Genomic DNA, 56,906 nt, shown 5'->3' with positions numbered 1-56,906 from the left:
GTGCGTGGCGGAAGTCGGTATCGGCGGTCTCAGTCATCTCGGCCAATGTGGCGGTGCCTTCTCGGTCACAAACGCGGGGCTCGCGGAACCACCCGGATTACAAGCCTTGCGCTATCCGCTGCAATAGCAGAAGAACGGCTAGCATGACCGGGAACGACAAAGCTTCAAGTCCGCCGACTGTCGCGGAGCGCGGCTCCTCTGCGGCCATCGCGGTCGATCACCTCGTCAAGGTCTACAAGCAGACCCGCGCCGTCGACGATATCTCCTTTTCGCTGCCGCGTGGCAGCATCACCGGGCTCCTGGGCGGCAACGGCGCCGGCAAGACCACGACCATCGCGATGATCATGGGCCTGGTGCTGCCGACCTCCGGCCGCGTGCAGGTGCTCGGGCATCGGATGCCGGAGGAGAGCGCGGCGGTGCTGGGGCGGATGAATTTCGAGAGTCCCTATGTAGACATGCCGATGCGCCTCACGGTGCGGCAGAACCTCACCGTGTTCGGCAAGCTCTATGCGGTGAAGAACGTCTCCGATCGCATCGCCAGGCTGGCCGACGAGCTCGATCTCACCGAATTCATCGACCGCGCCAACGGCAAGCTCTCCGCCGGGCAGAAGACCCGCGTCGCGCTGGCGAAGGCGCTGATCAACCAGCCCGCGCTGCTGTTGCTGGACGAGCCCACCGCCTCGCTCGACCCGGATACGGCCGACTGGGTGCGGGCGCACATGGAGCGCTATCGCAAGGAGAACAACGCGACCATCCTTCTGGCTTCGCACAACATGCTCGAGGTCGAGCGTCTGTGCGACCGCGTCATCATCATGAAGCGCGGCCGCATCGAGGACGACGACACGCCGGAGGCCATCATGGCGCGCTACAACCGCACCACGCTGGAGGAGGTGTTCCTGGACGTCGCGCGCGGGCGGGTGAACGGTGCGAAGGAGGCGGTGCGATGACCGAGCTCTCCCTCCACCGCGGCATTTCCATCCATCGCATCGGCGCGATGATCCTGCGCTACTGGTATCTGTTGATGTCGTCCTGGCCGCGGCTGCTCGAGCTGCTTTATTGGCCCGCGCTCCAGGTCATCACCTGGGGCTTTCTCCAGCTCTACATCGCCGAGAACGCCAATTTCTTCGCGCGCGCCGGCGGCACGCTGATCGGCGCCGTCATCCTCTGGGACATCCTGTTCCGCGGCCAGCTCGGCTTCTCGATCTCGTTTCTGGAGGAGATGTGGGCGCGCAACATCGGCAACCTCATGATGAGCCCCCTGAAGCCGATCGAGTTTCTGCTGTCGCTGATGATCATGAGCATGATCCGGCTCGCGATCGGCGTCATCCCGATGACGCTGCTCGCGCTGTTCCTGTTTCACTTCAACGTCTATGCCCTCGGCCTGCCGCTGATCGCATTCTTCTGCAATCTGATCTTCACGAGCTGGGCGGTCGGCATCTTCGTCTCGGGGCTGGTCTTACGAAACGGCCTTGGCGCCGAGAGCATCGTCTGGACCCTGATGTTCGCGATCATGCCGCTCGCCTGCGTCTACTATCCCGTCAGCGTGCTGCCGGCATGGCTGCAATACGTCGCCTGGTCGCTGCCGCCGACCTATGTGTTCGAGGGAATGCGGGCGCTCCTGATCGAACAGACCCTCCGGATCGATCTGATGTTGCGTGCGTTGGCCATCAATGCGGTGCTGCTGGTTGCATCTTTTGGGGCATTCCTTGCCCTTTTGCGGAGCGCCAAGAAGCACGGCTCGCTGCTCTCGAGCGGTGAATAATCTCACTTTCCCGTGGATTCAGGCTGATTTAGCCGTTCCGGCTCCGTAGATGTACGGAACCATGCATTGACGCAATATTACGCATTCGGCAGTATGTTGCGATGCGAAGAGGATTTTAACGATGCCTATTGGTGAGTTCGGCGGCGCGCCGCCCCTGGCGGCCGAAGGCAGTCCGGTCCTGACGACGCCGATGTACTGGATGTACGAGATGGGGCAGGCCTCTCTCAATCCGGCGCGTGCGGTCACCGATGCGACCAAGCTCCTGTTTCAGAATCCCCTCAATCCGTGGGCGCGCACCGAGGTCGGCAAGTCCGTCGCCGCGGCCTGTGAATTGTTCGAACGCACCACGCGCCGTTACGGCAAGCCGGAATGGGGCCTCAACGACACCGAGGTCAACGGCATCCGCGTTCCCGTCGAGGTCCGCTCGGTCTGGGAAAAGCCGTTCTGCAAGCTGCTCTACTTCGATCGCAAGTTCGCCCGTCCCTTGCGCAGCCCGCAGCCGCGCGTGCTGATCGTGGCGCCGATGTCCGGCCACTACGCGACGCTGCTGCGCGGCACGGTCGAGGCGTTCCTGCCGGCGCATGAGGTCTACATCACCGATTGGGCCGACGCCCGCATGGTGCCCCTGAGCGATGGCCGCTTCGATCTCGACGACTACATCGACTACGTCATCGAGATGCTACACGTCCTTGGCGGCAACACCCATGTCATGGCGGTGTGCCAGCCCTCCGTTCCCGTCGTTGCCGCCGTCTCGATCATGGAAGCGCGTCGCGACCCCTTCGTGCCGACGTCGATGACGCTGATGGGCGGCCCGATCGACACCCGCCGCAATCCGACCGGGGTGAACAAGCTCGCCCAGGAGCGCGGCATCGACTGGTTCCGCAACACCGTCATCACCAAGGTGCCGTTCCCGCATCCGGGCATGATGCGCGACGTCTATCCGGGCTTCCTGCAGCTCAACGGGTTCATCAGCATGAACCTCGACCGGCACATGGACGCCCACAAGCGCCTGTTTGCCAATCTGGTGAAGGGCGACGGCGACCTCGTCGACAAGCATCGCGACTTCTACGACGAATATCTCGCGGTGATGGATCTCTCCGCCGAGTATTATCTGCAGACGGTCGACACCGTGTTCGTGAAGCACTCGCTGCCGAAGGGCGAGATGACCCATCGCGGAACACGCGTAGACCCCTCGAAGGTCACGCGCGTGGCGCTGATGACGGTCGAAGGCGAGAACGACGACATCTCCGGGCTCGGTCAGACCGAAGCAACGCACACATTGTGCAGCTCGATCCCCGATCACCGCCGCGTTCATTACGTCCAGAAGGGCGTCGGGCATTACGGCGTGTTCAACGGCTCGCGCTTCAAGTCGGAAATCGTGCCGCGCATCCATGACTTCATGGTCTCGGCTGCGAATCCGAGCTCGTTGCAGGCTCTTGCGGCCGAATAAGCGCGTTTTTCGGCTTTCCCGCTGAAAATCGACGCCCTGCCGGGGGTTCCGGCAGGGGTTGGTTCCCTCCAGATTCGCGGTATTTAGGTAGCTTTATAGGAGTGATTCCCACCTCAGCCCTTGGGGGTGCCGCATGCGTTCAGCGGGGGCGAAAAAACCGGGTTCCAACCCCAGTCTGTAGGGTCTCCCGGACGCTAGACCGCTGTATATTGGGCAAATGATTTGTTTTTGCGCCGAGCGCTTTCCCTGGCGGCGGTTATGGCAGAATCCGGGCGCCCTCCTGCCCCCCGGACTGACAGACATGGCCACTCGCGCACTCCTCTATCGGCGGCCCCACGAGCCGAAGACCCTGGTCATCACCCATGGATCGCAGTTTTTTGCGATTCGATTGCGTCGGCACCGCCGCGCGCGCCGCTACACGCTCAGAATCCATCCGAGCGATCGCGAAGCCATCCTCACCATCCCGCCGCGCGGCACGCTGGCCGAAGCCAAGGACTTCGCACAACGTCACGGCGCGTGGATCGCTGCACGTCTCGGCCGTTTGCCGAAGGCTGCGCCGTTCCAACCCGGCACAGTGATACCGCTACGCGGCACGGCCCATCGTATCGTTCATCGTGCCGGCACGCGCGGCACGGTATGGACGGAAGTGCGCGACAGCGGTGAACGCATTCTCTGCGTCGCCGGCGGGGTCGAGCATGTCGACCGCCGCGTCAGCGACTTCCTCAAGCGCGAGGCGCGCCACGATCTCCAGCGCTCGGCGGAGGCCTATGCCGTCGAGCTCGGCGTCAGGGTTAAGCGCCTCTCGATCCGCGATCAGTCCAGCCGTTGGGGCTCCTGCACCTCGGCTGGCTCGCTGTCGTTCTCCTGGCGCCTGATCCTCGCGCCGCCCTACGTGCTCGACTACCTCGCCGCGCACGAGGTCGCCCATCTCGTCGAGATGAACCACTCGGCGCGGTTCTGGCGCGTCTGCGGAAAGGCCTGCCCGTCGATGGAGCGCGCCAAGAAGTGGCTCGATACGCACGGCAACGACCTGCACCGCTATGGGGTCGAGGATTGATCCTCGTCGCAGACTAGGCCTCGCTGCGAGCCCAACACTCACTGTCGTCGCCCGGCTTGACCGGGCGACCCAGTATTCCAGAGGCGGTTATTGTTAAGCCGAGAAGCCGCAGCGTACTGGATTCCCCGCTTTCGCGGGGAGTGACAGCGGAGGACGGGGCGACATCAGTGCGTCTCGTGCCACGCTTCCCGATTTTCCCGAACGACCGACCCATCGGACTATCCAGGCGAGCAGCTCTCGTCGTGCGACATCGCGGGCGTTGAACGCCGACGATGGCTGCTCGTTATTCGGCGTCAGCCGGGATGATCTTGCTTGATGTGCTTCGACAAAATTCGTCGCCCGGATGCCGCGCGTCCTCAGACCATCTCTCAGGTCAGGCGCTGATATCTGCGCCTGTCCCCGGCTGCGCGCGCGAGGCGAGATAGGACGATTGCAGTTGCACGGCGGCCTTCTGGCCCTCGGCCAGCATCGCCTGGAAGGCCGCGTCGAGTTGATCGCGCCTATAGGTCGCAGAATTGCTCTGACGCGGTGTCCATTGCGATTGCGTGATCGCGGTGGATGCTTTTTCGACGGTGCCGCCAAGCAGCTTGGCGTAATTGTCGGCTCGCCATTGCGCCAGATCTGGTCCACTCAGGCCGGGAGGATCCTCGAGCTTGCCGATCTTTGCGGCCGCCGCGTTGGTCATCGTCGAGGACCCGCCATTGTACAGAGTGGCCACCACCTTGCCGTCAACCTTCACCTGGGCATAGGTGTTCTCAGGTGCATCGTCCGAGACGGCCGGTTGAGTCGCGTTCGCGCCGTGGGTCATCAGCCAATTCGTTGCCATCAGGTCGCGCAGGACCGGGTTATCCGCCACCGAGATCGGCTTGGCGCCTTGCAGCGGCTTGAGTTGCGACACGCTGATTCCGGGGCTGCTGGTCGCAGCGTCAGTTGCAGTCGACGCCTCCGGCTGGAGATCTGATGTCGTTGCCGCATTGGAACCGGACGTTGATGCAGGACGCAGATAGGGCAACGCCGCGCTGGATAGACCTGTAATCATGGAACGCTCCTTCCCACTAAACCCGAGTCTTCAGAACTCAACCTAAGAGAGCAATTCCTGGGCCGATGTCGGAGCCTTGAAGAGACTGGTGCTTTGGCGTTCAGGGATATTTCGGCATCGGTAAATCTTGCCGTCTTGGCCAGGACTTGTTGGGCAGGACTTGCCGAAGCCGTGGCGCGATGTCAGCCCGAGCAAACGCTGCTGGCCGCATCCATCACTGTCATCGCCCGCGGAGACGGGCGATCCAGCACGCCGCGGCAGCTGTTTTGAATCTCGACGTCTCGGCGTACTGGATTCCCCGCTGGAGCCTGTCATCGGGCTCGCCGAAGGCGAGACCCGGTGGCGGGGAATGACAGTTGGGAGTGGGGCGACATCAGCGCGCTTTGCGCGATCCCCGCCATAGTTCGCGACGATTGCGCGGCACGCTCGATTTGTCCCGCCGGATCAAACGTTTCGCACAATCCACCGCGCGACGCGCCTGATATCAACGGCTACTGTGCATGGGGTTGTTTTCGCGTCTTTTGTCTTGAGGCCTTGGGGACCTCAGCTCGAAGCTACCGATTTCCGCCGAACAGCCGGTCCATCAGCCAGCCGTCGAGGCCTGCTGCGGCTTCCGGCCGCACATTGGCGCGCGTCGGAGGCGGGCGATAGCCGCCATTCGTCACCGGTGCCGGTCCGGGCGCCACCGCTGTCGGCGGCGACACCTGCGATGCCGCCTGCGCGAGGTTCGACAGGCCCCAGGTCGCTTGCGAGTTCGGCAAGGCGGCCACCGGCACGCCCTCGTGCGCCGTGCGCATGAAGCGGGACCAGACTTCGACGGGCAGGCCGCCGCCGGTCGCCTTCTTGGTCGGCGAGTTGTCGTCATTGCCGAGCCAGACGCCGGTGACGAGGTTGGCGGTGTAGCCGATGAACCAGGCGTCGCGATAATCCTGGCTGGTCCCGGTCTTGCCGGCCGCCGGCCAGCCGGGGATCTCCGCCTTCTTGGCGGTGCCTGATATCAGCGTCTCTCGCATCATCGTGTTCATCATGCCGACATAGCGCGGGTCGATCACTTGGTTGCGCTCTTCCGCTTGCCGCATGTAGAGCAGCTTGCCACTGAGCGTCCTGATCCGTGTGACGACATGCGGCGCCACCGCGAAGCCGCCATTGGCGAAGGGGGCATAGGCGCCGACCAGCTCGACGACCGAGACTTCGGAGGTGCCGAGCGCGATCGAGGCATTGGGCTCGAGCTTCGAGGAGATGCCGAGCCGGTGCGCGGTGCGCACCACGTTCTTCGGCCCGACCTCGAGACCGAGGCGGATGGCGACGGTGTTGAGCGACATTGCCAGCGCCTGCGTCAGCGTCACCGCGCCGAAATATTCATGGGTGTAGTTCTCGGGCTTCCAGCCCTTGACCTCGATCGGCGCGTCCTGACGCACCGTGTCAGGCGTCAGCCCCTGCTCGAGCGCGGTCAGGTACACGAACGGCTTGAACGAGGAGCCCGGCTGGCGTTTCGCGGTGACCGCGCGGTTGTACTGGCTGTCGGAATAGTTCCGCCCGCCGACCATGGCGCGCACCGCGCCGTCGGGCGTCATCGCCACCAGCGCGCCCTGGCTGACATTGAACTTGACGCTCTTGGCCGCGAGCTCGTCGATGATGGCGGCTTCCGCCACGCTCTGAAGCTTCGGATCGATCGTGGTCTCGACCTTGATGCTCTCGTCGATCTGGCCGACCAGATCGTCCAGCACCTCGCCGATCCAGTCGGCGACGTAGTTGAGCGTGCCGGCGCCGGCCGGCTTCACGTTGTAGGAGGGGTGGCCGATCGAGGCCTGCGCCTGTGCTTCGGTGATGAATTTTGCATCCGCCATCGCCGCGAGCACGATCTGTGCGCGCGCTTCCGCGCCTTCCGGATTGCGGTTCGGCGCCAGCCGCGACGGCGATTTGACGAGGCCCGCCAGCATCGCGGCCTCGGCGACGGTGACGTCCTTCGCCGACTTGCCGAAATATTTCTGCGCCGCGGCCTCAACGCCATAGGCGCCCGAGCCGAAATAGACGCGGTTGAGATAGAGCTCCAGAATCTCGTTCTTGGAATGCTTGCGCTCCAGCCAGATCGCGAGCTCCGCCTCCTGCAGCTTGCGCGCCATGGTCCGCTCCTGGGTCAGGAACAGGTTTTTCGCGAGCTGCTGCGTCAAGGTCGAGCCGCCCTGCGAGACGCCGCGATGGAGCACGTTGGTGACGAGGGCCCGCAGGATGCCAATCGGGTCGATGCCGAAATGCGAGTAGAAGCGGCGGTCCTCGATGGCGATGAAGGCCTTCGGCAGATAGGGCGGCAGGTCCTTCAGCGAGACGTTGGCGCCGGCCATCTCGCCGCGCTGCGCCAGCATGCTGCCGTCGATGCCGACGATCTGGATCGTCGGCGGCCGCTTGGGAATCTCCAGCGACTGGATCGGCGGCAGATGGGCGCCGACATAGATCACGACGCCGATCACGGCGATCATGCCCCACAGGCCGAGCACCGCACCCCAATAGACGAGGCGGCCGAGGCTGAAGCCTCCGCCCGACTTCGACCGGCGCTTGGCGCCGCTGCGGCTGGCTTGTGCCTTCCGCTCGCGCGGCGGCTCGTCGCCGGCATCCTCGCTCTTGCGCTTGGCGGATGATTTCGTTGATTTCTTCGGCTTGTCCTCGCCGCCGGGGACGCGGTCGGCCGCGGTCAGGCGCAGATCGGCGAGCGCAGCAGGCAAGCCGAACAACGGCTCCTTCCGCCCACCCTTTTTCTTTCCCCACGCCATACGCAAAACGCCCGGTCAGCCCGCCCCGTCGCATGCTACCGGTCGCTGTTTAAGGCCCGGTTACCCAGAGCTTAACGCGCGATTAGGAGGTGCGGCATTCGCCTGCCGCAGTTCCGCTCGCCGGGCGGCAGAGCTAGGATCGCCCGCATAAAGCAAGAGGGAACCGGCATGGGCCATATCGATCCGAGCAAGGAGATTTTCGCGCAGTTCCGGGACAACGACCGCCCCGGCCCGATCCACATGCTCAATCTGGTGCGCTTGCGCGAAGAGGCGGCCTATCCGGACGGCCGCAAGGCGACCGGCGCGGAAGCCTACGCGGCCTATGGCCGCGACAGCGGCCCGGTGTTCGAGCGCCTCGGCGGCCGCATCGTCTGGCAGGGCAAATTCGAGCTGATGCTGATCGGCCCGCAAGAGGAGCGCTGGGACCATTGCTTCATCGCCGAATATCCGAGCGTTGCCGCCTTCGTCGAGATGATCCGCGATCCCGTCTATCGCGAAGCGGTGAAGCATCGCCAGGCCGCGGTGGAGGATTCACGGCTGATCCGGCATGCGGTGCTGCCGGTGGGGAAGAATTTTGGGGAGATACCTTCTTAATTCGTAGGGTGGGCAAAGCGCCGGGGTGCGCGAGTGCGCATCCCGGCGTGTGCCCACCACCTTCGTCGCGATCGTAGAGAGATGGTGGGCACGACGCTTGCGCGTCTTTGCCCACCCTACGACATGCGCCTTCGCCGCCTAACCCGCCGGGCCCGCGTCCTCCAGGATCGGGCCGAACAGCTCCCAGCGTTCGCCGTTGAACTTCATCATCTGAAGCTGCTTGTTGACGCGGTAGTCGGTCGGCGAGGTGTTGGCCTTGATGCCGGGCAGCGCAGTGTCACTGACGACGTCCTTCAGCGACGCGGCCTGCTTCATGACGTTCTCGCGCGTCAGGTCGTCGCCGCACTGCTTCAGCACATGGACCAGCAGCTGCGCCGTGCTGTAGCCGTAGGTGTTGAAGTTCGAGTCCTTGTCGCCGTCCGGATAGTACTTCGCCATGAAGTCGAAATACCTCTTCAGGCCGGCATCGTCCTTCCAGGTCGGATCGAGCGGTTCCTTGCCGTAGTTGACGCTGATCAAGCCCTTGGCGGCATCGAGGCCGGCCGGCTTCAGCACCGCGCCGACCGAAGTGGCGTTGATGTCGACGATCTGCACCGGATGCCAGCCCATCTCGGCGATCTTCTTGATCGCCTGTGCGGCCTGCTTCGGCGTGGTGGCGCTGAAGAACAGATCGGCGCCGGCGTCCTTGATCTTGAGGACCTGCGAATCGACGGTCGGATCGGAGACTTCGTAGGAGGCTTCGGTCACGATCATCTTGGCGGCCTTGTCGCCGAGGCCGGCCTTGATGCCGTTCAGATAGTCCTTGCCGAGGTCGTCGTTCTGATAGAGCACGCCGATCTTGGCGTTGGGATGCTCCTTCAGAATGTACTGGCCGTAGATGCGGCCTTCGACGAAGTAGTTGGGATTGAAGCCCATGGTCCACGGGAAGTTCTTCGGATCGGTGAACCTCGATGCGCCGGTGGCCGCGAACAACTGCGGCACCTTCTTGGAATTGAGATATTTCTGCACCGCCGCGTTCACAGGCGTGCCGATGATCTGGAAGGTCAGCAACACCTCGTCGCTCTCGACGAGCTTGCGGATCTGCTCCACGGCCTTCGGCGGCGAGTAGGCGTCGTCATACTGGATCAGATTGATCTTGCGACCGTTGACGCCGCCCTGGTCGTTGATCATTTTGAAATAGGCGGCCTGGGTCTTGCCGATCGACGAATAGGCCGACGCCGGTCCCGAAAACGGCATGGTCTGTCCGACCTTGATCTCGGTGTCGCTGGCGCCCGGATCATATTTTTTCTGGGCACTGGCCGCGGTGACCGACAGCGCCAGGGTCAGCGCCGTTGCCGTGGCCAGATGCAGCATTCCATTCCTCATTCGCAATTTCCTCAGTTTGTTATTGCCGATGATCTGCCCGGGTGCTCTTGCGCACAGGACGTCACCGCTGAGGGCGATTGTGGATGAGGCGTTGCTGCAACGCAAGGTGGGTGGAGACGCGCAGTTCGTAGGGTGGGTTAGCCTTGCGACTGCGCGAAGCGCAGTCCGCCAGGCGTAACCCACCACTTCTGTTGCCGCGGATGTCGAAGAGGTGGATTACGCCGAGCAGATGCGCTTTTGCGCATCTGCAGGGCTAATGCACCCCACGAAGTTACTAACCCGCCGGGCCGTTGTCCTCGATGATCGGGCCGAACAGCTCCCAACGCTCGCCGTTGAACTTCATCATCTGCATCTGCTTGTTGACGCGATAATCGTTCGGCCCGGTGTTGATCTTGATGCCGGGCAGCGCGAAGCTCGGGGTGAAGTCCTTGATGTTGGCGACCTGCTTCATCACGTTCTCACGCGACAGGTCGTCGCCGCACTGCTTCAGCACCTGCGTCAGCAACTCGGCGACCGAATAAGCATAGGTGTTGACCGTGTTGAGCTTGTCGCCTTCGGGGAAATACTTGTCCATGAAGGCGAAGAACGCTTTCACGCCCGGATCGTCCTTCCACTGCGGGTCACTCGGCTCCTTGCCGTATTGGGTCGAGATGATGCCCTTGGAGATGTCGAGGCCGGCCGGCTTCAGCGTCGCCGAGATCGGGCTCGCATTGATGTCGAGGATGTGCACCGGCGTCCAGCCGAGCTCGGCCACCTTCTTGATGGCCTGCGCCGCGAACTTCGGCGTCGAGGCATCGTAGAAAAGATCTGCGCCGAGCGACTTCAGCTTGACCACCTGCGAGTCGACGGTCGGGTCGGTGACCTCGTAGGACACTTCGCCGACGATCATCTTGGCGGCCTTGTCGCCGAGGCCGCTCTTGAGGCCGGCGAGATAGTCGCGGCCCATGTCGTCGTTCTGGTAGAGCACGCCGATCTTGGCATTGGGGTGATTGGCGAGAATGTACTTGGCGTAGATGCGTCCCTCGGACACGTAGTTGGGATTGTAGGCGATGGTCCAGGGATAGTTCTGCGGATCGTTGAAACGTGCGGCGCCGGTGGAGGCCAGCAGCTGCGGGATCTTCTTGCCGTTGAGATATTTTTGCACGGCGGCGTTCGCGGCCGTGCCGATGATCTGGAAGGTGAACAGCACCTCGTCGCCTTCGACGAGCTTGCGCACCTGCTCGACCGTCTTCGGCGGCGAATAGGCGTCGTCATACTGGATCAAATTGATCTTGCGGCCGTTGATGCCGCCCTGGTCGTTAATCATCTTGAAGTAGGCGGCCTGGGTCTTGCCGATATTGGCGTAGACGGAATAGGCGCCGGAGAACGGCACGGTCTGGCCGATCTTGATCTCGGTGTCGCTCGCGCCGGTGTCATATTTCTTCTGGGCGAGGGCTTGGCTGGCGGAGAATGCGAAGGCGAGCGCCGCCGTGGCAGCTATGAAGGCTCTGCGATTGTTCATCTTGGTTGTTCCTCCTGACGGAATTTCCGGTCGACGGTCTTTTCCCGTTGATTGCAACGGTCGCCATCGCTGTCGGAGAGTGTGGAGGAAGGTCCGGCGCCGCGCAAGGATCGCGACGCTGCGCCGTAGCGTCTCAGGTCACGAGAATCAGGTCAGAAACAGCGCAACCAGCGCGATCGCCGCCGGCAGCGCCTGCACGAGCAGGATGCGGGTGCTGACGGTCGCCGCGCCGTAGGCGCCGGCCACGATCACGCAGAGCAGGAAGAATGCCTTGATCTGGAACGCGAAGGCCGGGTTGCCGTGGACGAGGCCCCAGATCAGGCCGGCGGCGAGGAAGCCGTTATAGAGCCCTTGGTTGGCCGCCAGCACCTTCGTGATCTCGGCCTTTTCAGGCGTATTGCGGAATGTCTTCAAGCCAAGCGGCTTGTCCCAGAGAAACATCTCCAGGATCAGGAAGTAGGCATGCAGTGCGGCGACCAGCGCCACCAGGACATTGGTGATCAGAATCAAGTTGAGCCCCCCAAAGCGTCAGCTTTCGGGTGGACGTTAGCACGGCTGCCATGGCAAGTGCGATGGCGTGTTTTCGATGGCCTGGTGTCGCAATGCCCGCTCGATCAACCAAACCGCCTGAACGATTCGGCCTCGATCGCCTGACGACGCCGATCGGGATCGCGCTGCTCGTCACCGATGCCGAGGGCGCCTTGCGTGCGCTCGACTGGGAAGACTACGAGCACCGCATGCGAGGGCTGTTGCGCCTGCAATACGGCGCCGTGGATCTGAGCGATCTGCCTGCGCCGACGGAGATGCGGACGGCGCTGTCGGGTTATTTCGAAGGCGATCTCGGCCAGCTCTCGGGCGTCGCATGGCGCATCGCCGGCACGCCTTTCCAGCAAAGGGTCTGGACCGCGCTCGCGCAAATTCCTGCCGGTACCACGATGAGCTATGGCGCGATGGCCGCAAGGATCGATATGCCCAAAGCCATTCGTGCCGTAGGCCATGCCAACGGCTCAAACCCGATCAGCGTGGTGCTGCCCTGTCACCGCCTGATCGGCGCGGATGGCTCGCTGGTGAAATATGGCGGCGGGCTCGAGCGGAAGCGCTGGCTGCTGCGGCATGAGGGGGTAGAGATTTAGCTCTCTCCTTACGCCGCCGGTGCAGCAATCGCCTTGTCGCCGGCCATCACGTGGGTCAGCGCGCTCTTGATTGCGGACTGGCGCGTCGGCGCGTTGATCTGCGCGCCCAGGAGGTCGGTGACGTAGAACACGTCGCGGGCGCGCTCGCCGAAGGTCGCGACATGGGCCGAGGCGATGTTGAGGTTGAGCTTCGAGATCGCGGTGGTCAGCTCGTAGAGCAGGCCGGGGCGGTCGAGGCCGGACATCTCGATCACCGTGTAGCGGTCGGACCATTGGTTGTTGATGGTCACTTCCGGCTCGATCGTGAAAGGCCGCGCCTTGCTGCGCACGGTGCGCCGCGCCACCACTTCGGGCAGACGCAGCTTGCCTTCCAGCACGTCCTCGATCATCTCGCCGATGCGCGTGGCGCGCCGGCCCTCGTCCTCGTCACGATCGTATTCCCTGGAGATCGAGATCGTGTCGAGCGCGCGGCCGTCGGTCGTCGTGTAGATCTGCGCGTCGACGATGTTGGCGCCGGCCGAGGCGCAGGCGCCGGCGATGATCGAGAGCAGCCAGGGATGGTCGGCGGCGAAGATGGTGAGCTCGGTGACGCCGCGCACCTCGTCGAAGCCGACATTGATCGCGAGCTTGTGGCCGGCCTGTTCGCTGGAGCGGACGAAGCGGGCATGGCGGATCTTCCGCGGCAGCTCGACCTTGAGCCAATAGGCGGGATAGTGCCGGCCGATATAGGCATCGAGCTCGTCCGCCGGCCACTCGGCGAAGGCCATGCGGAATTCGGCGTAGGCGGCCGTCAGGCGCTTGCCGCGGTCGACTTCCGAGAAGCCGCCGGTCAGCACCGGTTCGGTTTCATAATAGAGAGAGCGCAGGAGCTGCGCCTTCCAGCCGTTCCACACGCCCGGGCCGACGCCGCGGATGTCGGCGGTGGTCAGGATCGTGAGCAATTTCATCTGCTCGACCGACTGCACCACGGCAGCGAAATTCTCGATCGTCTTGCGGTCGGAGAGGTCGCGCGACTGCGCGACCGTGGACATCGTCAGATGTTCCTCGATCAGCCAGGCCACGAGCTCGGTGTCGGCCGCGCTGAAGCCGAGCCGCGGGCACAGCCGGCGCGCCACCTTGGCGCCCGCGATCGAGTGATCCTCCGGCCGTCCCTTGGCGATGTCGTGCAGCAGCGTCGTGATGTAGATCACCGCACGGTGCTCGGGCCGGATCTTGCGGAAGAGATCGCTGGCGACCGTGAACTCCTCGATGCCGCCGCGCTCGATGTCCTGCAGGAAGCCGACGCAGCGGATCAGATGCTCGTCGACAGTGTAGTGATGATACATGTTGAACTGCATCATCGAGACGATCTTGCCGAAGGCGCGGATGAAATGGCCGAGCACGCCGGTCTCGTTCATCCGCCGCAGCACGATCTCGGCGTTGTCGGAGGTCAGGATCTCCATGAACAGCCGGTTGGCTTCCGGGTTCTCGCGCAGCTGCGCGTTGATCAGTCCGAGCGAGCGCGTCACGTCGCGCATCGCGTCCGGATGGAAGGCGAGGTTGTTCTTCTGCGCCAGGCGGAAGATCCGGATCAAATTGACCGGATCGTGCTTGAACACGTCGGGCGCGGCGACGTTGATGCGGTTGTTGTCGACGAGGAAGTCGTCGCTGTCGGGGACGCGGCGCTTCGCGGGGGCGGGGCGCAGCCGCGCCATCATCCGGCTCAGCACCGGCGCGGGCTTGGCCTGCTGGTCCTCGAGCTTGGCGCACAGGATGGCGGTGAGGTTGCCGACTTCCTTGGCGACCAGGAAGTAGTGCTTCATGAAGCGCTCGACGTCCTGCATGCCGGGATGCGAGGTGTAGCCGAGCCGGACCGCGATCTCGCGCTGGAGATCGAAGGAGAGGCGCTCCTCCGCGCGGCCGGAGTAGAAGTGCAGATTGCAGCGCACCGACCAGAGGAAGTCGGCGCAGCGGCGGAAGGTGCGGTATTCCTGCGCGTCGAACACGCCGCGCTCGACCAGCTCGTCGGTATCACGGACGCGGTAGACGTATTTGGCGATCCAGAACAGCGTGTGCAGGTCGCGCAGGGCGCCCTTGCCGTCCTTGACGTTGGGCTCGACCAGGTAGCGCGACTGGCCGCCGCGGCGGTGGCGCTCCTCGCGCTCGGCGAGCTTTGCGGTGACGAATTCGGACGCCGTGCCCTGCACCACGTCCTTATCGAAGCGCGCGACCAGTTCGTCATAGAGCGGCTGGTCGCCGGTCAGGAAGCGCGTTTCCAGGATCGCGGTGCGGATGGTCATGTCGCCGCGCGCCTGCCGGATCGATTCATCGACCGAGCGCGTGGCGTGCCCGACCTTCAGCCCCATGTCCCAGAGACAGTAGAGAATGGCCTCAGCCACCTGCTCACCCCAGGCGGTCTGCTTGTAGGGCAGGATGAACAGCAGATCGATGTCGGACTCCGGTGCCATCAGGCCGCGGCCATAGCCGCCGGTCGCGACCACCGCCATGCGCTCCGCGCCGCTCGGGATCGGCGAGCGGTAGAGATGCCGGGTCGCCGCCGAATACAGGATGCGGATGATCTCGTCCTGCACGTGGCACAGCCGCTCGGCGCAGCGCCTTCCGTGACGGTCCTTCAGCAGGATCGCCTGCGCCGCGGCGCGCGCCGCGATCAGCTCGGCCTTCAGCATTTGCGCCATGGCCGTGCGGAACGTGTCCTCGCGTCCCTGATGCTTCTCGGCGAGCGCATCGACCGCGGCGGTGATCCGCGCGGTGTCGAAGCGATCGTCCACCTCGGCCTTGTGCTCAGTCGCGACGCTGTCCATGTCTCACCGGATATAAGAGGTGACAGGCGCTGTCACCCGCCATTCTCTGGCAATAGTCGTTCCATGCTGGAAAAGGCCGGCCTCGGGCAAAATCGTTCTCGGCCGAGGGGCTTTCGGGATAGCGATTTTCTCGTTGACCTCTAGAAATAACTCATTGAAAAACAATGAAGTTTTTGAGGAGGCTGGGCATGACCGGGATTACACGACGCATTCTGTTGGCGGGGGCTGTTGCGCTCGCCATGACCCCTGCGGCACGGGCGGCGGATCCGCTCAAGGAAATCCGCATCGACTGGGCGACCTACAATCCGGTGTCGATGGTCCTGAAGCAGAAGGGTCTGCTGGAGAAGGAGTTCGCCAAGGACGGCATCAGCATCATTTGGGTGCAGTCGGCCGGCTCCAACAAGGCGCTCGAATTCCTCAACGCCGGCTCGATCGATTTCGGCTCGACTGCGGGCTCGGCGGCGCTGGTGGCGAAGATCAACGGGAACCCCATCAAGTCGATCTACGTCTATTCGCGTCCCGAATGGACGGCGCTGGTGACATCAAAGGATTCCAAGATCGCGAGCGTTGCCGATCTCAAGGGCAAGCGCGTCGCGGTGACGCGCGGCACCGATCCACACATCTTCCTGGTGCGCGCGCTGTTAGGTGCCGGCCTCACCGAAAAGGACATCACGCCGGTGCTGCTCCAGCACGCCGACGGCAAGACCGCGCTGATCCGCGGCGACGTCGACGCCTGGGCCGGCCTCGATCCGATGATGGCGCAGGCCGAGGTCGAGGAAGGTGCAAAACTGTTCTATCGCAAGGCGGATGCCAATACCTGGGGCATCCTCAATGTGCGCGAGCAGTTCTTGAAGGACTATCCGGACGCCGCCCGCCGCGTGCTCGCAGTGTATGAAGAGGCCCGCAAATATTCGCTGGCGAATTACGATGATCTGAAGAAGACCTTCATCGCCGTGACCAAGCTGCCGGACGCCGTCGTCGACAAGCAGCTCAAGGAGCGCACCGAGCTCACCCACAGCCGCATCGGCGCACCCCAGCGCGAGTCGATCCTCGCCGCCGGCCTTGCCCTCCAGCAGGCCGGCGTCATCGACGCCAAGGTCGACGTGAAGGCGACGCTGGATGCCCTGATCGACGACCAGGTCCCGCTGCCGACGAATTAGTTCTGCGCAAGAGGCAGGCGCGCGCAACAAACTCCGCTGTCGTCCCGGGGCGCGAAGCGAGCCCGGGACCCATAACCACAGGGCGTGGTTTGGCGCGAAGGCCGTCACTCCGGGTCCCCGTAACCATATCGCCCTGTGGTTATGGGCCCCGGATCTGCGCTTCGCTTGTCCGGGGCGACAACCGAGATTACCGCGCGCCCTTGCATTCCCCGACCAGACGCGCTTCCTACCGGCCATGATCTCCGACGCGCCAGTCCTGCAACAGACCTCGGAACCGGCCGAGAGCGCCGCCGCGCCCTCGCGGCTCGCGCGCTATGCGCGGCCGATGTTGGGGATCTTGCTGCCGCTCATCCTCGCGCTCGGCTGGGAGCTGGTGGTGTGGTCCGGCTGGTCCAACGGTCGTCTGGTGCCGCCGCCCTCGCGCGTGTTTGCGACCATCACCGAGCTCGCCCGCTCCGGCGAGCTGGTCCGCCACATCGCCGCGACGCTGTGGCGGGTCGGCCTCGGCTTCGCCTTCGGTGTGATCGCGGGCACCGTGCTCGGTGCCATCTCCGGCTATTGGTCGTTGGCGCGGCGGCTGCTCGATCCGACCGTGCAGGCGCTGCGTGCGATCCCTTCGCTGGCCTGGGTGCCGTTGTTCATTCTCTGGCTCGGCATCTTCGAGACCTCCAAGATCGCGCTGATCGCGGTCGGCGTGTTCTTCCCGGTCTATCTCGGCGTGATGGGCGCGATCCTTTCCGTCGATCGCAAGATCGTCGAGGTCGGCCGCACCTTCCGCCTCTCCGGATTCGCGATGATCCGCCGCATCCTGCTGCCCGCGGTGCTGCCGGCCTATGTCGTGTCCTTGCGCGTCGGCCTTGGTCTCGGCTGGATGTTCGTGGTCGCGGCCGAGCTGATCGGCGCCTCCGAGGGTCTCGGCTATCTCCTGCTCGACGGCCAGCAGCTCGGCAAGCCCGCGCAGATTTTGGCCGCGATCGTGATCTTCGCCATCCTCGGCAAGCTCACCGACTGGCTGATCGAGGTCGGGGCTGCGCCGTTCCTGCGCTGGCAGGACGCCTTCGGGCGCGCGAAGGGAGCGTAACGCGATGCTGGCGCTCGACCGGGTCAGCAAGACCTATCCCAACGGCGTGCAGGCGCTGGCGCGTTTTTCCGCCGAGATCAAACAGGGCGAGATCGTCGCCATCATCGGCGGCTCCGGCTGCGGCAAGTCCACGCTGCTGCGTGCCATCGCCGGCCTTGATCGCGCCAGCGCAGGCACGGTGACGCTCGACAGCGAGGCGATCAGTTCGCCGCATGCCAAGATCGGCATCATCTTCCAGGAGCCGCGGCTTTTGCCCTGGCTCAGCGTCGCCGACAATATCGGCTTCGGCCTTGCCGACCTGTCCGCGACCGAGCGGCGCGAGAAGGTGGCGCGCGCGCTCGCCCGCGTCGGGCTCACTGATAAGGCGCAGGCCTGGCCGCGCGAGCTCTCGGGCGGGCAGGCGCAGCGTGTCGCGATCGCGCGTGCGCTGGTGCCGCAACCGGAAGTGCTGCTGCTCGACGAGCCGTTCTCGGCGCTCGACGCCTTCACCCGCAGGGACCTCCAGGATCATCTGCTCGATCTCTGGGCCGACACCCGGCCGACGCTCATCCTCGTCACACATGACGTCGACGAGGCCGTGGTGCTGGCCGATCGCGTGCTGGTGATGCGGCCGCGGCCGGGCCGGCTGTTCGACCAGATCGAGATCAATCTGGGCCGTCCGCGCGACCGCAATTCGCCGCTGTTCGAGAATTTCAAGCGAAGTGTGCTGACGTCACTCGACCGTTCGCTTGACCGCAACGTGCCCGACCGTGACGCAACCCAGGGTCCCGGTCAGGCCATGTGGTGGTGACATTTTCTCTCTGAGCCGGTACATCGAGGGACGATTTTTCCGGGAGAGAACAAGATGGACGCCGCAGCACTGCGCCAGATGCAGGCCCCGATCAAGGAACGCTACAAGACCGATCCCAAGACCGCGATGATCACGCTGAAGGCCAAGGGCTCGACCGACAGCGAAGGCATCGCCTGCAAGGTCGAGACCGGCCGCGCCATCGCAATGGCTGGCCTGCATCCCGCCACCGGCGGCTCCGGCCTCGAGCTCTGCTCCGGCGACATGCTGCTTGAAGCGCTGGTTGCCTGCGCCGGCGTCACGCTGAAATCGGTCGCGACCGCCATCGAGATCCCGCTGAAGACCGGCAACGTCTATGCCGAGGGCGATCTCGATTTCCGCGGCACGCTTGGCGTCGACAAGGAGACCCCGGTCGGCTTCGCCGAGATCCGCCTGCGCTTCGAGGTCGACACCGACGCGCCGCAGGACAAGCTCGATCTGCTCCTGAAACTCACCGAGCGCTATTGCGTGGTCTACCAGACCATCAAGAACGGCCCGAAGGTTTCGGTGTCGATGCAGCGGATGTGACTTCCTGACCCTCCCCTTGAGGGGGAGGGTCGATCGCGCGCAGCGCGAGCGGGGTGGGGTGATCTCTCCACTCGGGCGCCGTATCCGTCGAGAGACTGTCATCCCACCCCGTCTCATATTTCGCTACGCTCCATATGAGCCGACCCTCCCCTTCAGGGCAGGGTAAGAAGCAAAAAATGCCTCCCGAGCTCCACTTCATCATCTTCCTCGTCCTGCGCATGGCGATCGCCGCGGCGTTCGTCGTGTCTGCGTCGTTCATCGCCGAGCGCACCGGTCCGGTGATCGGCGGACTGGTGGCGACCTTGCCGATCTCGGCCGGTCCTTCCTACGTCTTCCTCGCGCTCGACCATGACGCCGCCTTCATCGCGCAGGGCGCGCTGTCGAGCCTTCCGGTCAACGCCGCGACGATCGTCCTTGGGCTCACCTATGTCGTGCTGGCGCAGCGGAACAATCTGCTGGTGAGCGCCGGCAGCGCGGTCGCGGTGTGGATCGTGCTGGCCTCCATCATCCGCCTGTTCGACTGGACCCTGACCGCCGGGCTCGCCGTCAACCTGGTCGCCTTCGGCATCTGCATTCCGCTGCTCGCAAGGTACCGCCATGTGAAGATGCCGCTGGTGACGCGTCGCTGGTACGACATTCCATTCCGCGCCTCGCTGGTCGCGACGCTGGTTGCGATCGTGGTCTCGACCTCGGGCTGGGTCGGCCCGCGGGTGAGCGGCGTCATCGCGCTCTACCCGATCGTGTTCACCAGCATGATGGTGATCCTGCATCCGCGCATCGGCGGCCCGCCGACCGCCGCCGTGCTCGCCAACTCCGCCTGGGGCCTGCTCGGCTTCGGTCTGGCAATTGCGGTGCTGCACGTCGCCGTCATGCTGTTCGGCTCGGCGATCGGCTTGAGTTGCGCACTCGCCACCTGCATCGGCTGGAACCTGACGCTGTGGAGGATGGGACGACGGAAGAGGCCGATGCATCAGCCGCGCCGCGCTTCGTAAGGCGAGATACGCTACGCTTGGGACCTCAACCCTGCGTCAGGATAGTTAGTTACCCGGGCTGGCAGACCCGCTAAACTGGCAACAGAGCAAGATCGGGGCGTGCGGTGGAGGGATTGTACAAGGTCGAATACGATATCAACGACGGCTCCGGCCGCAGCGTGCTGTACGCCCATGCCGGGAAAATGCTTGGCGGCAACACGGCCTTCGCGCACTTCGGCACCTACGAGATTGTGGACGGCGAAATCGTCGCCAGGCTCCGGACGAAGCGCCACAGCCGGTCGCCGCAGCACAGGTCGCTGGTCAGTTCCGACGCCGTCACAATCAGCATTCGCGGTCGACCGCAGGGCAAGCTCTACCGCTTCGAGGGAGAAGTGGTCGAGGACGCCTCGGTGTTTCGCGCCGTGATGACGCCGCTCGGCGACGATGACGTTCCCCCACCCGGTGCGGTCGGCGAAGGCGGCATCGTCAGCGGACTCTATTCGATCGACATCCGGATGCTGGATGGAATTACCGGTGGCCATACCGGCGTGATGTTGCTGCGCGACGGCCGGATCCTCGGCGGCGATGCCTTCTTCTATTATCTCGGCGCCTATTCTTCGGCGAACGGTCGCTGGAAAGGTGAATTCGTCAATCAGGAACACACGCTGGCAAAGAGCGAGCATCCCTTGTTCGGTGGCTATGAGGTGGGCATCGGCTTCTCCGGCCACTGCGATGACAAGGGCGCCGACATGGAAGCGATCGCGCTCGCCGGCAAGCGCAGCATCCGCCTCGCCGCCACCTTGAAGCTGATCGAGCCGTTTGCCAGGGCGGGCCGCTGACGGCCGCCGGAAGGCGTTGCGTTAATGGGGCAGCATCCTGGACGGTAGTCGCGCGGAAAAGCGCGCGCGGGGCCGCAATCCGTTCATGTCGCGACGTCGCTAAGTATCGATTTGATCGTTGCTAATTCGCGTTTCGGCCGTTTCTTCCGCCGGCCATTTTCGGTTCCATCACTCCGTATTTCTTCGGAGATGGGCTGCCCGATTCCGATAGGTGCATTAATCTAAATTTGGTGCATTCCCCGTAAAGCTACTCGTCGGTTGTCGTTTCCGCGTTTGGGCGGACATGGGCATCAAGGCGGGTCCTCTGTACGCGTGAACGGACCCACATAGTTCACAGCTAGTCATATTCCAACGCTCGGTCTGTCCGAGGGCGTCCGCTCGCCTGTCTTTGAGGCGCGTTGCGCTGCGGCACCATGCGATCCATTCCGGAGATGTTTTGATGTTTGGTCGTAATTCCCATGGAAATGCCCAGGCACAGCTCGACGCCATCGGCCGTTCGCAGGCGACGATCGAATTTGCACTGGATGGCACCATCCTCACCGCGAACGAGAATTTCCTGAAGGCCCTGGGCTATGGGCTGGAGGAGATCAAGGGAAAGCATCACTCCATGTTCGTGCCCGCCGATCAGCGAGGCGGCGCGGCGTACAAGGCGTTCTGGTCCGCGTTGAAGAGCGGCGAGTTCCAGGCCGCGGAGTTCAAGCGGATTGCAAAGGGCGGTCGCGAGATCTGGATCGAGGCGTCGTATAATCCCGTGCTTGACGGCGGCGGCAAGCCAGTCAAGGTCGTGAAGATCGCGACCGATATCACCGCGAAGAAGATCAATGCCATGACGGAAGCCTCCAAGGTGTCCGCCATCGGCCGCGCCCAGGCCGTCATCGAGTTCAAGCTCGACGGCACTATCGTGACTGCGAACCAGAATTTCTGCCAGGCGCTCGGCTATTCGCTGGCCGAGATCGAGGGCAAGCATCACAGCCTGTTCGTAGCCCCCGCTGAGCGCGACAGCGCGGCCTATCGCGAATTCTGGGCCAGGCTCAACCGCGGTGAATACCAGGCGGGCGAATACAAACGTATCGGCAAGGGCGGCCGCGAGGTCTGGATCCTCGCCTCTTATAACCCGCTGCTCGACGAGAACGGCAAGCCGTTCGGCGTTGCCAAATTTGCGACCGACGTCACCGCGGAGAAGCTAAAGAACGCCGACCTCGCTGGTCAGATCTCGGCGATCGACAAGGCGCAGGCCGTGATCGAATTCAACATGGACGGCACGATCATCACCGCCAATGCCAATTTTCTCGGCACGCTCGGCTATTCGCTGACCGAGATCAAGGGCAAGCATCACAGCATGTTCGTCGAGCCATCGGAGCGCGACGGCGCTGCCTATCGCGAGTTCTGGGCCACGCTCAATCGCGGCCAGTACCAGGCGGCTGAATACAAGCGCATCGGCAAGGGCGGCAAGGAGGTCTACATCCAGGCCTCCTACAACCCGATCCTCGATCTCAACGGCAAGCCGTTCAAGGTCGTGAAATACGCCACTGACACCACGCGGCAGGTGCTGGTCCGCATGGGCAATGAGCGCGTCCGCGGCATGATGGAATCGGTCGCCGCAGGCTCGGAGGAGCTGAACGCGTCGGTGCGCGAGATCTCCGAAGCGATGACCAAGTCCCGCGAGACCGCGATGAGCGCGGTGGAGCAGGTTGCCTCTGCCGACGCGCAGGCGCAGCGGCTGACCGAGGCGGCGAAGGCGATGAGCGGCATCATCGAGATGATCAACAGCATTACCAGTCAGATCAACCTGCTCGCGCTCAACGCCACGATCGAATCGGCGCGCGCCGGCGAGGCTGGCCGCGGCTTCGCGGTGGTCGCTTCCGAGGTGAAGAGCCTCGCCAATCAGGCGAGACAGGCGACCGACAAGATCGGCCAGGAGATCGGCAGCCTCAACGGCATCTCCGGCGACGTCGTCAGCGCGCTCGGCTCGATCAAGCAGGCCATCAACAACGTCAGCGAATACGTCACTTCGACAGCCGCTGCCGTCGAGGAGCAGAGCACGGTCACGAACGAGATGTCGACGAGCATGCAGCGCGCCGCCGCGGAAGCTGCTGCGATGGCGGCAAGGGCGTAGCCAAGCGCGCAGAAGTCGTAGGGTGGGCAAAGGCGCGCTCTTCGCGCGCCGTGCCCACCATCTTCCCGCGAATTGGTCGTTGAATGGTGGGCACGCTGCGCTTTGCCCACTCTACGGCATCGTCACTGCTTCGGCAGCTTGGCCTTCAACGCATAGAGCGCATCCAACGCCTCGCGCGGCGACATCTCGTCCGGGTGGAGCGCCTTCACAGCGTCGATCAATAGCTCGGCCTCGGTCGGCGGTGCGGCTTCGGCGGCGGCGCGTGAGGGCACCGCGAACAGCGGGAGGTCGTCGGCAAGCGCGCGGGCGGTCTGGCCGCGGTCCTGGGCTTCGAGTTTCGCCAGCACGGATTTGGCGCGCGTGATCACTGCTGGCGGCAGGCCTGCGAGCTTGGCGACCTGGATGCCGTAGGAGCGGTCGGCCGAGCCCGGCAGCACTTCGTGCAGGAACACGACATTGCCCTGCCATTCCTTCACCCGCACCGTCGCGTTGAACATGCGCGGCAGTTTTGCCGAGAGCGCGGTCAGCTCGTGATAGTGCGTGGCGAACAGCGTGCGGCAGCGGTTGCTCTCGTGCAGATGCTCGATCGCGGCCCAGGCGATGGAGAGGCCGTCGAACGTCGCGGTGCCGCGGCCGATCTCGTCGAGGATCACGAGCGCGCGCTCGCCGGCCTGGTTCAGGATCGCTGCGGTCTCGACCATCTCCACCATGAAGGTGGAGCGGCCGCGCGCGAGATCGTCGGCGGCGCCGACGCGCGAGAACAGGCGATCGATGATGCCGATCCGCGCGCGCGAGGCCGGCACGAAGCTTCCGATCTGCGCCAGCAGCGCGATCAGCGCGTTCTGGCGCAGGAAGGTCGATTTACCGGCCATGTTGGGACCGGTCAGCAGCCAGAGCTGGCCGGATTTTTGCGCCGGTGTTGGCGAGAGATCGCAGGCATTGGCAATGAATGGCTCGCCATTGCGCTTCAAGGCCTGCTCGACGACGGGATGGCGGCCCGCCTCGATCGCAAAGCCGAGGGAGTCATCCACGTCCGGCCGCACATAATTGTCGTCGACCGCGAGCTTGGCCAGCGAGGTCGCGACGTCGAGCAGCGCGAAGGCATGGGCGGCGGCGCGCAGATCGTCGCTGATATCAAGCGCCTTCGCGGACAGCCGCTCGAAGATCTCGAGCTCGAGCCCGAGCGCTCGGTCGCCGGCATTGGCGATCTTGGCCTCGATCTCGCCGAGCTCCGAGGTGGTGAAGCGCACCTGGCCCGCCAGCGTCTGGCGATGGATGAAGGTCGCATTCAGCGGCGCGGACATCAGCTTGTCGCCGTGCTGCGCGGTGACCTCGACGAAATAGCCGAGCACGTTGTTGTGCCGGATCTTGAGGCCCTTGACGCCGGTATGGTCGGCGTAGCGCGCCTGCATCGAGGCCACCACGAGGCGCGAGGCATCGCGCAGGCTTCGCGTTTCGTCGAGCGCGGGTTCGTAGCCCTGACGCACGAAGCCGCCGTCGCGCTTGATCAGCGGCAGCTGGTCATCGAGGGCACTTGCGAATTCAGCGGCGAGCTCGCGCGACGGACGCTGCAGGGCCGCCATCACCACCGCGATCTCATGCGGCGGCTGGTCGAGCTCGCCGAGGCGCATCAGCACCTGGTCGGCGGCGATGATGCCGTCGCGCAGGCCGGCGAGGTCGCGCGGTCCGCCGCGGCCGACCGAAAGACGGGCCAGCGCCCGCGACATGTCGGGCGCGCCGCGCAGGATGCTGCGGATGTCTTCGCGCGCAGCGGAGTCCGCAACGAAGGCGCTGACGGCATCGAGCCGCCGCGCGATTGCGGGCGCGTCCGTCAGCGGCGCTGCCAGCCGCTGCGCCAGCAGGCGCGAGCCGGCCGAGGTCACCGTGCAGTCGATCGCGTCGAGCAGCGAGCCGCGGCGTTCGCCCGCGAGCGTTCGCGTCAGCTCGAGATTGGCGCGGGTGGCGGGGTCGATCGCCATGGTCGCGCCCGAGGCCTCGCGCGCGGGCGGCGACAGCGGCGGATGCTTGCCGACCTGGGTGCGGTCGACATAGGTGACGGCGGCGGCTGCGGCGGTCGCTTCCAGCCGCGTCAGTTGCGCCAGCCCGTCCATGGTCGCGACGGCGAAATAATCGCACAGCCGCTTCTCGGCGGTGGCGCCGTCGAAGACGTCGCGGGTCAGCGGGGTCACCGCCGGCAGCTCGCGCAAGGTCTGTCCGAGCTCGCTGTCATTGTAGAGCGCGTCGGTGACGATCGCCTCGTTCGGATTGATGCGCGCCAGCGTCGCGGCGAGCTCACCGCTAGAGCATTCCATCACCGTGAATTCGGCGGTCGAGATGTCGATCCAGGCAAGACCGAAGCGGTCGCCGCCGCCGGAGGCGCGGGCGCGCGCGATCGCCAGCAGATAATTGTTGGCGCGCGCGTCTAACAGCGTGTCCTCGGTCAGCGTGCCCGGCGTAACCAGCCGCACCACGCCACGGCGCACAACGCTCTTGTTGCCGCGTGCTTTGGCGGCGGCGGGATCCTCGGTCTGCTCGCACACCGCGACGCGGTGGCCGGCGCTGATCAGGCGATGCAGATAATCCTCGGAACGCTCGACCGGCACGCCGCACATCGGGATGTCGGCGCCCTGATGCTTGCCGCGCTTGGTCAGCACGATGCCGAGCGTCTTCGAGGCGATCTCGGCATCCTCGAAGAACAGCTCGTAGAAGTCGCCCATCCGGTAGAACAGCAGCAGGCCCTGATGCGCCGCCTTGATCTCAAGGTACTGTTCCATCATCGGCGTGACGCGCGCGATGGCTTCCGCCGGCGGCGTGGGCGCTTCGTCAGGGGGCGGCACAGGTATCGGCTGTTGCATTGTCATGGGCGGCGCAACCTACAAAATTTCGCCTCCTGCTCCTACCGGTTTGGCCGGCGAGGGGAGGTTTTCCACGTTGTCCGCACCACGGCATGCATTGGCAGCGTGCGCCCCCCTCGGAACAAGCAAGAAACCGTCAATTGACCTGCCGCGGGCGCCCTCCTAAAACTCCGCGGACATTGAAGAATTTGGGCCGGACCGCGGCATTCAGGGAGAACAACGATGCGTGACGTCTTTATCTGCGATGCCGTGCGGACCCCGATCGGCCGTTTCGGCGGCTCGCTCGCCAAGGTGCGCGCCGACGACCTCGCGGCGGCCCCGATCAAGGCGCTGATGGCCAAGCATCCCAATCTCGATTGGGCACAGGTCGACGAAGTCTTCTTCGGCTGCGCCAACCAGGCCGGCGAGGACAACCGCAACGTCGCGCGCATGGCGCTGCTGCTTGCGGGCCTGCCGGATTCGGTTCCCGGCCAGACCCTGAACCGGCTCTGCGCCTCCGGCCTCGACGCGGTCGGTGCGGCCGGCCGCGCCATCCGTTCCGGCGAGATCGAGCTTGCGATTGCCGGTGGCGTCGAATCCATGACCCGCGCGCCCTTCGTGATGGGCAAGGCGCAGGAAGCCTTCTCGCGCTCCGCCGAGATTTTTGACACCACCATCGGCTGGCGTTTCATCAATCCGCTGTTGAAGGCGCAATATGGCGTCGACGCCATGCCGGAGACCGGCGAGAACGTCGCCGAGGAATTCCAGGTCTCGCGCGCCGACCAGGACGCCTTCGCGATCCGCTCGCAGCAGCGCGCAGGCGCGGCGATCGCGGCGGGTTATTTCGCCGAGGAAATCACGCCGATCACCATCCCCGGCGGCAAGGCCGGCCCGATTACGGTCGACAAGGACGAGCACCCGCGCCCGGAGACCACGCTGGAAGGCCTGGCAAAACTGAAGCCGATTGTGCGCAATCCCGGCACTGTGACCGCCGGCAACGCCTCCGGCGTCAATGACGGCGCGGCCGCGATGATCCTGGCCTCCGAAGCCGCCGTGAAGAAGCATGGCCTCACCCCGCGCGCCCGCATCCTCGGCCTCGCCTCGGCCGGCGTGCCGCCGCGCATCATGGGCATCGGCCCGGTGCCGGCGACCCGCAAGCTGATGGAACGCCTCGGCAAGAAGATCAGCGATTTCGACCTGATCGAGCTCAACGAGGCCTTCGCCTCGCAAGGCATCGCCTGCATGCGCCAGCTCGGCGTTGCCGACGATGCCGATTTCGTCAATCCGCATGGCGGCGCCATCGCGCTCGGCCATCCCCTCGGCATGAGCGGCGCGCGCCTCGCGCTCACCGCCGTCCACGGCATGGAAAAGCGCGGCGGCAAGCTCGCGCTGGCCACGATGTGCGTTGGCGTTGGCCAGGGCGTTGCCGTTGCGATCGAGAAGCTGAACTGAGCTTTCTCCTCTCCCTCTCCCCGCTTGCGGGGAGAGGCGAAGATTCCGGGCTCGTTCGTTTCACTCGCGCCCGGAATGACGGGTAATCCGGAGACGAGCATGATCATCGAGCGCGAGCAGGACGTCACGGCCGCTGCACTGGCGGTGATGGAGCGGACGTCCGATCCGCGGCTGCGCCAGATCATGGTCTCCCTGGTCAAGCATCTGCACGCCTTCGTCCGCGATGTCCGCCTGACCGAGAAGGAGTTCCGGGACGCGACCGCGATCGTGGCCGAACTCGGCAAGCTCACGACCGACACGCACAACGAAGTCGTGCTGATGGCGGGCTCGCTCGGCGTCTCGCCGCTGGTGTGCCTGCTCAACAACGGCGATCAGGGCAATACCGAAACCGATCAGTCGCTGCTCGGCCCGTTCTGGCGGCTGAACTCGCCGCGGGTCGAGAATGGCGGCTCGATCGTGCGCTCGGAGACGCCCGGCGCGCCGCTGTTCGTCAGCGCCCGCGTCGTCGACGGGGACGGCCGTCCCGTCGCCGGTGCGGAGGTCGATGTCTGGCACGCCTCGCCGGTCGGCCTCTACGAGAACCAGGACCCTGATCAGGCCGACATGAACCTGCGCGGCAAGTTCACGACCGACCAGGACGGACGCTTCGCCTTCCGCTCGGTGATGATGGTCGGCTACCCCATCCCGACCGACGGCGTGGTCGGCCGCCTGCTCGAGGCGCAGAGCCGGCATCCCTATCGTCCCGCGCATTTGCACGCCCTGATCTTCAAGCCCGGATTCAAGGTGCTGATCTCGCAGGTCTACGACCCCGCCGACCCGCATATCGACAGCGACGTGCAGTTCGGGGTGACGCAGGCACTGATCGGCAAGTTCCAGCGCCACGACACGCCGCATCCGACCGCACGAGACGTCCCGACCCCCTGGTATTCGCTCGACCACACCTACCGGCTGGAGGCCGGTGAGGCCGTGCTGCCGCGTCCGCCGATCAAATAGCGTGGTCCTGCCGGCGCAGGACACCTGCCAAACCCGCTTCCCTAGATTAGTTATGTTCTATAATGATCGGGGGAAGCGTTGACCGGCCGGAGCAAAATGGCCGGGGAGGAGTTCGCCAATGACATTCATCTATCCCGTCGATAGCAACAAGGCGCATCCGCTGCCGCTGTCGCCCGAATACAAGAGCTCGATCAAGCGCGCGCCGAACAAGCCCTTGATCCCGATGCGGCACACGCTGTCGGAATTGACCGGCCCGGTCTACGGCCACGAGACCGTGCGCGAGGGCGATGCCGATCTCACCACCCAGCATACCGGCGAGCCGATCGGCGAGCGCATCATCGTGCACGGCCATGTGCGCGACGAGGACGGCCGCGGCGTGCCGAATTCGCTGGTCGAGATCTGGCAGGCCAATTCCTGCGGCCGCTACGTCCATGTCCGCGACCAGCACCCGGCGCCGCTCGATCCGAACTTCACCGGCGCGGGCCGCACCGTGAGCGATGCCGACGGCTACTACCGTTTCGTCACCATCAAGCCTGGCGCCTATCCCTGGGGCAATCACCACAACGCCTGGCGTCCCGCGCATATCCATCTGTCGGTGTTCGGCCATTCCTTCGTCACGCGGCTCGTGACGCAGATGTACTTCCCTGCTGACCCGCTGTTCCCGTTCGACCCGATCTTCAACTCGGTGCCGGACGAGAAGGCGCGGGCGCGGATGGTGTCGTCATTCGACCTCGAGAACACGCAGCCCGAATGGGCGCTGTGCTACCGCTTTGACATCGTGCTGCGCGGCAAGAACGCCACGCCAATGGAGAACACTTAAGTGCAGGACAACGGTATTACCCCATCGCAGACCGTCGGTCCGTTCTTCAAATACGGCCTGACGCCGACCGGCGAATACGCCTGGAACGACGCGTTCACCAACTCGACGCTGACGCCCGACGTCACCGGGGATCGCGTCCGCATCGAAGGCCGCGTGTTCGACGGCGACGGCGTCGTGGTGCCCGACGTCATGCTGGAGATCTGGCAGGCGGATGCGCAGGGCCGCTTCGCCGACCCCCAGGACAAGCGCGCGCTGCCCAATGCCAGCTTCCGCGGCTTTGCCCGCTGCGGCACCGACAAGGACGGCAATTATTCCTTCGACACCGTCAAGCCGGGCGCGGTGCCCGATCCCGACGGCAAGCCACAGGCGCCGCACATCGTGCTTGCGGTGTTCGGCCGCGGCATGCTGCGGCATCTCTACACCCGTATCTATTTCAGCGACGAGGCCGGCAATGCCGCCGATCCCGTGCTGGGACTGGTGCCGGCCGATCGCCGCGCGACGCTGATCGCGACGCGCGAGGCGGGGAAGGCGGTCTATCGGCTCGACCTGCGGCTTCAGGGCGACGACGAGACGGTCTTCTTCGACATGTGAGGCAGCAACGCGTGGCGGCGATATCGACAGCCGCCATGCGTTTCTCATCCAGCGCAACTGAGCTGGTTGCTGCGTTTCATCGGGCCTGAGACGTCTCTGTTCGTGCCCCGAGTCGGTCTCGCTGACTCAAAAACGACCGACTGACGTCCTCTTTTCGTAATTTTCCGGTGCCCGCGGGATACAATTTCCGCGCGAAGCAATCCCGTGTTTACCGCAGTTGTTTAGGGTCCGTTCGGATTTCGACCTGCGCCATTGGATTGTTTCATGAAAATTCGTCTCTCGCTTTCTTCTGCAGTCATTGCATTCGGGATCGTGCTCGCCATCGGCTTTACTGCCGTCGTCTCGACCAGCCTTTACGCCCTGCGCGAGCTCAAGGTCGGCGGTCCGCTTTATTCCGACATCAAGCTCGGCAACGACCTCATCGCGGACATCCTGCCGCCGCCCGAATATGTGATCGAAGCCTATCTCGAGGCCACGCTCGCCATGCGCGAGCCGGACCAACTGTCGGCCCATGGCGAACGCCTGGTCCAGCTCCGCAAGGATTACGACGAGCGCAAGGCATTCTGGACCACCTCCAGCCTCTCCACCGATCTGAAGACGGCGCTGGTGTCGAAATCCGACGCCGAGGTGCAGAAATTCTGGAAGCTCTTGTCCGACCAGCTCCTGCCGGCCCTCAAAGCCAAGGACGTGGCCGGCGCCGAACGCGCCTATGCGCAGCTCAAGGACGCCTACACCGCGCACCGCGCCGTCATCGACAGCATCGTCGAGAGCGCCAACAAGCAGAATGCCGACATGGAGAAGCTGGCCGCCGAGCGCGACAGCTCGATCCTCTACTTTCTCCTCGGCGTCTCCGCAGCCGTCCTGGCCCTCATTGCCGCAGGCCTGCTCGGCGTCGCGCTTGGCGTGGTGCGCCCGATCGTGCGCATGACGGACACAATGCAGAAGCTTGCGACCGGCGACCTCGCCGCCGACATCCCGTTCGCGCACCGCCAGGACGAGGTCGGCTCGATGGCGGGTGCGCTCCAGGTGTTCAAGCAGGGGGCGATCGAGAATTCGCGCCTGCGCGAGGAGCAGTTGCGGAAGGAGCAGGAGGCCGCGATTGCCAAGCGCGGCGCCCTGCACCAGATGGCCGAGACCGTCGAGCGCGAGACCGGCCGCTCGGTCGATTCCGCGAGCGTGGCAAGCCAGGGCGTCGAACGGGCCGCCTCCAGCCTGTCCGAGATCGCCCGGTCGCTGTCCGCGGAGTCGCAGGCGGTGGCCTCGGCGTCCACCCAGGCGCTGGGCAGCTCGCAGACCGTCTCGGCCGCGGCCGAACAACTGAGTGCCTCGATCCGGGACATCGCAACCCAGGTGGCGCGGACCAGCACGGTCACGAAATCGGCGGTCGCCGGCCGCGAGCAGGCGCGTTCGACCATCCAGGCGCTGGCGGGCGCGGTGAAAAAGATTGCGGAGGTCTCCGACCTCATTGGCGGCATCGCCGGCCAGACCAACCTCCTGGCGCTCAATGCCACGATCGAGGCCGCGCGAGCCGGCGAGGCCGGCCGCGGCTTTGCGGTGGTTGCGGCCGAAGTGAAATCCCTGTCCGACCAGACCGCCAAATCCACCGAAGAGATCGGGCGGCTGATCGCCGAGGTTCAGGCCTCGACCCAGGCCGCGGTCGATGCCGTCGAGACGATGGGAGGCCACATCGTCGAGATCGACGGCGTGGCGACCTCGGTCGCGGCGGCGATGGAGGAGCAGGACTCCGCAACGCGGGAGATCGCGCGGTCGATTTCCGAATCGGCATCCGCTGCGAAGGAGGTCTCGGCCAAGATCGCCAATGTCAGCCGCGACGCCGCCTCGGTGGACGAGCGCGCCACGGAGGTGAGGCAGGCGATTGCGGGCATGGCGGCCAACCTGGAATCGCTGCGGTCGGTCGTCGTCCGGACCGTGCGCGACTCGACCGCAGCGGCTTGAGCCGGGCGCCGGGTCTGCGGCTGGTGCGTGGGGTCGTGATCGTGCAGTATTGCGCGGGACAGGGGCATCTTGGTCATGACACCTCCACAACTGCCGGCGGTCGTTGAGCCCGCCCAACTGACGGCTGCGCTGCGCAGGGGTGGCGTGCTGGACGCTGGCGCCGTGCGCGAGGTGAAGGTGCTGCATCAGCGTGACACCGTCGTGTCACACATCGTCCGCCTCGGCCTGCGCTATGTCGGGGAATCCGCCGGTGCGCCGCAATCGCTGATCCTGAAGACCGCCATTCCGCGTTTGCGCAGACGCTCGCCAATGCCGGCCGGCACGAGGTGGCGTACTACACGCAGCCTGCGCCGAAGATGCCGCTGGGATTGGTGCCGCGCTGCTTCGACGCGCATTTCGACGAAGAACGCCTCGCCTGGCACCTGCTGCTCGAGGATCTCACCGACAGCCACGAGGTCGCAACGCAATGGCCGCTGCCGCCGTCACGCGAGCAGGCGATCGCGATCGTCACGACGCTGGCGCGCTGGCATGCGGCCTGGTGGGACCATCCCGATCTCGGCGAGACCGTCGGCAGCTGGGCGAGCACCGAAGACAGCACGCAGCACATGGAGGCGTTCGCGGGTCATTACGACCGCTTTGCCGATTTGCTCGGTGACCGTCTCAGCGAGGAGCGACGCCTCATCTACCGTCGCCTCATCGATCAGTCGGCCCGGCTATCCGAGCGCTATCATTCGCGCCGTCATCTCAGCATCACCCATGGTGATGCCCATAGCTGGAATTTCCTGCTGCCCCGCACCGGTGTCGCCGATACCGCGCGCATCTTCGATTTCGACCTGTGGGGCATCGACGTCCCGACCAACGATCTCGCCTACATGATGGCGATGCAATGGTACCCGGAGCGACGGCAGGCGCTCGAACGCTCGCTGCTCAATTTCTATCATGACACGCTGATCGAAAGCGGCATCACGGGCTACACGCGAGGTGCGCTCGATCGCGACTACCGTTGGTCCGTGCTCTGGCACATCACCAAGCCGGTCTGGCAGTGGAGCATCAACATCCCGCCGTTGATCTGGTGGAATAATCTGGAGCGGGTGATGATGGCGGTGGACGATTTGGGCTGCGAGGAGTTGTTGTAGAAGCTCGTGCCACCTGTTCGCTGTCGTTGCCCGGCTTGACCGGGCGACCCAGTATTCCAGAGACGGTTGTGGGATTCGGAGAAGCTGCGGCGTACTGAATGCCCCGGTCAAGCCGGGGCATGACACCTGTGGCTACTCCATCACCGCATGTTCCGGCCCCGCGGCCTGCTTGCGCAGCGTGGCCTTGGTCGAGCCGATCAGCAACGCGAGCGGGATGGTGCAGAGGATGAAGATCATCACCAGCATATAGTCGTGCGCAAATGCGATGATCTGGGCCTGCACGCTGACCATTCTGTCGGCCATGGCGCGGCCGGCGTCGGTGGAGAGATCGATCATGCCGCTGACGCTGGGCATCTGGAGTGCGTGGTTGAACGGGTTGATGTATTCGGACAGGATCGCGTAGGTCCGTCGCGTTCCCTGCGTCAGCTCGGCGATGACGACGGAGATGCCGACCGAGCTCGCGACGTTGCGCATCAGGGTCAGCATCGCGGTGCCGTCAGTACGCAGCTCGTTCGACAAGGTCAGGAACGCCACCGTCGAGAGCGGCACGAAGACGAGGCCGAAGCCAAAGCCCTGGATGACGCTGACGGTGACGATCTCCGGCACCTGGGTCAGGTCGGTCCACCCGGTCATCTGGAACAGCGAGCCCGCGGTCAGCGTCAGGCCGGTGATGATCAGCGTGCGTGCCTCGAAATAACGCATCATGCGGCCAACCAGCATCATGGCGAAGAAGGTACCGAAGCCGCGGCTCGCCAGCAGCAGGCCGGCGGTGATGATGGGATAGCCGATCACGTTCTGCATGTAGGGCGAGGCCAGCGCCATGGTCGAGAACAGCACGAGCCCCATCACGACCATGAACATACAGCCGGTGACGAAGTTGCGGTCCTTGAACAGCGCGAAACGGATGAACGGCGTCGACGTCGTGAAGGAGTGCGCGAGGAAGAAGTAGAAGGCGACGGCCGAGACGATGAACTCCGCGATAATCTCGTTGGATTCGAGCCAGCCCAATTGCTCGCCCCGGTCCAGCGCGAGCTGAAGCGAGCCGATCGCGAGCGCCAGCGCGGCGAAGCCGAACCAGTCGAACTTGAGGCTGATATCCTTCCGGGTCTCGTCCATGAAGACGATCAGGCCGAGCACGGTGATGGCGCCGAACGGCAAATTGACGAAGAACACCCAGTGCCAGGAATAGGTCTCGGTCAGCCAGGCGCCGAGGGAGGGGCCCATGATCGGGCCCATCATCACGCCCATGCCCCAGATCGACATCGCCTTGGCGCGTTCCTGGAGCGTGTAATAATCGAGCATGACCGATTGCGACAGCGGCACCAGGGCCGCGCCGAACACGCCTTGCAGCAGACGGAACAGCACCATCTGGTTGATGTCCTGCGCCAAGCCGCACAGCACGGATGCGAAGGTGAAGCCGGCGGCGCAGATGATGAAGATGCGCTTGCGGCCGAAGCGGTTGGCGATCCAGCCGACCGGCGCCGTCATGATCGCGGCGGCGACGATGTAGGAGGTCAAGACCCAGTTGATCTGGTCCTGCGAGGCCGACAGTGAGCCCTGCATGTAGGGCAAGGCGACGTTGGCGATGGTGGTGTCCAGCGCCTGCATGATGGTCGCGGTCATGGCGCAGATCGTCACCATGTTCCGGCGTAGGCCGGGGACCATCAGGCTGGCATTGGGGCCGGACATCGGATCAGTCCTTGTCCTGGTCTTTGTCCTGGTTCGCCGTCGCCGACAATCCGAACAGGCCGGCGAGCGAGCGCTTGTGGCCGGTGTCGATGGTGGCGTAGACGCTCATGCCGGCCTTCAGCTTCCGCACGTATTTGTCGGTCTCGTCGAAATAGATCCTGACAGGCACGCGCTGCACCACCTTGACGAAATTGCCGGTGGCGTTCTGCGGCGGCAGGATCGCGAATTGCGCGCCGGTGCCGGGCGAGAGCGAACCGATCTTGCCCTTGAAGACGTGGTTCGGAAACGCGTCGACCTCGAGGGTCACAGGCTGTCCCTCGGTGACGTGGGTGAGGTCGCTCTCCTTCGGATTGGCGTCGACCCAGGGGTGGGCGACGTCGATGATGGAGAACACCGGCGTGCCGGCGGTGACGTAGCGGCCGAGCTGAATCTGCTCGACCTGCGTCGCAACGCCGCCCATCGATGCCCGCACCACGGCGTGGTCGAGATTGCGCTCGGCATTGTCGAGCTTGGACTTGGCCTGCGCGTAAGGCGGGAATTTCTCCAGCGGCAGGTCGGTGTCGCCGAGCAGCTGCGTCTTGGCCGTCGAGATCTGCTGCTTGACGTATTGCGCGATCGAACCTGATGTGACCAGCGCGTTCGCGGAGTTGTCGAGGTCGAGTTGCGAGCCGTAGCTGTTCTTCACCAGCGCCTGCTTGCGCTCGACGTCGCGCTGCTTCAGGTCGACGCCCTGTTGCGCAAGGTTGAGCATGTCGCCGTAGATCTTGATGTTGGCGCGGAGGTTGTCATAGGTCGACTGCGCCTGCATCAGCTGCGCCCTCGCCTCGTCCACCGCGAGGCGGAACGGCACGGGATCGATCTCGAACAGCTCGTCGCCTTGCTTGACGATCTGGCCTTCCCTCACGACGACCTTCTGGATCTTGCCGGAGATGTCGGGCGTCACCAGGACCTTCTGCGCGCCGACATAGGCATCGTCAGTGCCGACATAGCGGCCGCCGTTCAGATAGAAGGTGAGGCCGCCGACGGCGACGACGAGCGGCAGCACGACCAGGAGCAGGAAGCGGCGATAGCGGCGCAGGCCCGCCACCAGGCGGCGGCGCGGATCGGTGCCGGCTTTCTTGGCGGGCTTGCCGCTGTCGCTCTTCTGCTCGGGCTGGAACTTGAGGACCTGATCAGCCATAGCGCTGCTCCTTACGCGCTTGTTCCGCGCCGGATGTCTGGATCGCGTTACGCACGTTTTCCTTGATGGATTCGAGTTGGGTGAGGAGACGGTGGGCGTCCGCCGGGCTGATGCCGTCGAGTGCGTTCGCCGTGAGTTCCGATTTCAGGCCGCTCATCTTGCCGAGCAGCGCACGGCCGGCCTTCTTGAGATAGAGGCGCTTGACGCGGCGGTCCGAGGCGTCGCTGCGGCGCTCGATCCAGTCGCTCTCGCAGAGCTTGTCGATCAGGCGCGTCAGCGTGATCGGCTGCATCTCCAGCAACTCGGCGAGTTCCGACTGCTTCATGCCCTCGCTGCGCTCGACCTTGGCCAGGACCGCCCATTGAGCGCGGGTGATGCCGAAGCGCGATGCCTCCTTGTCGGCATAGACCCGCAAGAGGCGGTAGAGTTCACCGAGCGTGAACAGGAAGTTCTGGTCGACGGACCCGCGGGTCATAACGTTATCTCCAATGAGCTTGACTATAATAAGCAAGCTTATGATTATTTCGTGGCGGATTAGCGGGACGCTGTCCCGCAGCAAAAGCATGGCTGACAGGCGCATTCCCGGTCGCGCTTTGGGTTCCACGGCCGAAATGCTAGAAGGCAGGCCACATGACTCTCGCAAAGCCGGCATTTCCGACGCCTGACCACGATCACGGCCGCTGCACTGCGGACGCGCTGGCGCACGCCGAGACGGTTTGCGAGGCTCGCGCGCAGAAATTCACGCCGATCCGCCGCCAGGTGCTGGGGGCGCTGCTCTCCAGCCACCGGCCGCTCGGCGCCTATGAGATCATCGACGAATTGGCAAAGTCGATGCCGCGGCCGGCGCCGATCACGGTCTACCGGGCGCTCGATTTCCTGATGGCCAACGGCCTCGTGCACCGCATCGAAAGCCGCAACGCCTACCTCGCCTGCGCCGCCCACGACCACGACGCGACCTCGGCGGTAGCGTTCCTGATCTGCGAGCGCTGTGGCCTGGTCGGCGAGATCCCGTCGGCGTCCTTCGCCAAGGACCTCAATGCCGCGGCGCGCAACTCAGGCTTCGCACCAAAACTGTCCGTGGTGGAGATCACGGGCGTCTGCGCCCATTGTCAGAAAGCTGCATAAAGCAACAACGGCGCAAGCCGGTATTCGGGAAGAAATGTCCGCACCACAAGCCATACCGTCCGCCGGTCGCCCCCTCAGTGCCGGCGCCATCGCCCTGATGCTCATGCTGTGCCTGACCTGGGGCTTCAATCAGATCGCGGTGAAGCTGGTGCTGCCGGAGGTGCCGCCGATGCTCCAGGCGATGATCCGCTCGATGGGTGCGTTGCCCGTGCTGTTCATTGTCGGCAGCTTGCGCGGCGTCAAATTCTTCGAGCGCGACGGCACGTGGAAGGCCGGCCTGGTCGCCGGGCTGATGTTCGGCGTCGAGTTCGTGCTGATCTTCCAGGGCCTGCGCCTGACCTCGGCCTCGCGCGCGGTGGTGTTCCTCTACACGGCGCCGTTCTTCGTCGCGCTCGGGTCCTACCAGGTGCTCGGCGAGCGGCTCGGCGGCACCCAATGGCTGGGGCTGGCTGTGAGCTTCGCCGGAGTTGCGCTCGCGATCGGCGTGCCGCAGCCCAATGTGGATTCGCACATCCTGCTCGGCGATCTCCTGATCGTGGCCGGCGCAGGGCTTTGGGCGGCGACCACACTGGTCGCCAAGGGCACCCGGCTGCGCTTCGCTGCGCCGGAAAAGGCACTCGGCTATCAGGTCGCGACCTCGATCCCGATCCTGGGCACCGCCGCCTGGCTGTTTGGGGAGACCATCACCCGGACCCCGTCGCCGCTGTCGCTCAGCCTGATGGCCTTCCAGGCGATCTGGGTGGTTGGAACCACGTTCACGCTTTGGTTCGCGCTGGTGAAGACCTATTCGGCCAGCAAATTGTCGGCTTTTACCTTCATCACCCCTTTGTTTGGCGTGGTGGGTAGCTATTTCATCATGCACGACACCTTGAGCCTGACATTCGGGGCCGCTGCGATCCTTGTAATTGCTGGGCTTTTTCTGGTTAACCGTCCCAGCTCAACGGCTGCGGCGCCGCGCGATGCATTGCTCAACGTCACCAAAACCTGATATTTGGACCCCATGAACAAGCTCGAAAACCCCATTGATTCCGACATCGCGGGCCCGGCGCCCCGGCACCGGACCACCCAGGTCAAGGTCGGCGACGTCGCCGTTGGCGGCGGTGCGCCGATCGTCGTGCAGTCGATGACCAACACCGACACCGCCGACATCGACGGCACCATCGCCCAGGTCGCAGCGCTTGCGCGCGCCGGCTCCGAAATGGTCCGCATCACCGTGGACCGCGAGGAGGCCGCTGCTGCCGTTCCGCATATCCGCGACGGCCTGGCCAAGCGTGGCATCACCACGCCGCTGATCGGCGACTTCCACTATATCGGCCACAAGCTGCTCGCGGCCTATCCGGCCTGCGCCGAGGCGCTCGCGAAATATCGCATCAATCCCGGCAATGTCGGCTTCAAGGACAAGCGCGACACCCAGTTCGCCGACATCATCGAGATCGCGAACAAGAACGGCAAGCCGGTCCGCATCGGCGCCAATTGGGGTTCGCTCGACCAAGAGCTGCTGACCAAGCTGATGGACGAGAACGCCGCGTCCGCCAATCCGCGCGACGTGCGCGCGGTGACGCGCGAGGCCATGGTGCAGTCGGCGCTGCTCTCGGCCGCACGCGCCGAAGAACTCGGCATGCCCAAGAACCGCATCATCCTGTCGGCCAAGGTTTCGGCCGTGCAGGATCTGATCGCGGTCTATCAGGATCTCGCGGCGCGTTCCGATTACGCCATCCATCTCGGTCTCACCGAGGCCGGCATGGGCACCAAGGGCATCGTGGCCTCGTCGGCCGCGCTCGGCATCCTGCTTCAGCAGGGCATCGGCGACACCATCCGCATCTCGCTGACGCCGGAGCCCGGCGGCGACCGCACCCGCGAAGTGCAGGTCGGCCAGGAATTGCTGCAGACCATGGGCTTCCGCACCTTCGTGCCGCTGGTTGCGGCGTGCCCCGGCTGCGGCCGCACCACATCGACCACGTTCCAGGAACTGGCGAGCTCGATCCAGGCGTTCATCCGCGACGAGATGCCGGGTTGGAAGACGAAATATCCGGGCGTCGAAGAGCTCAACGTCGCGGTGATGGGCTGCATCGTCAACGGCCCCGGCGAATCCAAGCACGCCAATATCGGCATCTCGCTGCCGGGCACCGGCGAAGCCCCGGCCGCGCCCGTCTTCGTCGATGGCAAGAAATTCCGCACGCTGCGCGGCCCGACCATCTCCGCCGACTTCAAGGCGCTGGTGATCGACTATATCGACCAGCGCTACGGCCAGGGCGCCAAGGTCCCGGTGACCGCGGCGGAGTAGGCGTCTCCCAAACATTGGAATCGTAAGGCGGGTTTGCCAAAAGCAACCCGCCTTATTTTTTGCGCGACCGTAGCCTGGATGAAGCGCAGCGAAATCCGGGGCATTGCCCACCGTGGAACGACCCGTTCCCGGATTGCGCTTCGCTCCATCCGGGCTACGATGTCTTCCAATCAAAATGATCGGGAGACATGCCATGAGCTCACTCGCCGGCAAGCAGGGCCCGCGCTATCGCCACACGGCCGAGGACGGCGCGGCTTACGAGACCATCGCGGTCGAAAAGCTCACCCCCATCATCGGCGCGGAAATATCCGGCGTCGACCTCGGCAGCCTCGTCGATGGCGATGCCCGCTCCAACCGGCAGATGGACGAGATCCACCGCGCGCTCGCCGAAAACCTCGTCATCTTCTTCCGCGATCAAAACATCACGCCAAAACAGCATCTCGCGTTCGGCCGCAAGTTCGGCGAGCTGCATTTCCATCCTGCCGCGCCGCATGAGGACGAAGATCCGGCGCTGATGAAGATCTACGCCGACAAGAACTCGCCGCGGGCGAACGGCGAGGGCTGGCATTCGGACGTGTCCTGCGATCTCGAGCCGCCGATGGGCTCGATCCTCTACATCAAGCAGTGCCCGCCGCGCGGCGGCGACACGCTGTTCGCCAACATGTACGCGGCCTATGAGGCGCTGTCGGACCGGATGAAGGCCTATCTCGACGGGCTGACCGCGCTGCATGACGGCGAGCCGATCTATCGCGGGCTTTACGCCAATTACGGCGTCGCCGATCGTCCGTCCTATCCGAGCGCCGAGCATCCGGTGGTGCGCACGCATCCGGTGACGGGCAGGAAGGCGCTCTACGTCAACCGCGGCTTCACCCGGCACATCAACGGCATCCCGCGCGACGAGAGCGATGCGATGCTGGCCTATCTCTACCAGCACGCCGAGAACCCGCTGTTCCAGTGCCGCTTCCGCTGGACCGAGAACGCCATCGCGTTCTGGGACAACCGCTGCACCCAGCACCGCGCGATGTGGGACTACTGGCCGCATACGCGTTCAGGCACGCGCGTGACGGTGAAGGGGGAAAGGCCGGTCTAAGTCGCCGCCGTCGCCAATCGCTCAGTGACCTGAATCACGGACTTGGTATTGCCCCCGTCGAATGATGTGGGCTCGTGGTGCTGCTTGCAGGGGCTACAACCAGCGATATACTCGCAAAGGGCGATTTGGGGGGAATTATGCGCTGGGTGGCGGCTACCATTCTTGCGCTCGTTTTTTACGGGTTCGCGGGTCAGGCGCTGGCCGAGAAGCGCGTCGCTCTGGTGATTGGCAATTCGTCGTACCGGAATGTCCCGAGCCTTCCGAATCCCCGGAATGACGCCGCCGAGATTGCCTCCCTGTTCAGATCTGCAGGATTTTCCGCGGTCGATGCCCGCCGTGATCTTGGGATTTCAGACATGCGGCGCGCGATCAGCGATTTCGCCGAGATGGCAAGCGATGCCGACGTGGCCGTCGTCTATTTCGCCGGCCATGGCATCGAGGTCGATGGTGCAAACTACGTCATCCCCGTCGACGCGAAGTTGTCGCGCGATTTCGACATCGAGGATGAGGCTATTTCCCTCGATCGCATTCTGAAATCGATCGAGCCCACCAGGCGGCTTCGCCTCGTCATCCTGGATGCGTGCCGGGACAACCCGTTCTTGAAGACCATGAAGCGAACCATAGCGTCCCGATCGATCGGTCGCGGGTTGGCCAAGGTCGAGCCCGCGATATCCGATACGCTGATTGCCTTCGCGGCCAAGGCCGGATCGGTTGCGCTGGACGGCGATGCCAAAAACAGTCCCTTCACGGCCGCGCTGCTGCACAACATCGCCGCTCCCGGCTTGGACTTGAGGATTGCATTCGGCCGAGTTCGCGACGAAGTGCTGAAGGTCACCAATCGTCACCAGGAGCCGTTCGTCTATGGATCACTGGGCGGCTCTGTCATCTCGATCGTCGATGCACCGAAACTGCCGCCACCGCCAACGACGGATGACATCGTCTGGAACGCCGTGAAGGATTCGACCTATCCGGCCGTGTTCGAGGAGTTCATCGCGAAGTTTCCGACGACGCCACATCTGAAGGCGGCCCAATCACGGCGTGATGAGCTCAAGCAGGCGCAAGCTGCGGCTGCCGCGCGCATACCCCCGCCGCCGACCGCCGACGAAATCGTCTGGGCGGCGATCAGGGATTCGAACTATCCCGCGATCTTCGATGATTTCCTCAGCAAGTTTCCAGCCAGCAAGCATCGAGCCGAGGCGCAATCGCGCGCCGACGAGCTGCAAAAGCAGATCGCCGCCGCTGCCGCCCGCGTTCCACCGCCTCCGACCGCCGACGAGGTCGTCTGGGATGCCATCAAAGGCTCGACGTATCCGGCAATCTTCGATGATTTCGCCAGCAAGTTTCCGGCAAGCCCGCATCTGGCGGACGCCCAGAGGCGCAGGGATGAGCTGAAAAAGCAGATTGCCGCCACGCAAGCTCCGCCACCTCCCGCCGCCGAGGACATCGTCTGGGCCGCGATCAAGGGATCGCGCGATCCCGCGATCTTCGATGAGTTCGTGAGTAAATATGCGGCGAGCCCGCACATCGCGGCCGCACGACAGCGAGGGGATGACCTGAGGAAGGAGATCGCTGCTGCTCAAGCGCCGCCACCTCCGCCTGCAGATGAGATCGTCTGGAACGCGATCAAGGAGTCGCACGATCCCGCGATCTTCGAGGAGTATTCCGCTAAATATTCCAGCAGTTCGCACGTCTCTGCCGCGCTGTCGCGTCGTGACGAACTGAGGAAGGAACGCGCGGCGGCAGCTGCACCGCCGCCGGCCCCGCCCGCGACCGATGAGATCGTCTGGAATGCGATCAAGGATGGGCGCTCGCCGGCGATGTTCGAAGAGTTTCTGAGCAAATTTCCCGAAAGCGCGCGCTCCGCAGAGGCGCGCGAACGGTTCAAGGCGTTACAGGCGGTGCAGGTGGCCTCCACCAACGCCACGCTTCTGGCTCCAGACACGACCCCGCGGCGCGAAGGACTGACTGCGATCGGCATCAAGGTGTTGTCCGATTCGGAAGAGGCGGCTCTGAAGCAGAAGGCCAGCTTCAAGGAATGTGAAAAGTGTCCGGAGATGGTTGTGGTCCCACCGGGCGCGTTCATGATGGGGACGTCGGAGAGTGCATCGAAACGCACCGCGGAATCGTCTCGCCACAAGGTGACGTTCGCCCATTCATTCGCGGTTGGCCGTTACGCTGTCACGTTTGCGGAATGGGACGCCTGCGTCGCCGATGGGGGATGCAATGGGTACAAGCCCTGGGACAACGGTTGGGGCCGCGGGAGACGACCGGCGATCAACATTTCCTGGTCGGATGCCAAGAGCTATGCAGCCTGGTTGTCGGCCCGCACCGGCAAGACGTACCGCCTCCTGAGCGAAGCCGAGCGGGAATATGTGACGCGCGCGGGAACGACGTCATCGTTCTGGTGGGGAGTCTCCGTGTCTCGGGGCCAGGCCAACTACGATGACAGGGCCAGCCAGGATAAGAATGCAAAGGGTGCCTCCGGGCAAAAGACGGCTCCTGTCGATTCCTTCCAGCCGAATCCGTGGGGCCTCTATCAGGTGCACGGCAATATCTGGGAATGGGTCGAGGATTGCGTCAACGACACTTATGAGGGCGCGCCTGTGGACGGGAGTCCTTGGCTGAAAGGCCGATGCGAGCAGCGTGTCCTCAGGGGAGGCTCCTGGGTCAGCAAGGCGGATGCAGTCGAAGCGGGGAGCCGTTACGGCGTGCAGTCCGAAGGACGCGTGAGCAACGTTGGATTTCGAGTCGCGAGAACCTTGAGATAGCCGGGCACGAGTGCATCGGCCTCGCCAGCCGGAACAATCCCATACAATAACTCTAAGATTTTTTCATTGGAGACTTATGAAATGACAACCTACCCAGTACGCCTACCGTCGGCCCTCTTGATCAAAATCACCGCGGGGCTCGTCCTGTTCTTCGGAATCCTCTGTGGCGCACATGCGGGCGGGGGGAACACGTCGCTCGTCGTGAAATCGGGCGAGGCAAAGGAAATCTGCAAATGCGGCGGACACTGGCGCGTCGACAGCAGTGGCAAGGTCTGGCCCGTCAGCATTGAAGTCGTGACTCCGCCGAAGAGCGGTGCCGTGACGACGCGAGCGAGCACCGGGCAACGAAAATTGAGAAGCGGAGAGGCCAAGACCGTGCGGCTGACCAGCGTGGTGTACCAATCCAAGAAGGGTTATGTCGGTGAAGACTCCTTCACGTATCGGCGCGTGACGGCGGACCCTACCGACCCGGATAATGGCAAGGTATACACAGTCGCCGTCACCGTCAGGTAATTGCGATGGGGGCGGATAGGAGCCCTAAGATCTGCCCCCTTCGGCCTGCGATAAAGGCGGCGATTACGCTGCGCCAACCCACTTCACGAAGCCGTGCTTGCGTTGACGTCTTCCCGCGTCCGCGCCAATCTTCCCGAAAATCAAATCGGGAGGATCCGCCATGCTCCGCGCCGAGGACAACAAGTTCCTGACCGAGTCCGGCTCGGGGACGGGAATGGGCGAGTTGTTGCGATCGTCGTGCAGCGCTTCGGCGACATCGCAGGCTTCGTCGGCAGGCCGCGGATCGCGGCAGCGGAGTAGGACTTGTCGTTAGGGCGGGGCATCGTCACAATTCTCCTCGTGTCGCTGGTCACACTGTTGCTTCCGTCGATCGACGCGGGCCGTGCTGCCCCGGCCCGGAAGGTTGCGAAAGCCAGACCTAAGCCTGCGCCCGCACCAGCCAAATGTGAGATGCCGAAATTCCGGATCGTCGTCGACGTCGGGCACACCCCGGACTCCTACGGCGCGTTGAGCGCGCGCAATGATCCGGAGTTCGGCTTCAACTTCCGGCTCGCAAGGCTGGTCACGGCAAAACTCAAATCCGAAGGCTTTACCGCAACCCGGTTGCTCGTCACGGACGGCAAGGCGCGGCCGAGCCTGTTCAAGCGCGTCAGTGCCGCGAATGACGGCCGGGCCGATCTCGTGCTGTCGATCCATCACGACTCAGTGCCGGACAAGCTGCTCGAGACCTGGGAATTCGACGGCGCAAAGAGCTATTTCAGCGACCGCTTCTCGGGTCACTCGCTGTTCGTGTCCGAGCGCAATCCACACTTCACCAGCAGCCTGAAGCTGGCCCGGATGATCGGCAGGCAGTTGAAGGAGCAGGGCCTGCACTACGCCAGCCAATACACGCTGCCGGTGATGGGCCGCTACCGGCGCCAGCTGCTCGACAAGGATGTCGGCGTCTACCGCTATGACGGGCTCGTCGTGCTGTCGCGAACGAGAGGCGCGGCAGTGCTGCTCGAAGCCGGCTCGATCATCAACCGCGACGAGGAGATGGAGATGAACTCGTCGGAGCGGCAGGAGATGATTGCGGGCGCCGTTGCGGCGGGGGTCGGGGAATTTTGCAAGATGCGATAGTCGGCGCTGCCGTCATTGCTTCGCTTCGCTCGCAATGACGAACAAGCTACAACGGCACCCCCCGATACTCCCTGTTCGCTAGGCTTGCCTCTTCCAGGTCCAGGTCGCGCTCGATCCGGCGCCGCGTCTCGTCGGTGATCTGGCCGTCGCGCAGGAGGTCGTGGATGAACTTTCGCTCGGCGACGATCAGGTCGCGAGTCAGGGCGGTGCCGGCGGCGGAGACGTCGTGATGGTTGGGGTCGAGTGAATCCGGAAGCTGGTTGACACGAATCTCGTGACGCGCGCGCAGGAGCCGCATCACCTCGTCCGATACATCCTTTTCTTCGGTCATTGCGTCGAGCGACTTCAGCGCCGCCTCGAGCGCCTGGCGGCGTGCCGCGATCTCGGCCTCGTGCTCGGCGACATGCTCGTTGCGGCCGGCCTCGGCGACACCGAGCCAGCGCACCACCGGCGGAAGCGTCAGGCCGACGCCGATCAGCGTCACGAAGATGACTCCGAAGGCGACGAACAGGATCAGGTCGCGATACGGGAAGGCATTGCCATCAGGCAACGTGAACGGCAGCGCCAGCGCGGCCGCCAGCGACACCGCGCCGCGCACGCCGGTGAAGGCGAGCACGAACGGCCATTGCCATGGCGGCGATGGGTCGCGCTTGCGTAGGCTCTTGCTCAATATCCGCGGCAGATAGATCGCAGGATACAGCCAGACGAAGCGTGCGATGACGATGACCGCCAGGACCACCGCGGTCGCGATCATGATATCGTCGAGCGGAAACGCCTTCGACTTCTCGTAGAGTGCCCGCATCTGGAAGCCGGTGAGCAGGAATAGCAGGCCCTCGATCAGGTAGATGATGAGATCCCAGAAGAAGATGCCTTGCAGGCGGGTCGACGCCGAGATCAGCAGCGGCCCGTTCCAGCTCACATAGAGGCCGCAGGCCACGGTCGCGATCACGCCGGAGCCGCCGAGGTGCTCGGGCAGCCAGTAGGACACGTAGGGCGTGATCAGCGACAGCGTCAGCTCGACCTGCGGATCCCTGGACCATTTGCGGAAGCGAAGGGAGAGCCAGCCAATACCGATGCCAAAGGCGATCTCGCTGGCGACGATGAGGACAAACTCGCCGGCCGCCAGCGGCAGCGAGAAATGGCCGACCATGATGGCCGCAAGCGCGAAGCGGTAGAGGATCAGGGCGGTCGCGTCGTTCGCGAGTCCCTCGCCCTCGAGGACGACCAGGAGCCGGCGCGGTATGTTCAGACGGCGCGCGATCGCGAGCGGCGCCACCACGTCGGGCGGAGCGACGATGGCGCCCAGCAGGAATCCGATGGTCCAGGGCAGGCCGATCACATAATGCGTGGCACTAGCCACCAGCGCCGCGGTGAAGATCACCGCGCCGACCGCGAGCAGCACGATCGGCCGCAGATTGTTCCTGAACTCGCGCCAGCTCATCGCGACGCTCGCCGAGTAGATCAGTGGCGGCAGCACCATCAGCAGCACCAGTTCCGGCGGCAGTTCCACCGGCGGCATGCCCGGCACGAAGGCGAGGCCGACGCCGGACAGCATCAGGAGAATGGCGGGCGCGATGTTGAAGCGGCGGGCGACCAGCGCGGTGCCGGCCAGCACCGTGAGCAGGATGAGAAAGGTCTGAAATTTCGCTGCGATCATGGCCTGTCTTGGCCCGGAAGCGGCCAAAAGGTCAATGCGTCGCGGCTCACGCCAGCCGTTCGGCCACCATGCGTCCGACGCGCGCGAACACGGCTTCGATCTGCGCGGCGTTGGGCCTCCCGCCCTGGGTATAGGCCGCGATAAGGATTGGTACATCCGCCTTGTTGTCGAGCTTGGGCCAGACGACCGCGATATCGCCCGACGCATCCTTGCCGTTGTTGCCGGTCTTGTCGCCGATCTTCCAGCCTGCCGGCAGGCCGCCGCGCAGCCGGTTGGCGCCGGTCTTGCAGCCCACCATCCATTCGGTGAGCTGGGTCCGGGAGGCCGGCGACAGTGCTTCGCCCACCACCAGCCGCTTCAGATTGCCGGCCATCGCCGCCGGCGTCGTGGTGTCGTGGGGATCGCCGGGCGGTGAGCGGTTGAGCTCGGGCTCGTTGTGGTCGAGCCGCGAGGTGGTGTCGCCGAGCGATCGCCAGAAGGCCGTGAGCGCGGCGGGGCCGCCGATCCGCGCCAAGAGCAAGTTGGCGCAGGTGTTGTCGCTGAGCTCGACGATCGCCTTGCACATGTCGGTCACCGACATCGTGCCGGCGGCGAGATTTTGTTTGGCGACCGGCGCGTAGTCGAGCAGGTCGGCCTTGCCGTAGGGGATCATGGCCGCAAGCTGCTCCTCGCCGCGACCGACCCGCGCCAGCACGCAGGCCGCGAGCGAAGCCTTGAATGTCGAGCACATGACGAAGCGCTCGTCGGCGCGCCATGCGAGCTTCGCGCCAGTCGCGAGGTTCTCGGCATAGACCCCGATCCGCCCGCCGCTCTCGCGCTCGTAGGATTCGAGCTCCGGCGGTGCGTCTACGGCGAGCGCGGGGGAGGCGGCCATCCAGCACAGCGAGGCAAGCAGGGTACGGCGGTCGAGAGGCATAGGGGACTTTCAGACATCGTCATTGCGAGCGCAGCGAAGCAATCCAGAATCTTTCCGCGGAGACAGACTGGATGGCTTCGCTTCGCTCGCAATGACGGAAAATCAAAGGCGAGTTCGCCAGAATTCGGGCCGCGGAAGGGTCGTCCCCCTCACTCCCTCAGGTCATACCGGTACGATTTCGACACGATCTGCCAGCCGTCGGCGAGCTTCATCGCCACCAGATAATCCGTGAAAAAGCGCGGCGGCAGCTGGCACCTGACCTTGATGAAGGCGGTCTTGTCATCCGAGCGGTCGATGGTGACGATGAAATCCTCGCGTGGCTTGCCTTCGGCCTTGCCGGAAGGGCGCTTGCGGACGCGATCGAGCCAGTCGGGCACGGTCAGCACCTGAAGCTCGCCCTTCTCGACCCAGCGCAAATCGGCGGAGGGATGGAAGACGGCGCCGAGTTTTTCGGCATCGCCCTCGTAAAGTCCGTCGAAATAGGATTGCACGACGGCTTCGACGCTCGAACGGTTCTGGCTCATGGGTCATCCCTTTGAATGATGGCTTGGGGCGAACTTAGTCGTACACATCAAAATGCGCTATGGGTGTCTGCGCCAATTGGGCGAGGACGCTGGAATGACCGGATCAGAAAATTCGAACGCTCGTATCCTCACCGGCGAATGCTATTGCCGTGCCGTGCGCTACGAGGTCGCGGACGCGTTCTCTTACGCACTGAACTGCCACTGTTCGAACTGCCGCCGCACCACCGGCTCCGCCTTCAAGCCGTTCGCCGGGATCGTACAGGACAAGCTCCGCATCGTCCGTGGCGAGGACCAGCGCCTCATCTATGGCGACGACACAACCCACGACGCGCACTGCGCCCGCTGCGGCTCGTTGCTTTATTCCCGGGTGCGCGAGGGAAAATGGGTCCATGTCGCCATGGGAACCCTGGTTGACGCCCCCTCGATTCGGCCGAGCGCCCACATTTTCGTGGGCTCGAAGGCGCCCTGGCATGAGATCACGGACGAGCTGCCGCAATACCGGGGACACATCGGGGGTGACTGAGCGCATACTTGGCCTGCGCCAGCGAACCGCTATCGCTCTGGCGAGACTAAAGAGTTCCTTGGCAGTTTGCAGGCATCGTCTTCGTGATCTCCATCACAAATGCGATGGCGGATTCTGCTAAGGCAATCCCCAAAGGGCGACCGAATTGCTCCCGATCTCTGGAAGTTCTGTCATGCGTAGCCTGCTCGGACTTTGTCCGCTTTTTCTGGCTCTCTTGTTCGGCGCTGCGCCCGCTCTCGCCGGAAAGCGCGTGGCGCTGGTCCTTGCCAACTCGTCGTATCAGTACGCGCCGTCGCTCGCGAACCCCGTCAATGACGGTGCAGTAATGGCCAAGACGCTGAAGGACGCCGGCTTCGAAATTGTGGAGTCCCGGCATGATCTGTCCGCGCTGGAGACGCGGCGCGTGCTGCGCGATTTTGCCGATGTGACGCGCGATGCCGACATCGCCGTGATCTACTATGCCGGCCACGGCATCGAGGTCGAAGGCTCGAACTATCTGATCCCTGTTGACGCCAAGCTCGAACGCGACACAGATGTCTACGACCAGGGGCTGTCGCTTGACCGCGTCCTGGTCACGGTCGAGCCCGCCAAGCAGCTTCGCCTGGTGATCCTCGACGCCTGCCGCGATAATCCGTTCGGCAAGACCATGAAGCGCACGGTTGTCTCGCGCGGCATCGGCCGCGGCCTGGCCCAGGTCGAGCCGAACAGCCCCAACACGCTGATCGCGTATTCGGCCAAGGCCGGCTTCACGGCGCAGGACGGCGATGGCGCCAACAGCCCCTTTACTATGGCACTGTCGAAGCATCTGACGACGCCGGGCCTCGACGTCCGTCGCGCCTTCGGCTTCGTGCGCGACGACGTGCTCAAGTCGACCGGCAACAAGCAGGAGCCGTTCGTGTACGGCTCGCTCGGCGGCGAGGACGTGCCGCTGGTGCCGGTCAAGGTGGTCGCGGCCGCTCCGGTGGCGCCGGTGGCGAACCCGCAGGCGGCCGATATCCGCCGCGACTACGAGCTCGCGCTCCAGATTGGCAACAGGCCGGCCTGGGAGGCATTTCTGGCCCAGCATCCTGTCGGCTTCTATGCGAATCTCGCCAAGCTTCAGGTCGAAAAGATCGGTGCCGAGCAGGCCCATGCGGCGGCCACCGAGAAGGCGAAGCAGGCCGAGGCCGAACGCGATCGTCTTGCCGCCCTCGGTGCGCAGAAGGATGCGCAGGCCAAGGCTGCGGCTGATGCGAAAGCCGCCGAGCAGGCGCAGCTCGCCGCGCAGAAGGCCAAGGAGCAGGTGCAGCAGCAGGCGGCCGCGGCCGAGCAGCAGCGCGTCAACCTCGCCGCCGCGGCGCCAGGTGTCGCACCCGCCAGCACGGCGAGCCCCGCCGGCACCAGCGTCGCTTCGCTGACGCCGACGACCACGCCGGCCGACCTCAGCCGCTTGGTGCAGACCGAGCTCGGCCGCGTCGGCTGTTTCTCCGGGCAGGCCGATGGCAACTGGAATACAACTTCGCGGCGCTCGCTGTCGCAGTTCAACCGTTACGCCGGCACCAGGCTCGACGTGAAAGTGGCGAGCACCGATGCGCTCGATACCGTCAAGTCAAAGCCGTCGCGCGTCTGCCCGCTGGTCTGCGAGCACGGCTTCAAGGCCGACGGCGACAAGTGCACGAAGATCGTTTGCCGTGAGGGCTATGCGATCAACGACGACAATGCGTGCGAGAAGCAGCGCATCGCCAAGCCTGCGACGGTCAAGCCTGCGACGGCCAAGCCCGCAACCGCCAAGCGCGACGACGGCGATGAGCGTTCCGCACGGCAGCGCCGTCAGGCCGGTGGCGCGGCGGGCGGCTATGGTGCCGCCGCGGGCATTGCGGCTGCCGCGAGCGCCGGCCGCGCCTCGGGTGGCGGGCAGATTTTCTGCAATGGCGGCAGCTGCCGCCCGGTCAACCGCGGCTGTCATCTCGAATATCGCGGCGGCGGCGGCCCCGGCAACGACGCCAATGCCGAGGTGTGCAACTAGGATCTCGCCTTCGACGTCGTCGTCTCGGCGCTTGCCGGGACGACGTCAGTTCGAGATCGCGCTTGCCGCGATGTTCACTGTCAGCGCCAGCAGCGCCGTGTTGTAGATGAACGACACGATGCCATGCGCGGTCGCGGTGCGGCGGATGGTCTTGTCGGTGATGCCGACGTCGGAGACCTGCGCGGTCATGCCGATCACGAACGAGAAATAGACGAAGTCCCAATAATCGGCGTGATCTTCCTTGTCGCCGCTCGGAAACTGCAATCCGCCCGGCGGGTGCCGGTAGTAATCATGGGCGTAATGCAGCGCGAAGGTCGTGTGCACGGCGGCCCATGACAGCGCGATGGTGGCGATCGCGATGGTCAACTCCCACGCCCCGCGATGCGGCGTGCCGAGCTCAGACATGATCGCTGCGATGCTGGCGAAGGCGCCGATCGCCGTCACCAGCAGGATCACGAAGCGGCCGTCGTCCTGCATTGCGGCACTACGGCGGATGTGCTGCTGGTCGTTGCACAGCATCATCGCGTAGACCAGCACGAGATAAACCGCGATCAACGCATCCCAGCCGAACAGCAGCCGCGTCACCAGCCGGTGCGATCCCGGCAGCAGCAAGCAGACCAGGATGCCGGCAGCGAGCGCGATAAAGGTGCGCGGCCGCGCGTAGATCAGCCGCATCGGCCGCGACATCTTGCGGAAGCGGACGAGGACGGGATCGTCTTTGTCGGTGGCCATGATGGCTCCAGCCCTCTCGCTCAACTCTCGTTGTCGCCGCAGCGGCGGCCTGTTCCCGCGCCCCGCTTGCGGCGAGAGGGTTGGGGTGAGGGGGAGCCTCCGCAAGGACGGTGAGAGCTGGATTCGCGGAGACTCCCTCTCACCCGATATTCAGGCCGCGCTTGAATATCGACCTCTCCCCGCAAGCGGGGCGAGGTGAAGATCGTGCACTACATCAGTTCTTCCGCTCGGCGACGAAGCGCGCGGCGGCCTGCAGAACGGCGGCGCGGTCGCCGAAGATCGACACGGCGCCGTCGGCCCGCGCGAGCAGGTCGCGCACGCGCTGCTTGGCGCCTTCGATGCCGAGCTGGGTGACGAAGGTGGTCTTGCCGAGCGCGGCATCGGCGCCGGCCGGCTTGCCGAGGGCCGCCGCATCACCCTCGACGTCGAGCAGATCGTCGGCGATCTGGAAGGCCTCGCCGAGCGCGCGGCCGTAATCGTCGAGTGCCTGATATTCCTTTTGCGAGGCCTGGCCGAGGATCGCGCCCGCGATGCAGCCGTAGCGCAGCAGCGCACCGGTCTTCATCTGCTGAATGCGGGCAACATCGATCGGCTCGTTGCCGCCAAAGCGGCCTTCGCCGGCGAGATCGAGAATCTGGCCGCCGACCATGCCGCCGATGCCGGCGCAGCGCGCCAGCGCGCGCGTCAGCAGGAGGCGCACATTGGCGTCGCGGTGGATCTCATCGCGGGTGACGATGTCGAAGGCGAGCGTCAACAGGCCGTCTCCGGCGAGGATCGCGGTCGCGTCATCGGTCTTCTTGTGCAGGGTGGGGCGGCCGCGGCGCAGGTCCGAATTGTCCATCGCCGGCAGGTCGTCATGGATCAGCGAGTAGCAGTGGATGCATTCGAGCGCGGCGCCCACGAGCAGCGCCGCTTCGCGGGGAACGCCGAATACGGCGGCGCTCTCGACCACCAGGAACGGCCGCAGGCGCTTGCCGCCGTTCAGGCTCGAATAGCGCATTGCGTCCATCAGTCGCTTGGGACGGGCGATCTCATCGTGCAGGATGTCGTCAGCCAGCAGGCGTCCAAGCAGGGCTTCGGTGTCATCAGCGGTCTTGTCCAGGCGTTTGGCGAAATCGGACGGGGACGTGCCGGTCATCAAGAAGGGCTCCAGAACTAAAATTCGGCGGGACAATCCTTTATGCGCCCGCCCCAGTCAATCGTTTGGAAGGCCTAAAAAGTGCTGGAAAAGGCCCGAATTATCACAGACTTAATGGCGGGATCCGTGGCCACGTTTCATTTTGCGCCGGAAAGGTCGATTTGCGCATCGTCAAGATCCTGCTGGTAGCGCTCGTGGTCGTGGCTCTCGCGCCCTACGTGATCGCGCCGTTCTACCGCACCGGCCATCCCGTTTCGACGCTGATGGCCTGGCGGTCGCTCAGGGGTGCGCCGATGCATCGGGAGTGGATTGATCTGGCTGCGATGTCGCCCTCGCTGCTGCGATCGGTGGTGGCGGCCGAGGACGCCCACTTCTGCAAGCATCACGGCATCGACTGGGGCGCGCTGCGCGAGGCGATCGACGATGCGAAGGAGGACGGTACGCCCTTCCGGGGCGCCTCCACCATCACCCAGCAGGTGGCAAAAAACCTGTTCCTCTGGCAGGGGCGGGATTTCGTCCGCAAGGCGCTGGAATTCCCGCTGGCGCTGTGGATCGATCTCGTCCTGCCCAAGGCGCGAATCCTCGAGATTTACCTCAACATCGCCGAGCTCGGTCCCCAGGGCCAGTTCGGGGTCGAGACGGCCAGCGCCTATGCCTTCGGCAAATCGGCGGCCAACCTCTCGCCTCGGGAGGCGGCACTTCTGGCCTCGATCCTGCCCAATCCGGTCAAACGGAGCGCCCGGACCCCCGGGCCTGGCGTCCGGCGGCTGGCGGGGACCTATGTGGCGAGGGCGCAGGCGAACTCGCTTTTGACCTGCTGGCGGGAAAATCGCTGACTTTGGGCCCTTTTCGGACGTATTTTCCGGTCCAAAAGCCTAGATTTACGGCCAGCCTTCCTCTATAAGCCCGGCCTTGATCGGCATTCAGCTCGCCTCGGTTTGCGGGTGCTGAGCCGTCCCCTCGCGGACGATGCCCTGACAACACCAATCCCTAGAGGATATTGAAATGGCCGTTCCGAGAAGAAAAACCTCGCCGTCGCGTCGTGGCATGCGCCGCTCGGCAGACGCCATCAAGAAGCCGACCTATGCGGAAGACAAGGACTCCGGCGAGCTCCGTCGTCCGCACCATCTCGACCTCAAGACCGGCATGTACAAGGGCCGTCAGGTCCTGAAGAAGAAAGAGTCCTGAATTTAGGACCTTTCTCCGGGCAGGATCATTTCGCCTGCCTGATTTCGGCCATCCAATGAGATATGACAATGACGGCGGCGGAGCTAATGCTTCGCGGCCGCATTGTCCTGTCCGGATATCTTGATCGAGAAGGCATTTCGCCGATGGTCGGTTTCCCGCTGCTCCTGATCCCGCTCGCAGTCTACAACATCATCGCCTTCCTGATGCCGTCCGTGTCCTTTACGGACGTGCTGTTCAAGGTGCCGATGATCACGGGCGAGACCTGGCCGGTCACGCTTGCCGACGTGATGCTCGCGCTCGGTATCGTGTTGCTGCTGCTAGAGGTGGTCAAAGGCGCGCGGCCCGGCTCGAAATTCCTGATGGATCATCTGCTGTCGCTGATCGTGTTCGGTGCTGCCGCGGCCGAATTCGTGATGTGGCCCAAATTCGGCAACTCCACCTATTTCCTGCTGGTGCTGCTCGCGATGGCCGATTTCCTCGGCGGTATCGCCCAGCGCACGCGCCGCCGCGTCACCTATGTCGCGGAGACGACAGTGCCGGCGCCGCGCAAGGCCAAGCGCCAGGCCGAAGCGGCAGCGGACGACGCGGCGCCCGAACCCAAGTTCGAGCCGGTGTCTGCGCCGGCGGTGCCACCCGCGCCTTCAGCGCAGTCGGTCGCCGAATCCGTGCTGAAGGATCATCCAGCGCCGAAGCCGGTGAACCCGCCCTCGCCGGAAATTCCCTCGCCGGATTTGCAACCGGGCAACGGCACGCCGCCGTCTCCCGACGCGCCGCGCTGATCGTGAGTCGCCGCCGCAATGGCGGTGCGCTCCCTCTCCCCGCAAGCGGGGCGAGGTGAAGGGCACCACCTCTCTCAGCAAATTCGTCGTGCTTAAGCCACCTGCCGCGTGCGCGCGGTGACGCTTCCGAGCGGGTGCTTGTCGCCATAGGCCATCTGTGCATCCTCGGACGAGGCGCGGCGGAGCCGGCTGGCCTGGGGCAGGTGCTCGGCATTGGCAATGAGTTGGGTGACGAAGCTCGGATCGGGACGGGGCAGCGGCGCCTTGTGGACCCACTGCAACGTCGGTAGCAGCGGCACCAGGGCCGTGCCCGTGCCGTTGTCCGTGCAGTCCGATCGATCAGTACTTAACATCGCAATCACCGTTGATCCGGCGAGGCCTGTCGCGTTTCGAGACGCTGGCGCCGGTGCGTGTCATGTACTCGCAAGGCCTATGCCGGCCGGGCCGGTTTGGTTCCGCGGGCCTGCGAAACATGGTTTCCAAATTGTTTATGAACTTTGCCTAGAGTCGGAGTCGAATCTGGCCGTATTCTGTGCCGACTCAGGACTCCCTGCTGTCCCGAAACGAGGCGATTTTGACCCCTGCATTGCCGCAAGCCTCCGACATCCTGGCCGCTCTTGGTCAGGCCGTTTTCGCCTGGGACATCGCCAGCGATTCCATCGTGTGGGGTGAGCAGGTCGCCAGCGTCTTTCCTGGCATCCCGCCCGAGCGGCTCGCGACTGGCGCCGAATTCGCCAAGCTGATCGAGCCCGCGCAGACGCTGCGGACTGCCGCGCTGGCGCAGACCTCGCCGGTGCACGGCGCCGACGGCACGCCCTACCGGGTCGAATATGGCGTGCGCATGAGCGCCGCCGATCCCGTGGTCTGGATCGAGGAGACCGGCCGCTGGTTCGCCGGCCCCGATGGCCGCCCGGTGCGCGCGATCGGCTCCATCCGCATCAACAATGAGCGCCACGCCCGCGACGAGGAATTGACCAAGCTGGCCCGGCTCGATCCGCTGACCGGCGAGCTCAATCGTTCCCACCTGATCGCGGCGCTGGCCGAGGCGATCGAGGAGACGACCCGCTTCCGCTCGACCGCAGCCTTCATGCTGGTCGGCATCGATCATCTCGCCCGCGTCAACGACGCCTTCGGCTTCGATGTCGCGGACGCCGTGATCCTCGACGTGGCCAAGCGCATCCGCGCCCGCCTGCGCGGCGGCGACGTGCTCGGCCGTTTCTCCGGCAACAAGTTCGGCCTGATCCTGAAGAACTGCACCGTCGATGACATGAACGTCGCCGCCGAGCGCTTCCTTGCCGGCATCCGCGACGAGGTGGTGCCGACCAAATCCGGCCCGGTCTCGGTCACGACGTCGATCGGCGCGGTCAGCGTGCCGCGTTATGCCCGCAGCACCGACGAGGCCGTCAATCGCGCCCATGAGACGCTGGACGCGGCAAAACAACGCCGCGTCGGCTCGTTCGCGGCGTGGCGCCCGGATGCCGCGCGCGACGCACAGCGCCGCGTCAACATCCGTGTCACCGACGAGATCGTCACCGCGCTGAACGAGCGCCGCATCAAGCTCGCCTATGAGCCGGTGGTCGCGGCCGCCTCGCGCGACTGCGCGTTCCACGAATGCCTGGTGCGGATGGACCAGGGCGACGGCCAGGTGCTGCTCGCGCCCGACATCGTGCCGGTCGCCGAACGGCTCGGTCTGATCCGCCTAGTCGATCACCGCGTGCTCGAGCTCGTGGTCGCCGAGCTCGCGGCCGCGCCCGACATCTGCCTCAGCCTCAACATCTCGCCTGATACGACGATGGATCCGGACTGGTGGGCGGGAATTGAGTCGCTGATGCTGGCCCATCCCGGCGTCGCCGAGCGGCTGATCGTCGAGATCACCGAGACGGTCGCGATCCAGGACATCGATGACGTGCGCGGCTTCGTCACGCGGTTGAAGAATTTCGGCAGCCGCATCGCCATCGACGATTTCGGCGCCGGCTACACCTCGTTCCGAAACCTGCGCAAGCTCGGCGTCGACATCGTCAAGATCGACGGCGCCTTCGTGCAGAACATCACCCGTTCCGCCGACGACCGCGCCTTTGTGCAGACCCTGATCGACCTCGCCCGCCGCCTCGACATCAAGACGGTCGCCGAGTGGGTGCAGGACGAAGAGGCCGCCGCCATGCTGCGCGACTGGGGCTGCGACTACATCCAGGGCCGCCTGATCGGCCTCGCCTCAGCCGACCGCCCATGGGGCACGCCGCCGGACAGCGCGCTGCCCGCGGCAGGATAAAGCTGCGTCCCTTGCTTCGTCGGATAACGACGAGCTGCGCGGGGCTTTCCGCATGCTCGCTGTCATCGCCCGACTTGATCGGGCGATCCAGTATTCCAGAGACAGTTGTGTTTAAGCCGAGAGGCCGCGGCGTACTGGATGCCCCGGTCAAGCCGGGGCATGACAGCTGAGTGGGAGGCGCGCAGCTACCCCACGCAAATACCGGGCACCGCGACCTTCTGGAACAGATGCGGGCTCGCGACTGCGGATGTGGGGTAGGCGGCGATCTTTGCGCGGAATTCCGGGTGGATGAAAGCGGCGCGGAAATGTGCGTTGGATTCCCACACCGCGTAATTCAGATAGGTCGGGCTGTCGCCGACGGCGCGGTGAAGCTGGGTGGAGATGAAACCGGGCTGGCGCTTCATGAAGGCGGCGTCGTCCTGCCAAGCCTTGAGGAAGCTCTGCTCATCCTCGGCGTCGAGCGTGAACACGTTCACGAGCACCACGGGGCCGGTTTCGAGCGCGATCTGACGGTCGATCGGGAAGGCGGGGTCGAGGGGACGCATGAGGGGCATGATATTGCTCCGGTCAATTTGGTGTCATAATGTCAATTCGACAGTCCCGTATTAGCTAATTGACATCATGATGTCAATAC

The 56,906-nt window shown here is 64.6% G+C and carries 49 protein-coding genes and 1 pseudogene (1 of these 50 only partly in view); 32 read left to right on the top strand and 18 right to left on the bottom strand.

The annotated features are described in order from the left end of the window. A protein-coding gene (locus ABIA90_RS30075) for an ActS/PrrB/RegB family redox-sensitive histidine kinase (protein ID WP_028149359.1) crosses the window boundary here: on the bottom strand, positions 1 to 37 show its 5' portion. Its footprint begins 1,286 nt before the window's first position; only the first 37 of its 1,323 coding nucleotides appear in the window; its start codon is at positions 35 to 37; its stop codon lies off the left edge, out of view. Between the two features lie 106 nt (positions 38 to 143). Between ABIA90_RS30075 and ABIA90_RS30070 the strand changes: the two genes are divergently transcribed. From ABIA90_RS30070 to ABIA90_RS30055, 4 genes are all read left to right on the top strand, one after another. Continuing rightward, positions 144 to 947 carry an ABC transporter ATP-binding protein gene (locus ABIA90_RS30070; RefSeq protein WP_354119053.1) on the top strand — a complete coding sequence of 268 codons (804 nt, stop codon included), beginning with the start codon at positions 144 to 146 and terminating at the stop codon, positions 945 to 947. Continuing rightward, positions 944 to 1,762 (top strand): ABC transporter permease, encoded by an 819-nt coding sequence (locus tag ABIA90_RS30065; RefSeq protein ID WP_063980053.1) that lies wholly within the window; start codon positions 944 to 946, stop codon positions 1,760 to 1,762. Before ABIA90_RS30070 ends, ABIA90_RS30065 begins: the two co-directional genes overlap by 4 nt. A gap of 121 nt (positions 1,763 to 1,883) precedes the next feature. Continuing rightward, a complete protein-coding gene (locus ABIA90_RS30060; RefSeq protein ID WP_063980052.1) occupies positions 1,884 to 3,212 on the top strand; it encodes a polyhydroxyalkanoate depolymerase in 1,329 nt (442 codons plus the stop codon). 217 nt (positions 3,213 to 3,429) lie between these two features. Further along, positions 3,430 to 4,269, top strand: coding sequence for a M48 family metallopeptidase (locus tag ABIA90_RS30055; RefSeq protein WP_063980051.1), 840 nt, complete (start codon positions 3,430 to 3,432; stop codon positions 4,267 to 4,269). Between the two features lie 373 nt (positions 4,270 to 4,642). On the opposite strand, the gene ABIA90_RS30050 is transcribed toward ABIA90_RS30055, so the two are convergent. After that, positions 4,643 to 5,308 carry a hypothetical protein gene (locus ABIA90_RS30050; RefSeq protein ID WP_354119052.1) on the bottom strand — a complete coding sequence of 222 codons (666 nt, stop codon included), beginning with the start codon at positions 5,306 to 5,308 and terminating at the stop codon, positions 4,643 to 4,645. 554 nt (positions 5,309 to 5,862) lie between these two features. Continuing rightward, entirely contained in the window at positions 5,863 to 8,076 is a 2,214-nt protein-coding gene (locus ABIA90_RS30045; protein ID WP_354119051.1) for a transglycosylase domain-containing protein, read from the bottom strand. 168 nt (positions 8,077 to 8,244) lie between these two features. Here ABIA90_RS30045 and ABIA90_RS30040 point away from each other — a divergent pair, with 168 nt between their 5' ends. Next, positions 8,245 to 8,670 carry a DUF1330 domain-containing protein gene (locus ABIA90_RS30040; protein WP_354119050.1) on the top strand — a complete coding sequence of 142 codons (426 nt, stop codon included), beginning with the start codon at positions 8,245 to 8,247 and terminating at the stop codon, positions 8,668 to 8,670. 138 nt (positions 8,671 to 8,808) lie between these two features. Here ABIA90_RS30040 and ABIA90_RS30035 read toward each other — a convergent pair whose 3' ends face one another. The 3 genes from ABIA90_RS30035 to ABIA90_RS30025 form a co-directional block, all read right to left on the bottom strand. Beyond that, entirely contained in the window at positions 8,809 to 10,035 is a 1,227-nt protein-coding gene (locus tag ABIA90_RS30035) for an ABC transporter substrate-binding protein (protein ID WP_354119049.1), read from the bottom strand. Between the two features lie 274 nt (positions 10,036 to 10,309). Further along, complete coding sequence (locus ABIA90_RS30030; RefSeq protein WP_063980046.1) at positions 10,310 to 11,536, bottom strand: ABC transporter substrate-binding protein; 1,227 nt, start codon at positions 11,534 to 11,536, stop codon at positions 10,310 to 10,312. A gap of 147 nt (positions 11,537 to 11,683) precedes the next feature. Continuing rightward, complete coding sequence (locus ABIA90_RS30025; protein ID WP_187388035.1) at positions 11,684 to 12,040, bottom strand: DUF1304 domain-containing protein; 357 nt, start codon at positions 12,038 to 12,040, stop codon at positions 11,684 to 11,686. Between the two features lie 98 nt (positions 12,041 to 12,138). Between ABIA90_RS30025 and ABIA90_RS30020 the strand changes: the two genes are divergently transcribed. After that, the gene (locus ABIA90_RS30020; RefSeq protein ID WP_166347775.1) at positions 12,139 to 12,669 is read left to right on the top strand and encodes a methylated-DNA--[protein]-cysteine S-methyltransferase; all 531 of its coding nucleotides are present in this window, start codon (positions 12,139 to 12,141) and stop codon (positions 12,667 to 12,669) included. A gap of 8 nt (positions 12,670 to 12,677) precedes the next feature. On the opposite strand, the gene ABIA90_RS30015 is transcribed toward ABIA90_RS30020, so the two are convergent. Beyond that, entirely contained in the window at positions 12,678 to 15,470 is a 2,793-nt protein-coding gene (locus ABIA90_RS30015; protein WP_354119048.1) for a [protein-PII] uridylyltransferase, read from the bottom strand. A gap of 188 nt (positions 15,471 to 15,658) precedes the next feature. On the opposite strand from ABIA90_RS30015, the gene ABIA90_RS30010 reads away from it, so the two are divergent. The 7 genes from ABIA90_RS30010 (at position 15,659) to ABIA90_RS29980 (ending at position 22,991) form a co-directional block, all read left to right on the top strand. Next, the gene (locus ABIA90_RS30010; RefSeq protein WP_354119047.1) at positions 15,659 to 16,630 is read left to right on the top strand and encodes an aliphatic sulfonate ABC transporter substrate-binding protein; all 972 of its coding nucleotides are present in this window, start codon (positions 15,659 to 15,661) and stop codon (positions 16,628 to 16,630) included. Between the two features lie 235 nt (positions 16,631 to 16,865). After that, positions 16,866 to 17,711 carry an ABC transporter permease gene (locus ABIA90_RS30005; protein WP_354119046.1) on the top strand — a complete coding sequence of 282 codons (846 nt, stop codon included), beginning with the start codon at positions 16,866 to 16,868 and terminating at the stop codon, positions 17,709 to 17,711. 4 nt (positions 17,712 to 17,715) lie between these two features. Further along, positions 17,716 to 18,501 carry an ABC transporter ATP-binding protein gene (locus tag ABIA90_RS30000; protein ID WP_354119045.1) on the top strand — a complete coding sequence of 262 codons (786 nt, stop codon included), beginning with the start codon at positions 17,716 to 17,718 and terminating at the stop codon, positions 18,499 to 18,501. A 54-nt stretch (positions 18,502 to 18,555) separates the two neighbouring features. Further along, entirely contained in the window at positions 18,556 to 19,065 is a 510-nt protein-coding gene (locus ABIA90_RS29995) for an OsmC family protein (RefSeq protein WP_028149375.1), read from the top strand. Positions 19,066 to 19,241: 176 nt separating this feature from the next. Beyond that, positions 19,242 to 20,057 (top strand): hypothetical protein, encoded by an 816-nt coding sequence (locus ABIA90_RS29990; protein WP_354119044.1) that lies wholly within the window; start codon positions 19,242 to 19,244, stop codon positions 20,055 to 20,057. 104 nt (positions 20,058 to 20,161) lie between these two features. Beyond that, the gene (locus tag ABIA90_RS29985) at positions 20,162 to 20,875 is read left to right on the top strand and encodes a GrlR family regulatory protein (RefSeq protein ID WP_354113298.1); all 714 of its coding nucleotides are present in this window, start codon (positions 20,162 to 20,164) and stop codon (positions 20,873 to 20,875) included. A gap of 439 nt (positions 20,876 to 21,314) precedes the next feature. After that, entirely contained in the window at positions 21,315 to 22,991 is a 1,677-nt protein-coding gene (locus tag ABIA90_RS29980; protein ID WP_354119043.1) for a methyl-accepting chemotaxis protein, read from the top strand. A 122-nt stretch (positions 22,992 to 23,113) separates the two neighbouring features. Here the strand turns inward: ABIA90_RS29980 and mutS are convergent, their stop codons facing one another. Beyond that, positions 23,114 to 25,852, bottom strand: coding sequence for a DNA mismatch repair protein MutS (mutS, locus tag ABIA90_RS29975; protein WP_354119042.1), 2,739 nt, complete (start codon positions 25,850 to 25,852; stop codon positions 23,114 to 23,116). A gap of 216 nt (positions 25,853 to 26,068) precedes the next feature. Between mutS and pcaF the strand changes: the two genes are divergently transcribed. The 6 genes and pseudogenes from pcaF to ABIA90_RS29945 all read left to right on the top strand — a co-directional run bounded on the left by pcaF (position 26,069) and on the right by ABIA90_RS29945 (position 32,773). Continuing rightward, positions 26,069 to 27,277, top strand: coding sequence for a 3-oxoadipyl-CoA thiolase (gene pcaF, locus ABIA90_RS29970; protein ID WP_027542154.1), 1,209 nt, complete (start codon positions 26,069 to 26,071; stop codon positions 27,275 to 27,277). Positions 27,278 to 27,376: 99 nt separating this feature from the next. Next, positions 27,377 to 28,270 carry a dioxygenase family protein gene (locus ABIA90_RS29965; RefSeq protein WP_354119041.1) on the top strand — a complete coding sequence of 298 codons (894 nt, stop codon included), beginning with the start codon at positions 27,377 to 27,379 and terminating at the stop codon, positions 28,268 to 28,270. A 118-nt stretch (positions 28,271 to 28,388) separates the two neighbouring features. Further along, entirely contained in the window at positions 28,389 to 29,090 is a 702-nt protein-coding gene (pcaH, locus tag ABIA90_RS29960) for a protocatechuate 3,4-dioxygenase subunit beta (protein WP_208083641.1), read from the top strand. After that, positions 29,091 to 29,681 (top strand): protocatechuate 3,4-dioxygenase subunit alpha, encoded by a 591-nt coding sequence (gene pcaG, locus ABIA90_RS29955; protein WP_071909018.1) that lies wholly within the window; start codon positions 29,091 to 29,093, stop codon positions 29,679 to 29,681. It abuts the gene before it with no gap. A gap of 264 nt (positions 29,682 to 29,945) precedes the next feature. Then, complete coding sequence (locus tag ABIA90_RS29950; protein WP_354119040.1) at positions 29,946 to 31,637, top strand: methyl-accepting chemotaxis protein; 1,692 nt, start codon at positions 29,946 to 29,948, stop codon at positions 31,635 to 31,637. Between the two features lie 48 nt (positions 31,638 to 31,685). Continuing rightward, positions 31,686 to 32,773, top strand: a pseudogene (locus ABIA90_RS29945) (phosphotransferase). 132 nt (positions 32,774 to 32,905) lie between these two features. Here the strand turns inward: ABIA90_RS29945 and ABIA90_RS29940 are convergent. Genes ABIA90_RS29940 through ABIA90_RS29930 form a run of 3 tightly spaced genes read right to left on the bottom strand, consistent with a single transcriptional unit; the run spans position 32,906 to position 36,117 of the window. Then, complete coding sequence (locus ABIA90_RS29940; protein WP_354119039.1) at positions 32,906 to 34,462, bottom strand: MDR family MFS transporter; 1,557 nt, start codon at positions 34,460 to 34,462, stop codon at positions 32,906 to 32,908. Positions 34,463 to 34,466: 4 nt separating this feature from the next. Beyond that, the gene (locus tag ABIA90_RS29935; RefSeq protein ID WP_354119038.1) at positions 34,467 to 35,642 is read right to left on the bottom strand and encodes an HlyD family secretion protein; all 1,176 of its coding nucleotides are present in this window, start codon (positions 35,640 to 35,642) and stop codon (positions 34,467 to 34,469) included. Then, the gene (locus tag ABIA90_RS29930; protein WP_354119037.1) at positions 35,635 to 36,117 is read right to left on the bottom strand and encodes a MarR family winged helix-turn-helix transcriptional regulator; all 483 of its coding nucleotides are present in this window, start codon (positions 36,115 to 36,117) and stop codon (positions 35,635 to 35,637) included. The genes ABIA90_RS29935 and ABIA90_RS29930 overlap by 8 nt, the downstream gene beginning before the upstream one ends. A 155-nt stretch (positions 36,118 to 36,272) precedes the next feature. Between ABIA90_RS29930 and ABIA90_RS29925 the strand changes: the two genes are divergently transcribed. From ABIA90_RS29925 to ABIA90_RS29895, 7 genes are all read left to right on the top strand, one after another. Further along, entirely contained in the window at positions 36,273 to 36,767 is a 495-nt protein-coding gene (locus tag ABIA90_RS29925; RefSeq protein WP_354119036.1) for a Fur family transcriptional regulator, read from the top strand. A 34-nt stretch (positions 36,768 to 36,801) separates the two neighbouring features. After that, on the top strand, positions 36,802 to 37,755 hold the full coding sequence (locus ABIA90_RS29920) for a DMT family transporter (protein WP_354119035.1): 954 nt from the start codon (positions 36,802 to 36,804) through the stop codon (positions 37,753 to 37,755). 12 nt (positions 37,756 to 37,767) lie between these two features. Further along, positions 37,768 to 39,051 (top strand): flavodoxin-dependent (E)-4-hydroxy-3-methylbut-2-enyl-diphosphate synthase, encoded by a 1,284-nt coding sequence (gene ispG / locus ABIA90_RS29915; protein ID WP_085404046.1) that lies wholly within the window; start codon positions 37,768 to 37,770, stop codon positions 39,049 to 39,051. Positions 39,052 to 39,244: 193 nt separating this feature from the next. Next, the gene (locus ABIA90_RS29910; protein WP_354119034.1) at positions 39,245 to 40,141 is read left to right on the top strand and encodes a TauD/TfdA dioxygenase family protein; all 897 of its coding nucleotides are present in this window, start codon (positions 39,245 to 39,247) and stop codon (positions 40,139 to 40,141) included. Between the two features lie 137 nt (positions 40,142 to 40,278). Beyond that, a complete protein-coding gene (locus tag ABIA90_RS29905; protein ID WP_354119033.1) occupies positions 40,279 to 42,909 on the top strand; it encodes an SUMF1/EgtB/PvdO family nonheme iron enzyme in 2,631 nt (876 codons plus the stop codon). An 81-nt stretch (positions 42,910 to 42,990) separates the two neighbouring features. Then, positions 42,991 to 43,422, top strand: coding sequence for a hypothetical protein (locus ABIA90_RS29900; protein ID WP_063980026.1), 432 nt, complete (start codon positions 42,991 to 42,993; stop codon positions 43,420 to 43,422). A 303-nt stretch (positions 43,423 to 43,725) separates the two neighbouring features. Continuing rightward, entirely contained in the window at positions 43,726 to 44,541 is an 816-nt protein-coding gene (locus ABIA90_RS29895) for an N-acetylmuramoyl-L-alanine amidase (protein ID WP_354119032.1), read from the top strand. A gap of 46 nt (positions 44,542 to 44,587) precedes the next feature. On the opposite strand, the gene ABIA90_RS29890 is transcribed toward ABIA90_RS29895, so the two are convergent. From ABIA90_RS29890 to ABIA90_RS29880, 3 genes are all read right to left on the bottom strand, one after another. Next, positions 44,588 to 46,198 (bottom strand): Na+/H+ antiporter, encoded by a 1,611-nt coding sequence (locus ABIA90_RS29890; RefSeq protein WP_354119031.1) that lies wholly within the window; start codon positions 46,196 to 46,198, stop codon positions 44,588 to 44,590. Positions 46,199 to 46,244: 46 nt separating this feature from the next. Next, positions 46,245 to 47,114, bottom strand: a complete 870-nt coding sequence (gene bla, locus ABIA90_RS29885; protein ID WP_354119030.1) for a class A beta-lactamase — start codon at positions 47,112 to 47,114, stop codon at positions 46,245 to 46,247. 149 nt (positions 47,115 to 47,263) lie between these two features. Further along, positions 47,264 to 47,638 (bottom strand): nuclear transport factor 2 family protein, encoded by a 375-nt coding sequence (locus tag ABIA90_RS29880; RefSeq protein ID WP_354119029.1) that lies wholly within the window; start codon positions 47,636 to 47,638, stop codon positions 47,264 to 47,266. Positions 47,639 to 47,732: 94 nt separating this feature from the next. Between ABIA90_RS29880 and ABIA90_RS29875 the strand changes: the two genes are divergently transcribed. Then, positions 47,733 to 48,161, top strand: a complete 429-nt coding sequence (locus ABIA90_RS29875; protein WP_063980022.1) for a GFA family protein — start codon at positions 47,733 to 47,735, stop codon at positions 48,159 to 48,161. A gap of 172 nt (positions 48,162 to 48,333) precedes the next feature. Further along, positions 48,334 to 50,166, top strand: coding sequence for a caspase family protein (locus ABIA90_RS29870; RefSeq protein WP_354119028.1), 1,833 nt, complete (start codon positions 48,334 to 48,336; stop codon positions 50,164 to 50,166). Positions 50,167 to 50,211: 45 nt separating this feature from the next. On the opposite strand, the gene ABIA90_RS29865 is transcribed toward ABIA90_RS29870, so the two are convergent. Together ABIA90_RS29865 and ABIA90_RS29860 are read right to left on the bottom strand one after the other, a co-directional pair. Next, positions 50,212 to 50,898: a DUF1345 domain-containing protein gene (locus tag ABIA90_RS29865; RefSeq protein WP_063980020.1), complete on the bottom strand. Its 687-nt coding sequence runs from the start codon at positions 50,896 to 50,898 to the stop codon at positions 50,212 to 50,214. Between the two features lie 214 nt (positions 50,899 to 51,112). Continuing rightward, the gene (locus tag ABIA90_RS29860; RefSeq protein WP_063980019.1) at positions 51,113 to 52,036 is read right to left on the bottom strand and encodes a polyprenyl synthetase family protein; all 924 of its coding nucleotides are present in this window, start codon (positions 52,034 to 52,036) and stop codon (positions 51,113 to 51,115) included. Between the two features lie 161 nt (positions 52,037 to 52,197). Between ABIA90_RS29860 and mtgA the strand changes: the two genes are divergently transcribed. From mtgA to ABIA90_RS29845, 3 genes are all read left to right on the top strand, one after another. Continuing rightward, positions 52,198 to 52,872, top strand: a complete 675-nt coding sequence (gene mtgA, locus ABIA90_RS29855; protein WP_259260762.1) for a monofunctional biosynthetic peptidoglycan transglycosylase — start codon at positions 52,198 to 52,200, stop codon at positions 52,870 to 52,872. Between the two features lie 169 nt (positions 52,873 to 53,041). Beyond that, positions 53,042 to 53,224 (top strand): 50S ribosomal protein L32, encoded by a 183-nt coding sequence (rpmF, locus tag ABIA90_RS29850; protein ID WP_028149139.1) that lies wholly within the window; start codon positions 53,042 to 53,044, stop codon positions 53,222 to 53,224. 143 nt (positions 53,225 to 53,367) lie between these two features. After that, the gene (locus tag ABIA90_RS29845) at positions 53,368 to 54,003 is read left to right on the top strand and encodes a hypothetical protein (RefSeq protein ID WP_071917057.1); all 636 of its coding nucleotides are present in this window, start codon (positions 53,368 to 53,370) and stop codon (positions 54,001 to 54,003) included. 92 nt (positions 54,004 to 54,095) lie between these two features. Here ABIA90_RS29845 and ABIA90_RS29840 read toward each other — a convergent pair whose 3' ends face one another. Beyond that, on the bottom strand, positions 54,096 to 54,356 hold the full coding sequence (locus tag ABIA90_RS29840; protein ID WP_354119027.1) for a hypothetical protein: 261 nt from the start codon (positions 54,354 to 54,356) through the stop codon (positions 54,096 to 54,098). A gap of 221 nt (positions 54,357 to 54,577) precedes the next feature. Between ABIA90_RS29840 and ABIA90_RS29835 the strand changes: the two genes are divergently transcribed. Further along, positions 54,578 to 56,272 (top strand): EAL domain-containing protein, encoded by a 1,695-nt coding sequence (locus tag ABIA90_RS29835; RefSeq protein ID WP_354119026.1) that lies wholly within the window; start codon positions 54,578 to 54,580, stop codon positions 56,270 to 56,272. A 185-nt stretch (positions 56,273 to 56,457) separates the two neighbouring features. Here ABIA90_RS29835 and ABIA90_RS29830 read toward each other — a convergent pair whose 3' ends face one another. Next, positions 56,458 to 56,826, bottom strand: a complete 369-nt coding sequence (locus ABIA90_RS29830) for an antibiotic biosynthesis monooxygenase family protein (RefSeq protein ID WP_354119025.1) — start codon at positions 56,824 to 56,826, stop codon at positions 56,458 to 56,460. Positions 56,827 to 56,906: the final 80 nt, after the last annotated feature.

It is taken from the genome of Bradyrhizobium sp. LA6.8 (genome assembly GCF_040547935.1).
Taxonomy (GTDB): Bacteria; Pseudomonadota; Alphaproteobacteria; order Rhizobiales; family Xanthobacteraceae; genus Bradyrhizobium; species Bradyrhizobium barranii.
This window is presented reverse-complemented; position numbering and strand designations above follow the sequence as displayed.

What these genes read in the sequence shown, in the direction of transcription:
- ABIA90_RS30070 (WP_354119053.1), top strand. Translation starts at nt 144, where the DNA reads ATGACCGGGAACGACAAAGCTTCAAGTCCGCCGACTGTCGCGGAGCGC.
- ABIA90_RS30065 (WP_063980053.1), top strand. Translation starts at nt 944, where the DNA reads ATGACCGAGCTCTCCCTCCACCGCGGCATTTCCATCCATCGCATCGGC.
- ABIA90_RS30060 (WP_063980052.1), top strand. Translation starts at nt 1,884, where the DNA reads ATGCCTATTGGTGAGTTCGGCGGCGCGCCGCCCCTGGCGGCCGAAGGC.
- ABIA90_RS30055 (WP_063980051.1), top strand. Translation starts at nt 3,430, where the DNA reads ATGATTTGTTTTTGCGCCGAGCGCTTTCCCTGGCGGCGGTTATGGCAG.
- ABIA90_RS30050 (WP_354119052.1), bottom strand. Translation starts at nt 5,308, where the DNA reads ATGATTACAGGTCTATCCAGCGCGGCGTTGCCCTATCTGCGTCCTGCA.
- ABIA90_RS30045 (WP_354119051.1), bottom strand. Translation starts at nt 8,076, where the DNA reads ATGGCGTGGGGAAAGAAAAAGGGTGGGCGGAAGGAGCCGTTGTTCGGC.
- ABIA90_RS30040 (WP_354119050.1), top strand. Translation starts at nt 8,245, where the DNA reads ATGGGCCATATCGATCCGAGCAAGGAGATTTTCGCGCAGTTCCGGGAC.
- ABIA90_RS30035 (WP_354119049.1), bottom strand. Translation starts at nt 10,035, where the DNA reads ATGAGGAATGGAATGCTGCATCTGGCCACGGCAACGGCGCTGACCCTG.
- ABIA90_RS30030 (WP_063980046.1), bottom strand. Translation starts at nt 11,536, where the DNA reads ATGAACAATCGCAGAGCCTTCATAGCTGCCACGGCGGCGCTCGCCTTC.
- ABIA90_RS30020 (WP_166347775.1), top strand. Translation starts at nt 12,139, where the DNA reads ATGCCCGCTCGATCAACCAAACCGCCTGAACGATTCGGCCTCGATCGC.
- ABIA90_RS30015 (WP_354119048.1), bottom strand. Translation starts at nt 15,470, where the DNA reads ATGGACAGCGTCGCGACTGAGCACAAGGCCGAGGTGGACGATCGCTTC.
- ABIA90_RS30010 (WP_354119047.1), top strand. Translation starts at nt 15,659, where the DNA reads ATGACCGGGATTACACGACGCATTCTGTTGGCGGGGGCTGTTGCGCTC.
- ABIA90_RS30005 (WP_354119046.1), top strand. Translation starts at nt 16,866, where the DNA reads ATGATCTCCGACGCGCCAGTCCTGCAACAGACCTCGGAACCGGCCGAG.
- ABIA90_RS30000 (WP_354119045.1), top strand. Translation starts at nt 17,716, where the DNA reads ATGCTGGCGCTCGACCGGGTCAGCAAGACCTATCCCAACGGCGTGCAG.
- ABIA90_RS29995 (WP_028149375.1), top strand. Translation starts at nt 18,556, where the DNA reads ATGGACGCCGCAGCACTGCGCCAGATGCAGGCCCCGATCAAGGAACGC.
- ABIA90_RS29990 (WP_354119044.1), top strand. Translation starts at nt 19,242, where the DNA reads ATGCCTCCCGAGCTCCACTTCATCATCTTCCTCGTCCTGCGCATGGCG.
- ABIA90_RS29980 (WP_354119043.1), top strand. Translation starts at nt 21,315, where the DNA reads ATGTTTGGTCGTAATTCCCATGGAAATGCCCAGGCACAGCTCGACGCC.
- mutS (WP_354119042.1), bottom strand. Translation starts at nt 25,852, where the DNA reads ATGACAATGCAACAGCCGATACCTGTGCCGCCCCCTGACGAAGCGCCC.
- pcaF (WP_027542154.1), top strand. Translation starts at nt 26,069, where the DNA reads ATGCGTGACGTCTTTATCTGCGATGCCGTGCGGACCCCGATCGGCCGT.
- ABIA90_RS29965 (WP_354119041.1), top strand. Translation starts at nt 27,377, where the DNA reads ATGATCATCGAGCGCGAGCAGGACGTCACGGCCGCTGCACTGGCGGTG.
- pcaH (WP_208083641.1), top strand. Translation starts at nt 28,389, where the DNA reads ATGACATTCATCTATCCCGTCGATAGCAACAAGGCGCATCCGCTGCCG.
- ABIA90_RS29950 (WP_354119040.1), top strand. Translation starts at nt 29,946, where the DNA reads ATGAAAATTCGTCTCTCGCTTTCTTCTGCAGTCATTGCATTCGGGATC.
- ABIA90_RS29940 (WP_354119039.1), bottom strand. Translation starts at nt 34,462, where the DNA reads ATGTCCGGCCCCAATGCCAGCCTGATGGTCCCCGGCCTACGCCGGAAC.
- ABIA90_RS29935 (WP_354119038.1), bottom strand. Translation starts at nt 35,642, where the DNA reads ATGGCTGATCAGGTCCTCAAGTTCCAGCCCGAGCAGAAGAGCGACAGC.
- ABIA90_RS29930 (WP_354119037.1), bottom strand. Translation starts at nt 36,117, where the DNA reads ATGACCCGCGGGTCCGTCGACCAGAACTTCCTGTTCACGCTCGGTGAA.
- ABIA90_RS29925 (WP_354119036.1), top strand. Translation starts at nt 36,273, where the DNA reads ATGACTCTCGCAAAGCCGGCATTTCCGACGCCTGACCACGATCACGGC.
- ABIA90_RS29920 (WP_354119035.1), top strand. Translation starts at nt 36,802, where the DNA reads ATGTCCGCACCACAAGCCATACCGTCCGCCGGTCGCCCCCTCAGTGCC.
- ispG (WP_085404046.1), top strand. Translation starts at nt 37,768, where the DNA reads ATGAACAAGCTCGAAAACCCCATTGATTCCGACATCGCGGGCCCGGCG.
- ABIA90_RS29910 (WP_354119034.1), top strand. Translation starts at nt 39,245, where the DNA reads ATGAGCTCACTCGCCGGCAAGCAGGGCCCGCGCTATCGCCACACGGCC.
- ABIA90_RS29905 (WP_354119033.1), top strand. Translation starts at nt 40,279, where the DNA reads ATGCGCTGGGTGGCGGCTACCATTCTTGCGCTCGTTTTTTACGGGTTC.
- ABIA90_RS29900 (WP_063980026.1), top strand. Translation starts at nt 42,991, where the DNA reads ATGACAACCTACCCAGTACGCCTACCGTCGGCCCTCTTGATCAAAATC.
- ABIA90_RS29890 (WP_354119031.1), bottom strand. Translation starts at nt 46,198, where the DNA reads ATGATCGCAGCGAAATTTCAGACCTTTCTCATCCTGCTCACGGTGCTG.
- bla (WP_354119030.1), bottom strand. Translation starts at nt 47,114, where the DNA reads ATGCCTCTCGACCGCCGTACCCTGCTTGCCTCGCTGTGCTGGATGGCC.
- ABIA90_RS29880 (WP_354119029.1), bottom strand. Translation starts at nt 47,638, where the DNA reads ATGAGCCAGAACCGTTCGAGCGTCGAAGCCGTCGTGCAATCCTATTTC.
- ABIA90_RS29875 (WP_063980022.1), top strand. Translation starts at nt 47,733, where the DNA reads ATGACCGGATCAGAAAATTCGAACGCTCGTATCCTCACCGGCGAATGC.
- ABIA90_RS29870 (WP_354119028.1), top strand. Translation starts at nt 48,334, where the DNA reads ATGCGTAGCCTGCTCGGACTTTGTCCGCTTTTTCTGGCTCTCTTGTTC.
- ABIA90_RS29865 (WP_063980020.1), bottom strand. Translation starts at nt 50,898, where the DNA reads ATGGCCACCGACAAAGACGATCCCGTCCTCGTCCGCTTCCGCAAGATG.
- ABIA90_RS29860 (WP_063980019.1), bottom strand. Translation starts at nt 52,036, where the DNA reads ATGACCGGCACGTCCCCGTCCGATTTCGCCAAACGCCTGGACAAGACC.
- rpmF (WP_028149139.1), top strand. Translation starts at nt 53,042, where the DNA reads ATGGCCGTTCCGAGAAGAAAAACCTCGCCGTCGCGTCGTGGCATGCGC.
- ABIA90_RS29845 (WP_071917057.1), top strand. Translation starts at nt 53,368, where the DNA reads ATGGTCGGTTTCCCGCTGCTCCTGATCCCGCTCGCAGTCTACAACATC.
- ABIA90_RS29840 (WP_354119027.1), bottom strand. Translation starts at nt 54,356, where the DNA reads ATGTTAAGTACTGATCGATCGGACTGCACGGACAACGGCACGGGCACG.
- ABIA90_RS29830 (WP_354119025.1), bottom strand. Translation starts at nt 56,826, where the DNA reads ATGCCCCTCATGCGTCCCCTCGACCCCGCCTTCCCGATCGACCGTCAG.